A 57,671-nucleotide genomic window follows, 5' to 3' on the forward strand; every position below is an offset into this window, starting at 1 on the left:
CATCCAAATTAAACCGTTAATGGGTATTGAAGCATTATTATTTATAAAGTTAGATGGAAAAAGAGAAAAAGAGTCCTCTGAATTTAAAGATAAAAAAGCTTGCTCTAATCCAAATTGGATACTTGGAAAAAAAATTAATTCTTCTAATAAAGCTTCTAATCCTAGATGAATGTTTGCTACTACCCATTTAATTTTTTTCTCATAATCTAAAAAACTATCCACACTTAAACCTCTAAAAAAACCACATTCACCAATTCCTTTTTTGCCATTTTCTTCTAGAATAATAAACCAAGTTTCTTTATTAGTTAGCACCCCTCTAGAGGTACCACTCGCTTGTTTAAATATTAAATTATATTTTTTATAGGTAGCTTTCATATATTCCTATCAAATTTAACTATATTTTTAAGCAGTAAAAACATTTTAATGAAAAGGATAAATAATAAAATTGTTTGGATTACTGGCGCTTCTTCTGGTATCGGAGAAGCCTTAACTTATTTGTTAAACACAAAAAATTGTAAATTAATTATTTCGGCTCGTAGAGAAGAAGAATTAAACAAAGTAAAACAGCAATGCGCTACTCCAGAAAACATAAAAATAATACCGGTTGATTTAGAGGATCATGATAAAATGAACTTAATTACAGAAAAAGCAATTTCATTATACGGAAAGGTTGATGTTTTAATTAATAATGCCGGTATTAGCCAAAGATCTTTAATTAAGGATACTAATTTTGAAGTTTATAAAAAATTAATAGATGTAAACTACCTAGGAACTATAGCTTTAACAAAAGCATTATTACCCTATTTTATAAAACAAAAAAGTGGAAACTTTACCACGATAACTAGCTTAATGGGAAAATTTGGTTCTCCTTACCGATCTGGTTATTGTGGTGCAAAACATGCATTACATGGTTTTTTTGATGTTTTAAGAATGGAACACGAAAAAGATAATATTGATGTAACTCTTATTTGTCCAGGATTTATAAAAACTGATGTTGCCAAAAATGCATTAACAGGTAATGGAAGTAAACAAGAAAAAGAAGATGAAGCAACCAAAAATGGTATAGAACCAAAGGTTTTAGCAAAAAAAATTATTGCAGCAATTGAGCACAGTAAATTTGAAGTATATATTGGAAAAAAAGAAATTATTGCTGTTTATATAAAACGATTTTTTCCGAAATTACTTCATAAAATTGTACTAAAAAGTGCGGTAAGATAACAAAAGTAAATTAGTTACATTTTTTTCTAAAAATAGAAATAAAATTTTACGATTTAGGTAGGCATCAAACTTTATTAGTAAATCGTAGCCTTAAAGAATTTAATTATTTAAAATTAAACCAAAAGCGTACTCCTTCAGTAGTTCTGTCTGTATTTAAGCTGGTTTGAAGCTGGTTTGCCAAGCGGTTCATTAAACGAATACCCATAGAAGCCTCGGCTCTAACCTCAGTATCTTCTGGTAATCCTACACCATTATCAGTGTATTCAAAAAAGCCTTCTTTACCTATCATTTTTCTTAGATGAATATAAATTTTACCATCTGCATTATCATCTGGGAAAGCATATTTAAAGGAATTAGAAACTAACTCATTTAACATTAATCCAAAAGGGATTGCTCTATCAATATCTAGCTCTACGCCTTCCGCATCAATAGTTATATTAATATTATGACCTCCTTTTTTATAAACAGACTGTACACTATTTATTAAACTCTCTATATACCCTTGCATTTCAATAACAGAAAGGTCTTCATTTTGATACAATTTTTGATGAATTAAAGCCATGGCCTTTACCCTACTTTTACCTTCTTCTAAGGCAGCAATTGCAGCTTTACTTCTTGTATTCTTTGTTTGAAGACTTAATAAGCTAGAAACCATTTGCAAATTATTTTTTACCCTATGGTGTATTTCTTTTAAATGGGAATCTTTTTCTACTAATGCCTTTTCAATAATATGTTTTTGTTCTACAATTAGTCTTTGACTTTTTATAATTCTTAAATATGCATAAACCAAACCTGCAAAACCTAATAACAAAAATACTAGGGATATAAATACAATATTTATACGCTCATCTTTTGCAATCATCTCATTTCTAGAATCTTCAAGAGCTTGCTTTTGTTGCTCCATCATCTTTTTAGAATATTCCAAATCTTGACCAACTACCGCTGCTAATTGTTGTTTTTTTAAAGATGATTGGTTTAGACTAACCGAATCTTTTATACGTATTACTTTATTTAAATAAGCCGTTGCATTTTTATAGTCCCCTGTTTTATTATAATAAGAAGCGTAAAGTTTATATTTTTTAAGAATATTATCGGTTTTAATTGGTGTAATGGTATTACTTAAAATATCAGTAGTTTTTTCTAAATCATCCAATTGTAAATAACACTCTGCTATTTCTAAAGTATTTTCTACTGCATCTGAAGAAAATTTACCTGCATTAAATTCTTTTATTGTAGCAACACTTCTTTCTAAATATGGTAAAGCGTCACTATATTGTTTTAATAATACATGACATTTTCCAATATTTCCTTCTATAATTCCTTTAAGATGGTTGGCTTCAGATAATTGCTTTTCTGTTTTTATTTTAGTCACGTCGTTTAAATAAATATCTACAAAACCTTTAGCTTTTTTATACGTACTTAATGCCGTTGGGGTAGATTTATCTAAACGTAAATAATTACCAACATTATTATAAAAAACAGCCTGGCCGTAAAAATCATCTTCTGCAATAAACTTTTTTTCCTCTTTAAAATAATCATCCATTGCTTTTCTATGGAGACCTAAATTGGAATATATATCGTAGAAAGCAATGTTTTCTGTAATACCTAAATCTTTCTTTTCCTTTCTAATTTCTATTTGCTTTGCATAAAGCTCTAGTTTAGAATAGTTAGTATCTAAAAGATTTAAGACTATAAGCTTAGAGTCTGTACCTAGACTTTCTTTTTTTTCATATAATTCTTTAGCAATAGCTAAACTTTTATCATAATCTCCTAAATCGTAATGAATTTGAGACTGTACAACAGAATACTTTTGTACAGCTATAGAATCGTTCTTATGTTCTGATTCATTTAAATATAAATTTACAGAATCTAACCAATCATAAGCAGAATTCTCTATATATCTATTTGGAGTATTAAAAAAGAAGTTAAATCTCGTATTTACATTATCTAGTAATTTAAACTCTTTAAAAACTTTAGGCTTAACGTCTAAAGAATCCTGAGCATTAATACCAGAAATAATAAAGAAGCATAATAAAGTGGCGTGTAAGAATTTTTTTAGCAGTTTTCTCATAGTATTATAATGCAACAAATTCAAACATAATTACTCTTCTTTTTGTATTAGTTTTAACGCAATTAGTATTTAAAAATTATCACGCGTTAATATCATTCAAAAATATTGTATCCATAGAAAACTATAGAAATATTGTTGTGTAACCCTTAAATATTGTTGTGTAATTGAGTTTAATTAAAAACCCGTGTATTTCATCGATAAAATACGTATTTCATGGATGTTTTAGATGGTCTTAAAACTAAAAAAACGCCATAAAAGGCGTTTTTTTAAAACTGAAATATTTTTTTAAGAGTTCATTGCTGAAATAATAAACTCTTTAAAATCTTTTGATATTGGAATTAAATTATTGTTAATCATAATGTCTTTAGAGTTAATAGCATCTATATGATCCACATTAACTATGTATGATTTATGCGCTCTATAGAATTTGTTTTTTGGTAATTTCTCTAAATAGTCTTTTAAAGGAGATCTAACTAAAAACTTTTTATCTACAGTATTTACCTCCAAGTAAACATTGTCTGCTTTTATAAATTGAATATCTCCAAACTGAATTCTGTAATAAAGATGTTGTTTTTTAACAAAAATTGAATCTTTAAGAATAGAGTTAGACATTGGAGCATCTTCTGAAGATGCTACATTACCATTTTTTTCTGCAGCACCATAAGTAAAATTAGAAAGTGCTATTTCTATAGAAGTGTAAAGGTCTTGCTGCTCAAACGGTTTCACCAAATAACCATTAGGTTTCACTGTTTTTGCATTTTCAACAGTTGCTCTATCTGAGTTAGATGTTACGAAAATAAAAGGAATATCATAATTATCGCGAATATGCTTACCTAAATCAATTCCAGTTTTATCAGATGCTAATATAATATCAATTAAGACTAGGTCTACTTGCTGAGTTTTTAAGACTTCAACAGCCTGTTCATATACTATAACATTGTCTACAATCTCGTAACCAATTTCTTCTAACATAGATTGCATATCATCCGCAATTATGACATTGTCCTCTACGATAAGTATTTTAATTGGTTGTTCCAAGGTTATTTAGTTTAAATGGTTTAATCTCAAAATTACAAAAAATAATTGTAACAAAAATATATGAGTAGTGACATAAAAAAAGTTGTTAATGCTAATTTTTTAAGTTCTGGATCTAATTTAATGGGTTCCAAAGTAGTAACAACTCTTTTAGCATGTAAGGATAAAGGAAATATAACTATTAGTGGTAGTAAAGTAAACCCGTTTTGATATATTTTAATAGTAAATACCAGTAAAGATAAAACTGCTATTGTCAATAAAATATAATGGTAAATTTTTCCATTCTCATATCCCATTTTTACTACTAAAGTATTTTTTAAAGCTTTTTTATCAGAGTTATAATCTCTTAAATTATTTAAATTTAAAACCCCAGTACTTAAAGCCCCAACAGAAATAGCAGGTAATACTGATAAAAAAGTAATGTATTTAGTATATAAAAAAAGTGTTCCTAAAACACTTAGAAGTCCAAAAAAAAGAAAGACAAAAACATCTCCTAAACCTCTATAACCATAAGCAGATTTGCCTACAGTATATTTTATAGCTGCCCAGATGCTAAAAGCTCCTAAGATTAAAAAAAGTATTATATACTTCCAGTTTTCTACTCCAAAACTATAGAAGACTAATACAAGAACTAAGACTATATTAATACCAATAGAAAGAAGTATTCCTTTTTTTAATTGAGTTCTAGATAATAATCCGCTTTGTAGTACTCTTTTGGGGCCTATGCGGTCTTCATTATCTGTTCCTTTAACTCCGTCTCCATAATCATTAGCAAAATTAGAAGTTATTTGAAAACCTATGGTAGTACATAATGCTAGAGCTAAAATAATATTGTCTGTAAAACCATACATATTAGCAATTGCTGTACCCACTAAAATACCTGAAATAGATAATGGTAGCGTTCTTAATCTGGCTGCATTTAACCAGATGTTTACTTTATTCAAAATTAATAAGGATCTTCTATTTGAATACGTTTCCCATCTTTATAGGAAGCAACAAAAGCATCTTGAAAACCAAGGTCTACCAACTGTTTTCTAAATTTTTGAGCTTCATTAAGAGTTTGAAAATTTCCTAAAGAATAGGAATAAAAAGGGTTTGTTTTTACAAATAGTGTATTTGTTAAAGCTTCTGAAGCTAGAGTAACATTATTCTCTACAAAAGATTTAACCTGTACAGAATAAATTTTTTCTTTCTCTATAAACTCTTTAGCTAAATAAAACTCTTTAACCAGACTTAGCTCTTCATTCTGAATTTTAAGATTGTCTATTCTACTTTTAATAGCATCCAAACTATCTATAGAAACCAATAAGTTATTAGTATTATTTTGTTTTTTAAAAGTGTTAGAACTACTAAGACCAGCAGTAAATGAGGTTATAACTAATGTACCAACTAAAAATAAAGCAGTTACACCAGCAAGTACATTACGCTGAATATTACTTTTTTTTATTTCTTTGTTTTTAATTTTTATTTGATCCAATAAACGCTCATTAATTATCTGAGCTTTATCAATATCTTTATGCAATTCTAATAAATCGCTTTCTTCTATAAATGGCATGCAGTATTAGTTTTGGGGCTAATTTAACACGCTAAAGTTAATTAAAATAGCCGAATGTCTACTCTTTTTTTAAAAGAAAAATTAAATTTTATATTCTTAATATAAATAAATATAGTGAATTTTGTAAACAACTAAAAATCAAATAATTATACAAAGAGTCTTAATTTGATTTTATACTATGAATACCGTCTGTCTTAATCTCTATTTTTCTTTCTTTATATAAACTTCCTATTCCTTTTTTAAAAGTCTTTTTACTCATCTGAAAAGTTGTTGTAATTTCTTCTGGAGACGACTTATCATTAAAAGGTAAAAAACCGTTTTCTTTAGTTAGCATTTCAAAAATCTTATTCGCAGCAGGTTCTAAAACCCTAGTTCCTAATGGTTGTAAAGAAATATCTAACTTATTATCTTTTCTAATTGTTTTTATACAAGCAGGCATTGTATCTCCTATTGCAATTTTTTTAAACACCTCATTAGAATATACTAATCCTTTGTGTTTATTGTTTACGATAACTTCCCAACCTAAATTGGTTTGTCTTGTTACAATAATTTCTATTTGATCCCAAACCTTTAACTCTATATTATCGTTACTTAAAAAGCGATCTAATTTATTAGACGCAACTAAACGGTTAGAGCGTTCATCTAAATAGCAATAAACAACATACCATTGTCCTTCTTGCATTTTTACTCTTTGCTCTCTAAAAGGAACTAACAAATGCTTTTCTAAACCCCATTGCATAAATGCACCAAATTCATTTACCTCTACTACTTCTAATAGCTGAAATTCGTTCGCCATTATATAAGGTTCTAAAGTAGTCGCAATTGGCCTTTCTTCATAATCTAAATAGCAAAAAACAGATATTTTACTTCCAATTTCATAAGATTCTGGCACATACTTATTTGGTAAAAGAATATCATTACCTTCATTATCTCCTAAGAACAGCCCTACACTTGTTGTTCGTAATATTTCTAAACTATTTAACTTCCCTAATTCTATCATGCTACAAAATTACATTTTAAAAAAGAATTATATGTCTTGTTATTAAAATATATAAAACAGTAAATACGACATTAAAATTAGTACAAACAAAAAAACCGCTCTTTAGGAGCGGTTTCATATTTTTTATTGAAATTATGTCTAGTAAACAGACTGCTTTCCAAAATGCTTACAAAGCATATAATAAACAACAGCTCTATGCTTATTTCTATTAGAAGAACCATATTTATTCATTACAGTTTTAATACCTTCATCTAATTTAGCAGAATCTTCCATACCTAATTTTTTGATTAAGTAGTTGTTCTTTACAGTTGCTAATTCTTTCTCATCTCCACCAGATACTTTAGAAGCATCAATGTTGTAGATAGAAGGTCCTAATCCTATAGTAACTTTTGTTAATAAATCCATATCAGCATTTTCTCCAAACTTGTCTTTAATGTCTGCAGCATACTTTGCAATTAGATCGTCTCTTTTACTCATAATGTTTAGAATTGTTATTAATTAATGGTTAATAAAAGTCTAAGATATGAAATCAAAATAATCAATCAAAATTTTATCATTTATTAATCTAGGGGTTTTTATTTCTAAAACTGTAGGTTTCTCAGCTGTTTTATACATTTTTCTTAATTGTTCTTCTAATGAATATTCATCTTCTGCATGCAAGTATTCTAAATTATATAGCTTACATATTTCTTTTGCAGATAAATTATTTTTAGTTTCAAAAAAAGTGTTAAACGTTTTAGATTCTTCTTTTCCTGGTAAAATTCTAAAAATTCCTCCGCCTTCATTATTTACAACAATAATTTTAAAATCTTTTTTTAAATAATTATTCCATAAACCATTACTATCGTAAAAAAAACTTAAGTCCCCTGTAATCAATAAAGTAGGTGTTGTATTATAGATAGATGCACCAACAGCCGTAGATACGCTACCGTCTATTCCACTGGTTCCTCTGTTACAAAAAACAGGAACAGTTTTATTATTATCAAAGAGTTGCGTGTAGCGAACCGTAGAACTATTTGCTAGTTGTAATTGATATTCATTAGGTATGCTTTTTAAAATACTATCAAAAACTTTAAAATCTGAGAACGGAATTTTTTCTATGTATTCTTCTCTTTTGAGTTGATATTGATTCCTTTTTTTATTCCAAAAATTAAAATAATTACTTTTTTCTTTTTTTGATGTTACTATAGATTTTAAGAAAATAGAGGGTTTTTCCTTTACATGATGACTTAAACTAAAGTAAGTATCTAAGGCTTTTAGTTTATCTATATGCCAATGTTCTACTGGTTTATAACCTCTTAAAAAGGCTTTTATTTTTTTTGAAACTACTAATCCTCCAAATGTGATTAAAATTTCTGGCTTTAAATTCTTAAATAATTCTTCTTTATTATTTGCTTTTTCTATGGGTGCAAGAATACTATCTATACTTGGAAAAAAATTGGGATGGTGTAAATTAGAAGTAGTTTCTGTAAAAACTATAATTCGTGAATCTCTTCCTAACACATCTAACAACTCTTGGTCTATGGCATTAGGTTCATTAACTCCTACAAGTACCATTATGCGTTCTGCACTACTCCATTTTTCTTTAAAATCTTTAATTTTATAATTAAGATTTGAATTAGAATCTTCTTCAAAAAGAATATTTGGAACAACAGATACAGTACTAACCTTATCATATAAAGGCTCTTCAAAAGGTACATTAACATGTACTGGTAGCTTTAAATTTATAGCTATATTCAAAGCTGTATTTAATTCTGAATCGTTATAAGCTTGTATGGTATCTTGGGCATTTTTAGAATCTCCATTATGTAATATATGCGAATTATAAATTCCACTAGCATGGTTTGCATCTTGTTTTAAATTTGCAGAATAGCCAATATGGTTACTAAAAACATTTTCTTGCCTTATGGTTTGCCCATCACCAATATCTATTTTATAAGAAGGTCTATCTGCAGAAATTACAACTAGAGGAATACCACTATAATATGCTTCAGCAATTGCAGGATAGTAATTTAATAATGCACTTCCTGAGGTACAAACAACAACAACAGGTTCTTTTAATTGCTGCGCCATACCAAGTGCAAAAAAAGCAGCAGAACGCTCATCTACAATACTATAGCAGCTAAAAAAAACATTTTCTGTAAATGAAATTGTTAAGGGAGCATTTCTAGAACCAGGAGATATAACTATATTTTTTATTCCCTTTGCTTTACAATGTAAAATTAAAGTTTGTGCAGATGCAATTGTAGAGTATTTCATGTAAAACAAAAATACAACGATGTACTAACTAAACCCAATTCTACAATAAGATTATGTTGCATTAAGTATAAACAACATTGTTTTACTTTTATTTACAGTTTCTTTCCACTCTTTTTCTGGGTCAGAGTCTTTTGTAATGCCACCACCAACATATAATATTGCTTTGGCATCTTTTAGTTGCATGCAACGTAAATTTACATACAATTCAGACACCTTTTTTATTGCTTTATAAACATTATTTTCTGTGTTTTTACGCCTTGTAGTTCTTAAATTTTCTTGCGTAAAATTTAATTCTCCTAAATACCCTGTGTAATATTCCCTATCGTAATTTTCCTCTTCTAGAATAAAAGATTTTGTTTCTTGTTTAGGCATACCACAGACTGCTGGCGTAGGATGTAGTACTTGTATAATACTTTTTAAAGATTCATTTTTAATATCTGCCGTTAACTTGGTTCTTAAATGCCACAAATTTCCAGCACGTATAGATTCTACCTTAGAATATAATAGTCTATCTACTTTATTCTCTAATGCATTTGTTATATATTCTGTAACTAAATTTTGCTCATCTAATTCTTTTGTTCCCCAAGTAACTTTTTTATCTTTTTCATAGGGTTTTGTTCCTGCTAAAGACATAGTGGTTAGTCTTTTGTTCTCTAATTTTAAAAGAATTTCTGGGGTAGCTCCTAACCACATTCCTACTTTAGGGTGGTACCATAAGTAACAAAAAGCAGATACATATTTTTGTAATAATGAACTAAAAAGTAAAAAAGGGTCTTTAATACAGTTCAGTTCTATTTTTCTAGAAACTACTACTTTTTTAAAATTGGTATTCTCAATTTTAGAAATAGCCTTTTTAACTAATTGTATATGTTCTTCCTTGTCTTCTGTAGTACTAGGGTACTCTATTCCCTGTTTATACGCTTTAATACTAAACTCATAAGTCTCTTCTAAAAAATCATCAAATTTTAATAATACTATAGGAGACTCACTATTAAAAGGAGCAAAAACAAATCCTTTTTCTTCAAAAGAATTAACATTAAAAACAGCTGATGTAGATTGAAAACCTGCATTAACAATAGCACTATTAGGTTTCCTGTATAAAACAAAAGGTAATTTTGCTTCTAGTTGTTTACCTGCTTTATTTATGATTTGGGTAAGCATATTATTTTCTTGGTAAGGCAATAGTACTTAATTTACAAACAGATATTAAATGATTTTCATCATCTGTAACCTTAATTTCCCATAACTGCGTTGTACGCCCTTTATGTACCAAAAGTGCTTTAGCATATACAAAGCCTTTTTTTACACTCTTTACATGGTTTGCAGAAATTTCTATACCACGTACAAAAAAGTTTTGTCCGTCTAAGAAAATATAAGAAGCAGTACTCCCTACGCTTTCTGCTAAAGCAGCAGTAGCACCACCATGCAAAACACCATCTGGTTGATGCACTCTAGAATTTACTGGCATTTTTGCAATTAAAAAGTCTTCTCCAACATCTGTATATTCAATTTCTAAAGTCTCCATAAGTGTGTTTTTGGAGCTTTCATTACAAATAGATAGAATCTTTTCTTTATAATCGTTCATGCCTTTTTTTTGTAAAATTAAGCATTAGCTAAGAATAAAAGAAGTGTTTAAAAGGGAATGGTTTCTTAAAGTAAACTTTGGTTTTTTACCTTTACTGCAATATTAGTTATTGATAATAAAAATGAGTAATCAAGAAAAAAAAGTAAGTTACACTACAACGAACACCTATGAAACTCTTAACTCCTTAACCAATAAAACCAAAAACATATGGATTGTTTTACATGGCATTGGATATTTAAGTAGATATTTTATTAAACATTTTGATTCCTTACCTCCTGAAGAAAATTATATAATAGCGCCACAAGCTCCTTCTAAATATTACTTAAACAATAAATTTCGTCGTGTTGGCTCTAGCTGGCTTACTAAAGAAAATACCACTTTAGAAACAAAAAACATATTAAATTATTTAAATGAAGTATACCAACAAGAAGCTGTTACTGACCAACATAATATAATAATTTTAGGATATTCACAAGGCGTTTCTATTGCTAGCAGGTGGATTTGCTATTCTAAAGTTCCATGTAATCATTTAGTATTATACGGCGGAATTATACCCAAAGAATTAACTAAAGAGAAATTTTCTAATCTAATAGATAACAAAACAAAAATAACCTTCTTTATTGGTGATAAAGACGAATATATTACAGAGGCTAAAAGAGTTTTAGAAGAAAAAAGAATAGAACTTTTACTTGATGGTAAAGTAAACATAATAGTATATGATGGTGAACATGCCATTAAAAAAGAAATAATAGAATCTTTAGTGTAAGTTACTTATTAAAAATAAGTTATAGTCCTGGTTTTATAACTATTATCTGGCGTAATAATTTGTTTAATCCAATTGCCAGAATTGCCATTATCATATTGGTACACATATTCTTTTATCGTGATAATATCTTCTAATTTCTCTTCCGTTTTAATCAGCATGTCATTTTCGTTATAATCATATAATATAACTTTCTGTGGTTCAAACTCTTTTTTATCTGTATTAAACAAAAACTTAATCTTAGAAACTATTTTATCTTTTTGGTTTACTTTATCTTCTTCTGCAGATATTGGTTCTCCATTTAAAAAAGTCTTAGTAAGCACTAATTTTTGTTCTGAAGTATTTTTCTTTTTTATTTTTGATGTTCTAATAGATTTAATAATCTCACCATTTAAACTATATGTTTTTGTGTTTTCACCTTTAAAAGTTGTAAAAGTAATAGCAGTAGTATCTATACCATTATCATTAGTTCTTGTAATTTTCTCTAAAACATTTTCTTTAGAATAGGTATATTCATATTGTTCTAAAAACTCTTTAGAATACGTAAGTATTTTTTCTGTGATTTTTAAAGTTGTTGTACTATCTATAGTATAAATATTAGCAATGGAAGTACTAGGGTCAAAAGTGTTTTCTCTATAGTTTTCAAATCTTTTTTCTATTAAAAATTTTCCATCATACTTATAGTATGTAATATTATAATCAGCATCATTATGTCTTGTAACAGACTTAGATAAACGTCCATCTTTTAAAAACTCATATTCTTCCTTACCATATTTAGTATTTACCAAACACGTTTGCACACTATCTTTTAAATCAAAATCCTTCACCGTAAAAATTCTAATTTCTTGTGCATTAACAGAAAAAGAAAAGTTTAGGAATAAAAATATAAAAATATAGGAGGTATAATTTTTCATAATACAAAATTAGTTATATTCTTATTTACCTGAAAAAATTACCCCAATAAAAGAACGCTTTTAAACGTTGTAACGGACAAAAAAACACCAAGTTTTTTCTATATCTTATTATTACATTAAAAGTTGTAAATTTGATATTAACACCATTAATTTTATTGCTTATATATTTTTATGGACTTACCAACCTCTCCTTTTAGTAAACAACAACTTCTTCCGCAAGAAGAAACTTTAGAAATCTTAAAACAGAAAGGAGAACTTTTTATTGGCTTACCAAAAGAAAATCAAAATCAAGAAAAAAGAATTTGTTTAACCCCAGATGCTGTAAATGCCATAACTGCCAACGGCCATAGAATATTAATAGAAGCTGGCGCTGGTGAAGGTGCTAATTTTACAGATATAGAATACACTAATGCTGGTGCAGAAATTACTACCGATATTAAAAAGGTGTTTTCTTGTCCGCTTCTATTAAAAGTAGAGCCACCAACTTTAGCAGAAATAGAAATGTTAAATCCGCAAGCAACTATTATATCTGCATTACAAATAAAAATACAAGAAAAAAGATATTTTGAAGCATTGGCAAAAAAGAGAATTACTGCCATTGCTTTTGAATATATACGTGATGAAGATGGTAAATACCCTGCGGTACGTTCCTTAAGTGAAATTGCAGGAATATCGTCTGTATTAATAGCTTCTGAGCTAATGGCAGTTACCAATGAAGGTAAAGGTTTAATGTTTGGAAATATTAGTGGTGTTCCTCCTGTAGAAGTTGTAATTATTGGTGCTGGTACTGTTGGTGAATTTGCCGCAAGATCTGCTATTGGCTTGGGTGCAAATATTAAAGTTTTTGACAACTCTATTACTAAACTTAGAAATATACAAACAAACCTAAACCAGACTATATACACTTCTACCATACAACCAAAAAACTTATTAAAAGCCTTAAAAAGATGTGATGTTGCAATTGGTGCTGCAAGAGGTAAAGACCGCTCACCTGTGGTAGTTTCTAGTACTATGGTAGAACACATGAAAAAAGGTGCTGTAATTATAGATGTTAGTATAGATATGGGTGGTTGCTTTGAAACTAGTGAGGTTACATGCCATAATAAACCTACTGTAGAAAAATTTGGTGTAGTTCATTACGGTGTTCCTAATATACCTTCTAGATACCCAAAAACTGCATCGGTATCTATTAGTAATATTTTTACACCTTATCTACTAAAACTTGGAGAAGACGGGGGTATAGAAAATTCTTTACGTTTTGACAAAGGTCTTAGAAATGGTCTGTATCTTTACCATGGAATTTTAACCAATAAATCTGTAGGCGAATGGTTTGACTTACAGTATAGCGACATCAATTTTCTTATTTTTTAATATGGCATTTTTAAAACGTTTAGGTTACTTTGTATTTGGCCTATCATTAGGTATTGTTTGTTTAACTTTTTTCTTCAAGAAAAAATCGGATGAAACGGGTACCAGTTTATCTTTTTGTTATTTACCAAATTGTAGAACACTAAAAGACATACGTTCTAAACCGTTACACTACTCCGAAGAAATAAGTACCTTGCTTTTAAATAAAGAATTAGACTCTACAGATATTGCTTCTTTCTTAACCAACGGAGATGTAGACTTTGGAAACAGTGATACTAAATCTAATCCATGTAAAACCTATCTTATAGAAGGCAACTTACACGGAAAAGAAGCTATTTTAACCGTAAAAAACTGTAAAGACAAAGCGCAAATAAGTAAACTTGTTTACTAAATTTTCCTTCTCTTTCGTTCTTCTTTTAACAAGGTTAATTCTCTTGTTGTTTGCCCCGCCACAGATGTGTTCTCCTCTGCCCTACGTATTAAATACGGCATAACATCTCTTACTGGGCCAAAAGGTAAATATTTTGCAACATTATAGCCCTCATTAGCTAAATTAAAAGATATATGATCGCTCATACCATAGAGCTGCCCAAACCAAACTCTAGTATCCGATTTTTCGATATTCTTTTCCTTTAAAAGTTCTAATAAAGCATAACTACTAGCTTCATTATGCGTACCACAGAAAAGAGAAATAATATCTAAATTGTCTATTATATAGCTAACTGCAGCATCAAAATTAATATCGGTATCTTTTTTACTAGCACAAATTGGTGTTGGGTACCCCTTTTCTTTTGCTCTAGTATTTTCTTTCTCTAAATAAGCACCACGTACTACTTTTAAACCTACCAAAAAACCTTTCTCTTTAGCTCTTTTATGCAACCTTTCTAAATATTCCAAACGATCCCATCTATACATTTGCAGCGTATTAAACACTACCGCTTTTTCCGTATTATATTTTGCCATCATATCTTCTACCAATTGGTCTGCTGCATTTTGCATCCAACTTTCCTCACCATCTACTAACAAAGCTACTTTCATATCAAAAGCTTTTTTACAAACCGTGTCAAACCTTTTAATAACACGCTCCCACTCTACTTTTTCTTCTTCGGTTAGCTCTATGTTACTAGATACTTTTTGGAATAATGCAAACCTTCCAAAACCAGTAGGTTTAAATACCGCAAAAGGAATAGAATCTAATTCTTTTACAAAATTTAAAATCTTTAAAATCTTATGTAAAGCTTCGTCAAAAGTAGCTTCTTCCTCTTTTCCTTCTACAGAATAATCTAAAACAGAACAAACTCCTTTTTCCCACATTTTATCAACCACTGGCAGGCAATCTTCCTCATTTACGCCACCACAAAAGTGGTCAAAAACAGTAGCTCTTATTAGGCCTTCTACCGGCAAATGTGCTTTAATTGCAAAATTTGTCATTAATGTACCCATTTTTACCAGAGGCTCATTTGCAATCATTTTAAAAAGAAAATAAGCTCTTTCTAATTCCGAATCCGTTTTTAAGGCAAATGCCGTTGCGGTATTCTCAAAAATATGCTTCATTTATTAAAATATTAGTCAACATCAAATATAATAACACTTTTTACAACCATTTCATTTAAAATAAGCTTTATTTTGCGAGCTATTAAAAAAATATTTTTCTTTGAAAAACTTTAGAGAAAAACTTAATTACAACTATGAACTCTATTACCACAACGGCTTATTCTATACATTTTAATACAGATGCTTTTAATGCTCTAAACACCCATTTAGAAGAAAAAACATATTCTACTATATTTATTATGGTAGATGAAAATACGCATGAGCATTGTTTACCTGCTTTTATGTCTCAAATTACTGGAGACTATGCTTTTGAAATTATAGAAATAGAATCTGGTGAAGAAAACAAAAATATAGAAACTTGCACAGGAGTTTGGAGTGTACTTTCTGAACTTGGTGGAGACCGCAAGAGTATTCTTCTAAACCTAGGAGGTGGTGTTCTTACAGATTTAGGTGGCTTTGTTGCTTCTACTTTTAAAAGAGGAATTAATTTTATAAACATACCTACCACATTACTTTCCATGGTTGATGCATCTGTAGGTGGTAAAACTGGTGTTGATTTAGGGCCTTTAAAAAACCAAATTGGAGTTATAAACCAACCGCAAATGGTACTTATTGTTCCGGAATTTTTACAGACTTTAGAAGCTAGGCAAATAGAAAGTGGCTTTGCAGAAATGCTAAAACATGGTCTTATTAAAGACAAAAACTATTGGGAAGAACTTAAAAAAATAACATCTTATAAAGAAATGGAAGCATACATACATGATTCTGTTATTATTAAGAATGATGTTGTTACCATTGACCCAACAGAACAAAACCTACGTAAAATATTAAATTTTGGTCATACACTAGGGCACGCTATAGAGTCTCATTATTTAGAGAGTAAAGAATTACCAACACTTTTACATGGAGAGGCAATTGCAATTGGAATGATTTTAGAAGGATACCTTTCTTATAAACTAACAGGACTACCTAAAAGTGAATTGGAAGATATTAAAAAAACTTTTTTAAGCAGGTATAAAAAAATTGAATTCACTGAAGAAGGAATTAAAAGCATTTTAAAACTTTTAATTTTTGATAAGAAAAATTCTCATGGTAACATCAATTTTGTTTTACTAAAAAGTATTGGCGAAGCTGTCTATGACATTAAAATTAAAGACGAACTGTTTTCCGAAGCTTTTTCTTACTACAAAGAATAAGAGATTCATGTACTAAATTCTTTATTTTACAACTCTTTAAAAAAAGTAAAGCATAAATTATATAGATTCGGTAGTATAAAAACCAAACCTATACATTATGTTACGCAAACTTGTAGATTACAAAAAATTAGACCACAGCATTGTTTCTCTTTTAATTGAAACGTACCCTCATGGGTACGGAGATGATGATATTATAATTTTTAAAAATCTAAATGGTGAAATTATAGAAACTGTTGAACTAAAAACAGAAGACACTATTTACTTAGTAAAAATTAGTAAAAGCTTATCTAACTTTATTGCAAATTTTGAAGACAACGTAGAAAAAGAAATAGAACCTAATACTACAAATGTTTTAGAAGAAGTAGATTCTTCTGAAATGCAATTAGATATAGATTCAGATTCTTTAGAGAATGAAATAGAATAGACTAAAAATACCTTTCTTTTAAAATTTTCATGTGGTGCTTTTGATGACCACAAATAACAAAGCCTAATCCGCCAACACTCCATTGTATATTACTTGCTGTACCTGTGTGTAACAGTTGTTCTTTAGTAATATTCTTAAACAATGTAATTGTAGACTCTCTTACAGCAAGAAATTCTTCTACTATATTTTCTTTATTTCTATTCGCTACAGAAACTTCTTTTACATAATCATTTTCATTAAAACTTGGTAAAGCTGTTTTATCATTTCTACAAAAACACAGTGCCCTATATTGAAAAACCCTTTCTGTATCTATAATATGTAACAAAACTTCTGCCACTGTCCATTTATCTTTACCATAGGCATAAGAAAATTTAGTAGCATCTATAGTTTCTACTAAATCTAGAAACTGTTTTTTTCCATTAAGCAATTCAGACATGAGCTCTACATCCTCAAGAGTATTTAAAATAGGTAGCATAAAACTCTTTATATTCTACCTCTAGTAAATCTGATTTTTTCATTTTTAATAAATAAAAAATCCTAATTAAAATAATTTCAATTAGGATTTAAGTTTATAGTAATTAATGCTATTAAAGTTCATTAAAAATTTTGTGCATTAATCGTTTTTTATCATTAATACTTTCTTCTAAAGAAATCATTGTTTCTGTTCTACTAATTCCTTCAATATCATCAATTTTGAAAATAATATTTTTAGCGTGAGTAGTATCTTTTGCTCTAATTTTACAGAAAATATTAAACTTTCCTGTAGTAATATGAGCAACAGTTACATTTGGAATTTCATTTAAACGCTCTAATACAAATTTTGTCTGGTGCGTTTTTTCTAAGAAAACACCAACATAAGCTATAAAAGAATATCCTAACTTAACATAATCTATAGTTAAAGAGGAACCTTTTATTATTCCTGCCTCTTCCATTTTCTTTACTCTAACATGTACAGTACCAGCAGATATTAATAATTTCTTTGCTATATCTGTAAATGGAGTTCTAGTGTTATCTATTAACATATCTAGAATCTGGTGGTCTATCTCGTCTAACTTAACTTTACTCATGGTTTTAAATAGTTTAAATGCGAAAATAATAAATTACGATAGAAAACTCAATAAAAGTTGCTTTATTATAACAAAAATGTAACGTTTAGGTAATTAAATATCATATTATGCAATAAAATTTTCTAAAAGTTCTATGAAAGGTTCCTTTTTTAAGTTAAACAACTCTTCTTCTTTTAAACAATTATAGGTTTTATGACCAAAATAAGATGTTGTTAATTTTCCAACCTTTTCTATTGCTGGCACAAACTCAAGAACACCATTTATTAAGGTTTCTTTAAACAATATTCCTATATCTGTATTTGGGTCTAAACTTGAGTTAATTCCCTCTGCATTACCTATTAAAACGTCAAAGAAAAGTTTTCCGTTTTCTGGTATGGTAGTATAGTCTTCTTGGCTATAACTAGGAATAGTACCTAAACTAATTGTACTAATTGCTTTTAGTAAAGATATATATATAAGTTCTCGTGTAGTTTCCCTTTCATAATCGTTAGGGTAATGACCAGACTCAAAAAGTATTGTTGGAACGTGTAGCATTTGAAAAGTGTCTCCCACACAATTTGCATTAAACCCATCATCATACCTTCCAACTTGACCTGGAATTATTTTTTGTAACTCACTATTCATTGCAACAATTAATTGCATACTTATTCCTCTAGTTTTAGAAATAGTTCTTTCTTCATTGTGTGCAGGAGCTAAAAAAGAAACTGTTGCAGGCTTATTCGTTGTCCCTACATTAAAAATAGTACGCTGGTCATGTAAATTAAAGCAGTAGTTAGGTTTAAACTTTTTATACTCTGCCATTAAAATAGTACTCTCTGGCTGGGTTTGGTTTTGCGCATCTCTATTTAAATCAATCCCATTTGCATTTATTCTTGTGTAGGCATGTGCCCCATCTGGATTTAGCATAGGGATAATATGTAGTGTACAATTAGCTTTTATATTATTTACTTCTTTAGTATCTTGTTGTAAATAATTAATTAAATCTAATACTGCTTTTGTAGTGGTAGATTCATTACCATGCATTTGGGACCACATTAAAATTCTATTGGATCCATTACCAACAGTAACGCTATATATTTTTCTTTTTTGGACAGAATCTCCAATATAGGAAACACTAAATTCTGAAGGCAATTTTTCTAAAACAGAGAAAATTTGTTCATTAATTACATAACGACCAGTAACAGATTTCTCTTTTATATTCTTATACTCTATGGATGAAAACATCTAAAATTCTTAAATTTAATTAGTAAAAATACAATCTATATAAATTACATTTGTAATCTATAGCGTGTTTTTTGTTATGTAATTAAATATTAAAACAACTAAAAACAAAAATATACACGCAATAATCTGAAAGTGAAATATTTAATTAAATTTATATAAATAAATACTTTACCTAAAACCTATAATAAGGTTTGCTAACTTAATTATTTTCTTAAACTATGATGAAAAAAATAATCTGCATAATATTACTATTATTAACAGTTATTTCTTGTTACCAACCAGAACGAAACTGTAGCAATTTTAAAACTGGAGAATTTACGTTTACATATGAAATAAATGGAGTTTCTAAAACCGGTAAATTTATACGTGACAAAGAATACAGTGTAGATTATTATGATAATAAAATTGACAGTGCTTCTGTACGGTGGTTAAATGATTGTGAATTTGTTTTAAAAGATTTAAATAATGATATTGCCATTCATTATAAAATTTTGAGTACCACAAAAAATTCTTATACTTTTGAATATAAGAATGCTGTAAAAGACGCCAATAAAAAACTAATTGTAAGAACGGGAACGGCAACAAAAACTAAATAACCATGTTTGAAATTTTTTCTAATCCAGATGCTTGGATAGCCCTTTTAACTTTAACCTTTTTAGAAATTGTATTAGGTATAGATAATATTATTTTCATATCTATTGCTGCAGGAAAATTAGAACCTGCGCAAAGAAAAAAGGCAACTAACATAGGCTTAGTATTGGCCATGGTTATGCGTATTGTACTTCTTTTTGGTATATCCTTACTAACCTCCATGAAAAAACCTTTCTGGGTTATTGATTTGGATTGGATTTCTGGCGGTATTAGCGGACAAGCAATAATTCTCTTTGCTGGTGGATTATTCCTACTATACAAGAGTACAAAAGAAATACATGAAAAAGTAGAGGATAAAGGTCATGATGAAAGAGAAGTAACTAAAGCTCGTTCTAAAACATTAAGCAACGCTATAGTACAAATAACAGTTATTAATATTGTTTTCTCTTTTGATTCTATCTTAACAGCTATTGGAATGACAAATGGAATATCTCCAAACCCTAATGATGCATTAATTTTAATGATTGTTGCCGTGGTTGTCTCTGTGATAATAATGATGTTATTTGCTAACCCAGTTGGGGAGTTCGTAAATCGTCATCCGTCCGTACAAATACTTGGGTTATCTTTCTTAATATTAATTGGGTTTATGCTTATTGCAGAAGCAGCACACCTTGCTCATTTAATTGTTTTCGGCAATGAAGTTGGCACCATTCCAAAAGGATATTTATACTTTACTATTGCATTTTCTTTAATGGTAGAATTTTTTGATTTAAGAATGAAAAAAAATAAAAAAGGAATAACTGAAAATATAGAAGAGTAATTTCACTTTTCTAAACAAAAAAACACCCTAGTAAAATAATTTGCTAGGGTGTTTTTATTTTAATAACCTTAATGCCTCTCTCCTACTTAATGGCTCTAAATTTGTATTCGCTACAAATTCCACAACCCAGTTAGGATTGGTTCTACTGTATTCCCTTAAAACCCAACCTATAGCTTTATTTATAAAAAACTCTTTAGAACCCAACAAACTATTAATTGTATTGTGCAATACTAATGTATCTAATTCCTTTTTATATTTTAATTGAAAAAGTATAGCACTCCGTTGTAGCCAAATATTATTAGTCTTTAGCCACTTTTTAATAGTTGCATCTTTAGTTTCAGGAAATTTTTTAAAATAAGCTCCTAATAATTTAACCGCAATAAAATCTACTGTATCCCACCAAGATTTATTTGTAATCATATACTCATAAAGCAAAATATCTTCTACTTCTTGGGCTTTTATATATTTAAACACTAATTCCTGTCCAAAATGCTGAAACTCTCTTTGCGGTTTACTCCATAAAATTTTAATTAATTTTGGAAGCACCTCTTTAGGAAGAAGGTAAGATGTAATTAAAAATGGTTTTTGAATTTCTCTTCTAATAGGAGTTTTTAATCCATAATAATCAAATTGATCACGCATGTACGCTTTTTGATGCATAGCAACTAAGCTATCTGCACTATTGGCAAATTCATTTTCAAGGCTCTTAATATATTCTTCCATGAGTAAAATTTCAATCTTAAAATACAAATTTACTCTACAATAGTAAATCTCTTCAAATTTTCTATTTCTGGAAGAATAACCTCTTTAACCAAACTATGATCTTCCGTATATATACCAGAAGTAATAAGATTATAAATAAATTTACCATCACGTATAGTAAGTAATACACCATTAGGTTCTCCATCATAGGTTCTAATAGCATAAAAACTATCCTCTCCAGGAAGATTTATATTTTTTACCTCTTCAGTACCTTGACCAAAAGAACTTGCAACTATATTATAAGCGCCATTAGTTAATTGATATGCCTTTTTTGCTTCCTTAACACTTCGTTCCTTAGCTATTGTAATGGAATAATACAAAGGACTATACCTATCTGTCTCTATTAAATCATACGTATATTCTAACTCTACAGACCCATCAAAATACTTGTGTACACTACAAGTCTCACTTTTTCCGCTCAAATCTAAATTAATATCATAAACTTCTGTTATTTCTTTGATAGTAGTAATTATGGGATATTTAGACACCTCAATAGTATCATCAGAAATACAAGAACAAAAAATGAGGCAGACAAGAAGTAAGATTTTTTTCATCAATTATATTTTATAAAATATAACGGAAAATTCTTATTTTATATATAATCCTATTAATTTAAGCTTAAAACTATTTTTATAAATCTTTTATTGGTGAAATTCAAAATTTATAAAAACCCTCCGCGGGGGACACGGAAGGTTTACATACCACAATCATCTTCATCATAAATCTACATTTGCAGCAATTTTTATTTCTTAGAACATTTAAACTATTTAAAAGCAGCATCGATATGCATATTAGCTATATGATTTGTTCTGTTACTTATTGTTTTATGAGATAAGCTTAAGATTACATTTAAAACATTTTTTTCTTCATATCCAGCTACAAAAAAGCTTCTAATTTCAGCTATCTAAAGGGGGTTCGTTACGCAAGGCTTCAGTAATAGAATCATTAACTTTCATCATTATTGCAATACCTGTATGTACAGGAACACATTAATGTCAAGGGTACTGAACATTAATAGATTGCTAAACAACATTTAATTATTCTTCATCAAATGAAGTCTGCTATGCTTCTAAAAATTTTGGCGAACCTGCTAATAATCCATATAAACCAAGAATCATTCCATACGCTTTTTTGTTTTTTTTAATAATGGTTTTACTTCTTCGAGTGTAGATTCCATATTGTATACTTGTAATGTTATCATGATTCTAATTTTTATTCAAACTTTAACTAAGCAAATGCTTAGTAATTATACAAAAAAAAATGCTACATATTTGTAAATGCAACTTCTATACTATTTTTTAATTGTTTTTTATTAAATACTTTAGATGCAATAGACAAGCCTAAAAGTGTATTCATTAAAAAATCTGCTTGTTGTTCTATTAAATAATTTTCTTTTTTGTCGTCTTGTTTTAAATTACTTATAAATAAAGCTCTAATTTCATTTGCAAATCTCTTTAACTCAAACATTACCTCTGGTTCTTGTTCTTCATTTATCTCATTTACAATATTGGTAACTAAACACCCTTTTTGTATTTCTCCTTCGCTAGAAAACTCTATAAAATCATAAAAATATTGTTTTAATCCAACAACACCATTGTTAGATGTTCTAAGCTTTTCTTTGATAACATTAATCTGCTTTTTATAATACTTTACACTTTCTAAAAGAACACCTTGTTTATTATTAAAACTAGAATAGATAGAAAACTGGTTAATACCCATTTCCCTTTCTAACATACGTACAGAAGTTGCTTCATAGCCATTACGCCAAAAAAGACCCATTGCCTTTTTTATTACTTCTTGTTCGATATATTGTTTTTTACGAGCCATTGGTTATCATCTACAAGACAAAACTAAGCGATTGCTTTAAGGTTAAAAAAACAGTTTAAAAAACTTTAACTAAAAGTAATTAATTATTTAAACATAAAATAGTCACTAATACCACTAAGTATACTCTGTACTGCGTAGGATGCTAAAATTAATCCCATAATTTTACTAATTACAGTTATACCGTAGCTCCCAATACGTTTTTGAACAACACTAGCGGTAAGTAAAATTAATGAAGTAATTGCAATAACAACAAAAACAAGTAAGGTAGTAATTGCTTGTTGTTGGATAGTAAATATGTGATATCCGTCATAATTACTACCGCCATTATTGCTCCTGGGGAGGCAATAGATGGTATTGCTACAGGAAAGATAGTAACATGCTTATAATCTGTTATTTGATTTTTTTCTCTTTCTGGTTTGCCATCTCCAAAAATCATAGTAAGGGCAAAAAGAAAAAGAATAACACCGCCTGATATTTGAAACGCATCTAACGAAACAGACATTCCCTCCAGAATTAACTGTCCAATAACAATAAAGAATAATAAAATACCAAATGCAATTAATGATGCTCTTATGGCAATTTTCTTTTTATGTAATTTATCAAATTCTTTAGTTGCTTCTAAATAAACAGGAACAGAACCTATTGGATCTATTACAGCAAAAAGGAAAAAAATAGTAGTTATTATTTCTTTCATTACATTATTCTATTCTCTTAGCTTGTGTAGTAAAAGAAAGTCCTTGTTGTCCTAACGTAGAACTCATTACTCCTTCAAATAAAGGCTCTGATGTTTTTGATTGTTTTTTCCATTCTATTAAAAAATTAGAACCTGTTCCTCCTGTCACATCTCCTTCCTCTATAATTATTTCTGTAGTCTCCATAGGAGCTAAATATATAGGAAAATCAAAATAGGATCTAATTAACTTTCCATGTGTATCAAAATAATTGGCATTAAGTAAATAAATTGTGTCTTTATCACTAGTATTTCTTAAACTTACCATAGCAGTTAAGTTATGCCTTTTATGCTCCGATAAACTATAAATTTGAGAATATATAGACAAGTAAGATTTTCCAAATTCTAAAGAATCTTTTATTGATGCACTTGCAGCTCTTTTTGTCCAATTTTCTGTAGCAACAGAACTAAGCTCTTTCTTTTCTTCACAAGCTAGAAAAATAAAAAATAGTATTAAAATAGAGATATATCTTTTCATTTTATTTTTTTTAAGTGAATATAAAACTTAGAAAACTAAAACCAGCATCTCATAATTTATAAGGAATGAGGTACAACTATAAAGATAAAGATATATTTTAATTTGGTCTACTAAATTTAGTATTAGGATTGGTGTTCTTATGATCTTTAAATAAACTTTGTTGTTGCTTAACTGTCATGGTACTTCCATCATGACTCCAACCAGGAGGACCAAAAATATACATTAGTTTATGGGATAGTTTTGGTGACTTTTTAGTGTCATTCCAAATATCTTTAAATTCATGAGTTAAAATTACCAACGGATTATAAGACTGTGGTGCATGTATTACACCAAACTTAACATCCACATCATCATCTAGCTCTTTCCATGTTCCAAATATTTTATCAAAAACATTTAAAAATCCTCCATGGTTTTTATCTAAATATTCCACATTTTGGGAGTGGTGCACTTGGTGCATAGTATGCGTATTAAATATTTTTTCTACCCACCCCATCTTAGGCACATATTTAGAATGCAATTGAAATTGCCAAAAAGATTCTATTGCTAAAGCAAAAACCACAACTTCTACAGGGAACCCTACCGCAGGCATCCACATATAAAAAAAAGGCTTATATAATAACGTAAACCAACCATTTCTAATAGCTGTTCCTAAATTAAAATGGTCCGAAGAATGGTGCACAATGTGAGCAGCCCATAATAATCTAATTTCATGATTGGCCCTATGGAACCAGTAGTACGTAAAATCATCTGCTAACTGACATAATAAAAATATATACCATGCATATCCAAAAGATTCATACCCCATGATATTAGTACGAACACCATCTACTAAAGGGTTAAAGAATTCATAGGTGTAATTAAAAACAGTAATTAAAACGGTAACTTTTATTAATGGTCCTAAAATAGCAGAACCTATTCCCATAGCACCACTTGCCATTAAATCTTTCCACACATATAAATCTTCATTATCATGTGTATGACTATAGGTTATTTCTAGTAAAATTAATGCTATAAAACAAGGAACACCATATATAAGGGGGTTGGTCAAATCCATAAATTAAAAAAATGTTTTTTTCAAAGATAGCCATACAATACTTAGATATAAGGATTAGGCTATTTTTATTTATAATTTCTAAATAATTATTATTTATTATTCTTTTCTAAAATCTCATTTTGCCTTTTCAGTAGCTGTTCCATTTTAGATAACAGCTCAATATCTTTTGGAGTTGCTACTGTTTTATCTTCTGGATTTTCTGCTTTATCCTTAAAATGATTTATAAACTTTAAAACCACAAAAATTGTCAGAGAAATGATTCCAAAATCTACTAAAACCTCTATAAGTTCTCCATACCAGATGGCAACTTCTTCTATACCATTTGTATTACCTTCACGTAAAACAATTTTCCTATTGGTCAAGGTAACACCCTCTGATAATAAAGATAGAGGTGGCATTATTATTTTTTTAACTAATGTATTCACTACTTTGTTAAATGCTGTTCCCACAATAATACCAATAGCCATATCTATCATATTACCTTTTACAGCAAAATTTTTAAACTCTTCAATAAATTTTTTCATAAACAAGAAATTAAAAAAGTGTTATTTGTCCATCGTCGTCAATATCACTATCAGCAGCATCAGGAGAACTTTTTGAAGAAGTATTAGTTTCTTTTTCTTCCGAAGAATTCTTTTTCTGCTCTTTTATTTCTGGTTTTTTATCCTGACTTTCTTCCACAACCTCTATTTCACTAATAGGTGTTTCTTCTTCTACTTCATAAGGTAATGCTTCTAAAGAATTAACATTTTTTACTTTATCTGAAGTAAGTTGGTTTCCTAATGCTTTTATACCTTTAATAGAAATAAATTCTTCTAAATTTATAGTTACATTAGGTTTTGGGTCTTTTCCCCTTGGCTTCACAAACTCAAGCTCTACCAATGGCCTCCAATCTGTAGAAATTAACTCTAAATAAGATTTTGGATGCTCTGTGATAATAAGGTCTTCTCTGTTTTCTTGTTCTATTAAAAAACGTTTTACAGCTAACCTTTCTTTATCTCCATCCCAATAAATAGCTGATAATGGTTTTTTAGGAATCCATTTTTCCAGAACTATCATATCATCCTCAAAATGAGACGTCAAGGTTGGTAACATGGTTTTAACCATACCTTTTTGAGTTACGATCAACAGTAAATCATCTCCTCTAAATTCTCCTAACAACTCTCCTCTCCCATCTACATTTAATCTACGCACCACATCATCAAACCAAATTTTTCTTGGTTTTAAGGTAGAAACTCCTTTTTCTTTAAGTTCTATTCGTTTTACAGCGTATTTAGTAACAATATTTCCTTTAGAGCCACGCCCTTTTATTAAAACATCCGAAAAATCTATATCCCATTTCAGTTTTTTAACACTACCAACTTGTCGCAAGTTTATAGTAACTACTTCTGCTTCTCCGTTAGGGTTAGCCGAATAGTATAGTACTTGAGATCCAGGTTTTCCTGCAGTTAAATCATATAACTTATCACGAGTCATACTCGTTACATTAAATCTTTTAATATACGTAGCACCGCCTTTACCATCTTTATAAATCATATTATAAGTGGTTCTGGAATCCTTCTTTTTAAAGACTGCTACATGTATAATATTTTTTCCTACAAAAGTTTTTGAATCTACCTTAGATACCATCATTTTACCTTCTTTGGTAAAAACAATAATATCATCAATATCACTACAATCTGTTACATACTCATCTCTACGAAGTGATGTTCCAAAGAAACCTTCTTCTCTATTTACATATAGTTTTGTATTTCTAATAACAACTTTAGTAGCTTCTATATCATCAAAAACTCTAATTTCAGATTTACGTTCTCTACCTTTACCATATTTAGCTTTTAAGTTTTTAAAGTAATCTATAGCAAATTCAATAATATGCGCAAGATGATGCTTAACCTCTGCTATGCGTTCTTCTAAATTATCTAATAATTGTTGTGCCTTATCAATATCAAACTTAGAAATACGTTTTATTCTAATTTCTGTAAGTCTAACAATATCTTCTTCTGTAACTGGTCTTTTTAAATGTTTTACGTGTGGTTTTAACCCTTTATCTATAGCAGAAATTACACCTTCCCATGTTTCTTCTTCTTCTATATCTCTATAAATACGATTTTCAATAAAGATTCTTTCTAAAGATGAAAAATGCCATTGTTCTTCTAGCTCGTTTAATTGAATTTCTAATTCTCTCTTTAACAATTCTACCGTATAATCAGTAGAGCGCTTTAACATTTCGGTTACTCCAATGAACAAGGGTTTATTATCTTCTATAATGCAACCTAACGGAGAAATAGAAGATTCACATGAAGTGAAAGCGTATAATGCATCTATAGTTTTATCTGGCGATATTCCACCTGGTAAATGCACCAAAATCTCGACATCTGCAGCTGTATTGTCTTCAATTTTCTTAATTTTTATCTTTCCTTTTTCATTTGCTTTAAGGATAGATTCTATTAAAGAAGAAGTATTAGTTCCGTAAGGTATTTCACTTATTACCAATGTCTTACTATCGTATTGTGCTATTTTTGCACGCACTCGTATTTTTCCACCACGAAGTCCGTCATTATAATTACTAACATCTATAATTCCTGAAGTTAAAAAATCTGGAAAAATAGTAAATCTAGAACCTTTTAAATGCTTTATAGACGCATCTATGAGTTCATTAAAATTATGTGGTAATACTTTTGTAGATAAACCTACAGCAATACCTTCTGCTCCTTGTGCTAATAATAGTGGAAACTTAACTGGAAGATTTACTGGTTCTTTTTTTCTACCATCATAAGATAATTGCCATTCTGTAATTTTAGGACTAAACACTACTTCTAAACCAAATTTAGAAAGCCTTGCTTCTATATATCTTGATGCTGCCGCTCTATCTCCTGTTAAAATATTTCCCCAGTTTCCTTGAGTATCAATTAGCAAATTTTTCTGGCCAATTTGCACCATGGCATCTGCAATACTAGCATCCCCATGCGGGTGATACTGCATAGTATGCCCAACAACATTCGCTACTTTATTGTAACGACCATCATCTAACTCTTTTAAAGCATGTAGAATTCTTCTTTGCACAGGTTTAAAGCCATCTTCTATAGCTGGTACTGCACGTTCTAAAATTACATAAGAAGCATAATCTAAAAACCAATCTTTATACATTCCCGTAACCTTGGTTAAGGCTACTTGGGAATCGTCATTGTTTTCTATATGTTCTTGGTTTGGTTCTTCGTTGTCTTCCATAAAAGAAGATGCGTATTTTTATTTATTATTACTTTTCCTCTACTAAATCAATCTCTACTTTAAGATTCTCTATGATAAACTTTTGCCTGTCTGGCGTGTTTTTCCCCATATAGAATTGTAATAGGTTCTCTATAGACATTGTCTTATCTAACATTACAGGTTCTAGGCGAATATCATCCCCAATAAAATGCACAAACTCATCTGGTGATATTTCTCCCAAACCTTTAAATCGGGTAATTTCTGGTTTTCCTGTTAATTTCTCAATTGCATTTCGTCTTTCTTCTTCGCTATAACAGTAGATAGTTTCTTTCTTATTACGCACTCTAAACAATGGCGTTTGTAATATATACAAATGATTCTCTTTTATTAGCTCTGGAAAAAACTGTAAAAAGAAAGTTATTAGTAAAAGACGAATATGCATACCATCTACATCGGCATCAGTAGCAATTACAATATTGTTATATCGTAAATCTTCCATAGATTCCTCTATGTTCAGTGCTGCTTGTAAAAGGTTAAACTCTTCATTCTCATACACCACTTTTTTAGACATTCCGTAAGAGTTTAAAGGCTTACCTTTTAAACTAAAAACTGCTTGCGTATTTACATTACGAGATTTTGTAATAGAACCAGATGCAGAATCTCCCTCTGTTATAAACAAAGTACTCTCTAGGTAACCATCTTTTTTAGTATCCCCTAAATGTATACGGCAATCTCTAAGTTTTTTGTTGTGCAAACTAGCTTTCTTAGCACGATCTTTTGCAAGTTTACGTATTCCCGAAAGTTCTTTTCGCTCGCGTTCTGCTTGTACAATTTTACGTTGTAAAAGCTCTGCAGTTTCTGTATTTTTATGAAGGTAATTGTCTAAATATTTACCAACAAAGTCATTTATATAGGTACGTACGGTAGGTAAATCTCCTCCCATATCTGTAGAACCTAGTTTTGTTTTTGTCTGACTCTCAAAAACTGGCTCCATTACTTTTATAGATATTGCCGAAATAATAGATTTTCGAATATCTGATGCCTCGTAACTTTTACTATAAAAATCGCGGACTGTTTTTACAATTGCCTCTCTAAATGCTGCTTGGTGTGTTCCCCCTTGTGTTGTATTTTGTCCGTTTACAAAAGAGTGGTATTCCTCGCTATATTGGGTTTTACTATGCGTAATAGCTACTTCTATATCATTACCTTTTAAATGTATAACAGGATACAACATATCCTCTACATTGTTATTATCTTCTAAAAGGTCTTTAAGGCCATTTTCGGAATGAAACTTTTCTCCATTAAAAACAATAGTTAAACCTGGATTTAAATACACATAATTTTTAAGCATGCGCTCTACATACTCATTACGATATTTAAAGTTTTTAAAAATTAACTCATCTGGTATAAAAGATACTTTTGTTCCCTTACGTTGCGAGGTTTCGGAAGGTCCCTCTTCCTGCATTAAATTACCCTGACTAAACTCTGCTGTTTTTAATTGACTATCTCTAGAAGATTGTACTTTAAAAAAACTAGATAAAGCATTTACCGCTTTAGTACCAACACCATTTAAACCTACCGATTTTTTAAAAGCTCTAGAATCATATTTACCACCAGTATTCATTTTAGAAACTACGTCTACAACTTTTCCTAATGGAATACCACGACCATAATCCCTAACATTTACTAATTTATCTTTAATAGATATTTCAATGGTTTTACCAGCCCCCATAACAAACTCATCAATACAGTTATCTATAACTTCTTTTAAGAGAATATAAATACCGTCATCTGCAGAAGAACCATCACCCAATTTACCAATATACATACCTGGACGCATACGAATATGTTCTTTCCAGTCTAGGGAGCGTATATTATCCTCGGTATATTGTGTGTTTTCTGCCATATATTGCGATTTATTCGAAAGTGTTGCTAATATAGCACGAGTTTAAAAAAAATAAAACCCTTAACGACTAAAGTAATTAACAATAAAAAAAGTGTTTTTGTTGATAGAATAGGTGTTTTATTGAAAAAAAAGACAAAACAGGTAGTTTTTTACCATTTATTCCTCTTTTTTCTTTGATATTATAGACACGCCACTAATTACAATTAACATACCAACTACTTGTAGTAATGAAATACGTTCCTCTAAAAAAATAAAAGCCAAAACTATAGTAGAAACCGGACCTAAACTTCCAAAAATTGAAAAGGTATTTGCCCCAAGTTTTTCTATTGCGGAAGAGACTAAAAAAGACGGAATTAAAGTACAGAAAATTGCCATTACGGCACTAATAAAATATACCTCTTTTGGATAACTAAAAATGGCATAATTACCTTGAATTAAAAAATGAACCACAACACAAAACGTAGATACTATCATAGCATTAGCGGTAAAACGAAGCACTCCAAATTTAGGAATTAACCAACCACTACCTACCAAATAAGAAGCATAAGTAATTGCACTTAAAAAGATTAAAAAAGCTCCTTTATATACCGAAGTCCCCTCTAAACCTATTTCATCCCAAAAAGTAATTAGAACCCCTACATACGTAATAAAAATAGCCAAAGATTGTTGCGTAGATAGTTTTTTCTTAAAAAACAACCAAGAAAGCAAAACCACAATGGTTGGATATATAAATAGGATAATTCTTTCTAAACCAGCTTTAATGTATTGCAACCCAACAAAATCAAATAAGCTTGCTAAGTAATACCCTAAAAAACCAAACAAGAATAACCATAAATAGTCTTTAGTCCTTATGGTAACACTTTTAGAATTCTTGCACTTGTACGCTATAGCCACATAAAATGGTAAAGCAAATACCATTCTAAACAAAAGCAAAGTTAAATGATCTATAGAATACCCATATGCTAATTTTACTAATACAGCTTTTGCAGAGAATAATAATATTCCTAAAATGGCATAAATAATACCAATAGTAGTTTTTGAAGAGGTTTTAAACATACCGCTAAACTAGACTACTTACATAAAAGTAAATTTAAGTAATCAACCTAAATACAATGTTCAAAATAGATAAATAAATAATTTGCACTAAAAAAGGTATTAAAAAACGGATGTTTTTAATACCTTTTTTTACATGTAGCAAATAACTACTATACGTTAAAACGAAAATGCATAACATCGCCGTCCTTTACAATATATTCTTTGCCTTCAACTCGCATTTTACCAGCTTCTTTTACTTTTGCCTCACTACCGTAAGTAGCATAATCATCATACCCAATAACTTCTGCTCTAATAAATCCTTTTTCAAAATCGGTATGGATTACACCTGCTGCTTGTGGCGCAGTAGCTCCTACAGGAATTGTCCAAGCACGAACCTCTTTTTCTCCAGCTGTAAAATAAGTTTCTAAGTTTAATAATTTATAAGCGCCACGAATAAGTTTAGCAGAACCAGGCTCATCTAACCCTAAATCTTCTAAAAACATTTGTCGTTCTTCATAAGTTTCCAACTCTGTAATATCAGCCTCAGTACCAACAGCCAATACAATAACTTCTGCATTTTCTACAGCTACATTTTCCTTTACTTTTTCTACATATGCATTACCAGAAACAGCAGCATCTTCATCTACATTACATACATATAAAACCGGTTTATCCGTTATAAACTGTAAAGGTTTCACAAACTCTGCTCTATCATCTTCACTTATTTCTATTGCTCTTACTGAAGTTCCAGATTCTAATCCTGTTTTTATAGCAACCAAAACAGCCTCTTCTTTTTGGGCGTCTTTATTCCCTGTTCTAGAAGCTTTTTTTACTTTTTCTAATTTTTTATCTACAGTCTCTAAATCTTTTAACTGCAACTCCATATCTATAGTTTCCTTATCTCTAATAGGATCTACAGAACCATCTACATGCACAATATTATCATTATCAAAACAACGCAAAACATGAAGAATAGCATCCGTCTCTCTAATATTTCCTAAAAATTGATTTCCAAGTCCTTCTCCTTTACTAGCCCCTTTTACTAAACCAGCAATATCTACAATATCTACAGTAGCAGGCAATACACGCTCTGGATTTACCAATTCTTCTAATTTCTGAAGCCTAGCATCTGGAACATTTACTACTCCAATATTTGGTTCTATTGTACAAAAAGGAAAATTGGCACTCTGTGCTTTTGCATTAGACAAACAATTAAAAAGAGTTGATTTTCCTACGTTGGGTAGACCTACTATACCTGCTTTCATGTAAATTAATTTTTAAACGCTGCAAATATAGTTTTTACTTCTGTAATACATATTGATAAAATTAACAATGGTATTATTAGGAATACTAAATTTAAATAGTGAATTATTATTTTTATAACAAAAAACTACTATTTAATGAAAATTATGTAATTTTTTAACCCAAAAAGTATATATTTGATTAACAAGTACTTAAAAACATATGGAAATTTCAACTGAAAAATCTTTGTGGTATTTATTTATTGAGGGAGATTTAAATGCTTTTTCTTGCTTATTCAAGCATTTTTATCCTATGTTGTATAATTATGGTTTAAAAATATCTGGCAACACAGAATTAACAGAAGACTCTCTACAAAGTTTCTTTGTCTATTTACATGAACATAGGCATACTATAGGTAAGGTATCTAATATAAAAGCATACTTATTTATATCTTACAGAAGAAATTTATTAAACAACTTAAAAAAAGAACGTAAGTATACCACATATAACGACTCAAGTATCTTAGAGTCTAATTTTTCTTTGTCTATTGAGGAATTAAGTACTAAACAAGAAACGTTTAAATTAAAATCTGCTATACTTCTAAAATTATTAAATTCTTTATCTGCAAGAGAAAGGGAAGCTATTTATTTAAAATATTATAGTAATTTAAATACAAAAGAAATAGCAGAAGTAATGGACATAACTTACCAGAGTGTTCTTAATACTTTACAAAAAGCCTTTATCAGGCTAAGAAGCAAATCCGAATCTAGCTTAATTCAAAATATTTTAAATTCCTAGTTAAAACTAGGGTATAAATAATTATTTCTTGCTCTTATAGTATATAGGGGCTAATAAATTAATTTAAATCTCTTACTTCTTAGTATTACATATTTGTAAGAAATAACCTATATTTATTACCCAGTAACTAACTCTCAAAAACAATTACATTATGAAAAAAATGAAACTTTTAAATGTTTTATTCTTTAGCTTATTCTCTATGGTTACCATAAAAAGTCAAGCGTCAAAAAAAAGTTTTAAAACAGTTTTATACAATTTAGAATTACAACAAGCTATTTCTGGTACCATTACAGATGATGCTGGAGAACCTTTACCTGGGGCCTCTATAGTCGTAAAAGGCACTAGTAAAGGAACCACTACAGATTTTGATGGTAATTATACTTTAGACGCTTCTATGGGAGACATATTAGTTATTTCCTATATAGGGTTTACAACGCAAGAAAAAACAGTAAACAGTTCTACAATGAATATAACTTTAGTTTCTGGTGTAGAACTAGCAGAAGCAATTGTTATTGGATCTAGAAACCCAAATAGAACTGCTACAGAAAGTACTGTACCTGTAGATGTTATAGACGTTAAAACCTTAAACTCAGTAGCTCCACAAGTTAATTTAAATCAAATTCTTAACTACGTTGCTCCATCTTTTACTTCAAACACGCAAACCATTTCAGATGGTACAGATCATATAGACCCTGCATCATTAAGGGGTTTAGGACCAGACCAAGTATTGGTATTAATTAATGGAAAAAGAAGGCACACTTCTTCCTTAATAAATGTTAATGGAACTTTTGGACGTGGTAGTGTTGGTACAGATTTAAATGCTATTCCTGCAGCTGCTATTAAAAGAATAGAGGTTTTAAGAGATGGTGCTGCCGCACAATATGGATCTGATGCTATTGCTGGAGTAATTAATATTGTTTTAAACACAAGTGTAAACGAATTAACAACCACTGTAACAACAGGTGCAAATTTTGCAAAAAACGCAAATAACCAAACAGGAGGTGTAGATGGTGCTACTACAAACTTTTCTGCAAGCTACGGACTTCCAGTAGGTGATAAAGGCGGATTCATTAATTTTTCTGGAGACTTTGATGTTAGGCAAGATTACAGCAGAATGAAAGAATGGGAAGGAAACGTTTTCAATGCATATAATACTGTAGAACGAGTAGCAAGTGCAGATGGATATGACATTACAAATTTATTAGATGACGATGTAAATGATGTAATAAATTATGCAAACCAAGCTGGGATAAATTTAAATGGTGCTACAACTAAAGAAGAATTAAGAGGTGTTCTTTCTGCAGATGTTACAGATTCCGAATTAGCCGCAAGAGGACAAGAAAGAAGTGATTATAATATGCGTGTAGGGCAATCCGCTCTAAGAGGAGGACGTTTCTTTGCTAATTTTTCTTTACCATTAGATGATAACGGTACAACTCTTTATGCTTTTAGTGGAATTAGTTCTAGAACAGGAAATTCTGCTGGTTTTTATAGATTACCAAACCAAAGTAGAACTTTTACCCCTGCATATATTAATGGTTTCTTACCAGAAATTAATTCTACAATTAAAGACAAATCTATTTCAGTAGGTATAAAAGGTAAAGTTGGTGAGTGGGATGTTGACTTTAGCAATACATATGGTAAAAACTCTTTCCTTTATACTATTGGGAACACTTTTAACGCCTCATTACAAAGCTCCTCTCCTACTGTTTTTGATGCAGGTGGATTTTCTTTTGCGCAAAACACTGCAAATTTAGACATTTCAAAATTTTACGAAGATGCTCTTGCAGGTGTAAACGTTGCCTTTGGTGGTGAATATAGAGTAGAAAATTATGACATTTTTGCTGGTGAAGAAGCTTCATACAGCCAATACACCGCAGACGGACAAAGAATAACTTTAGCATCACAAAGTCCTTCAGAAGACTTTTTTGGGAACTCTAGACCAGGAGGTTCGCAAGTTTTTCCAGGATTTAGCCCTACAAATGAATTATCTAGAGGACGTAGCAGTGTAGCGGGTTACTTTGATCTTGAGGCTGACTTTTCAGAAAAATTCTTAGCTAGTTTTGCAACACGTTTTGAAGATTATAGTGATTTTGGTTCAACTATTAATTTTAAACTTGCAACACGTTATAAAATTTCTGATAACTTTAATTTAAGAGCTGCTCTTAATACAGGATTTAGAGCCCCATCATTACACCAATTAAATTTCAACTCCACATCTACAATATTTGACCAAAATGGAAACCCGCAAGAGGTTGGTACTTTTGCAAATGATAGTAGAGCTGCTAACTTACTTGGAATACCACAATTAAAAGAAGAAACATCTAGTAGTGCAAGTTTAGGTTTAACAACTAAATTACCAGATGCTAACCTTACAATTACTATAGATGGTTATTTTGTAAAAATTAATGATAGAGTTGTTTATACTGGGCAATTTAGAGGTCCTGGAACAGGTTCTGAGTTAGACAACTTATTAAGTCAAGCAAATGCAACGGCGGCATCTTTCTTTGCAAATGCAATAGATACAGAATCTAAAGGTATAGATATTGTTGTTACACATAAAGCACAACTAGGAGAAAACTGGAGATTAAAATCTGACTTATCTGGTACTTTTAGCCAAACAAGACAAGTAGGAGATATAAACTCTTCGGAAGTACTAAGAAATGCTGGTTTAGTAGATACGTATTTCCCAGAAGATAGTAGAGTATATTTAGAAGAAGCCGTACCTCGTACTAAAATAAACTTATCTAATAGTTTAACATCAAATAAGTTTATGATTTTTCTAAGAAATGTGTACTTTGGAGAAGTTACTGAAGCAACAACTACAGTTGCTAACCAACAAGTTTTTGGGACTAAAATAGTGACAGATTTATCTGTAGGTTATAAAGCTTCAGATGCATTAACTTTTACTGTAGGTGCAAATAATTTATTAGATGTTTACCCAGATCGTGCCGATGATGCATTTAACAATCGTAGTAGTGGCCGCTTTGATTGGTCTAGAAGAGCACAACAATTTGGTATTGGAGGTAGATATTTATTTGCTAGAGTAAGCTTAGTTCTTAAATAAAAGAAATAGAATAAATGTTTTAAAAAGCTGCCGTAATAGGCAGCTTTTCTTGTCTAATTTAAAAAAAATCTCAAAAAATAAAAATAATTTAAAAAATAGGGTATAAAACTAAAAGTTGGTCCTCTTTATGTATGTAAAGCTAACTAATGAAAAATATTGATCAACAATTTTTAGACAATTTAATAAAAGACCAATCTTTTATTAATTGGGTTAAAAAAAGCAATAGGAATGACATACAATACTGGAATTCATGGATTTCTAAAAACCCTGAACAAATAGAAACTATAGAATTAGCCAAATCAATTGTTTTAGGAATAAGATTTAAAGAAACAGTAATAGACGAGAAAAAAATTGATAAAGAACTACAAAAAGCATTAAGTAGTATTCATTTAAAATCAAAACCAACTAAATCTATTTACAACTATAAAAAAGCTTTATTACCTTATAGCATAGCTGCTACTATTTTAATAATTATTGGACTATTCTTAGGATTACAACAATATAACACCAATACTACAACAGTTCATAAAACCTCTTATGGAGAAATTATTAATCTAACGCTTCCAGATGGCACATCTGTTGTTTTAAATGGAAATTCTACTATTAGCTATGATAAAGAAAACTCTAGAGATATTAACTTAATTGGAGAGGCATACTTTAAGGTAAAGCCTATCCCCTCTACAAAAGCTAAATTTTGGGTAACTACAAATGATTTAAAAATAGAAGTATACGGTACTCAGTTTCATGTAAATACAAGAGATGAAAAAACAGATGTTGTTTTAGACGAAGGATCTATTCACTTAGTATTAGATAATGGAATATCTACAAAAATGATTCCTGGAGAGTTTGTTTCTTTTTCAAAAAGCACAGAAAACATCACTCATAAAAAAGTAAACCTACAAGTTCCTTATAGTTTATGGAGAGATGGCACCTATATTTTCAACAATTTAACATTAAAGGAAGTAATGAAAAACATGGAATACACCTATGGTATTTCAACAAATTTTGAAACTAAAGAATTAGAACAAAAATTAATTTCTGGAGGTATTCCTAATAAGAACTTAAAAATTTGCTTAGCAGCCATAGAAAAATCTGCCAACGTAAATATTATTCAAACTAATAATACATTAACAATAACTAACAACAACTAGAAAGTAACCTAAATTAAGAACATTATGAACAAAACAAGACTTACTATTGTAGGTATTGCTTTATTTCTAATTATTGGAAATTTTAAAGTAAATGCTGCCGAGAAAAGCAATAAGCGAATAACGCTTACAGAATTATTAAAAGAAATTAGTGCTAAACATGAGGTTTTCTTTACGTATAACCCTTCCATGATATCTACAACTGTTTTAAATCCTGAGGAATACAAATATTCAGTTTTAGATAGAATAATCTCAAAGCTCGAAAAAAATACTAGATTCGATTTTGAGTACCTTGGAAATAAATACTATGTAGTTTATAGAAAAAAAGCTGAAAGAGTTAATCTAAAAAAAGTTTCTACCACTAATACTACTTCTATTTTATCAAGTACTACGGTAAATTTAACTGTATTTCAAAATATTGTAAAAGGTAAAGTTACAGATGAATCTGGAGCGCCGTTAGGAGGTGTAAATATTATTGAAAAAGGAACAACAAATGGTACAACCACAGATTTTGATGGAAACTATGAACTTAAAGTTGGAGATGCCGCTACATTAGTATATAGTTACATTGGTTTTGGAAAGCAAGAAGAGGTTGTTTCTGGAAGGTCTCTAATTAATGTTTCTTTAATAGAAGGAGAAGCTTTAGACGAAGTAATAATGGTAGGTAACCGTTCTAAACCAAGAACAGCATTACAATCTGCTGTACCAATAGATAATATAGGTGTTTCAGAATTAAGAAACACAGGACAACCTACAGTAGATAAAATGTTAACATATAAAGTACCTTCTTTTAACTCTACTAACCAAACAATATCAGATGCAACAGCACATTTTGACCCTGCAGATTTAAGAGGTTTAGGCCCTAGTAGAACTTTAGTCTTAGTAAATGGTAAGAGAAAAAACCAAAGTGCATTAGTATATATTAATGATACTCCTGGAAAAGGAGAAGTTGGTGTGGATTTAAAAAGTATACCAGCTGCCGCAATCCAAAGAATTGAAGTATTAAGAGATGGTGCTTCTGCCCAATATGGTTCCGATGCAATTGCAGGGGTTATTAACATGATATTAAAGAAAAATGTAGAATACACTACAGTTAATTTAAAAACAGGAGTAACAACAGAGGGAGATGGTTTTAATTTTGGAGCAGATTTAAATACAGCTATCAACCTTGGAGATAATGGAGGTTATTTAAATATGACTTTTGGATACTACCAACAAGATAAAACAAACCGTGCAGGAGAACCTGGGGAAGATAGCTTATTTGGTGTTCCAGCAAATGATCCTACTTGGGGAAGTTGGCTAGCTGATAATCCTGATTTAGGAATGACAGTAGGACAACCAGATATGAAAAACATTGACTTATTCTTTAATGCAGGTGTACCATTTAGTAATGACAAAGGAGAATTTTATACTTTTGGAGGTTTAACAGCTAGAAAAGGTACTAGTTTTGCTTTATACAGAACTCCATATTGGGTAGGAGATCCTTTTAATTTATTACATGATGCCAGCGAAGAGTATAATGGTTTTCAACCAACCTTTGATACAGACATTAGAGACAACAACCTTACTGCTGGTATAAAAACAGAAGTATTAGGGTTTCATATGGATATTAGTGGAACCTATGGTAGGAATGCTGTAGATTATACTGTAAATAACAGTTTAAACCCTGCTTTAGGTGCTAGTAGCCCTACTTCTTTTGATGTTGGTGGTTATACATTTAGTAATACTTTAGGAAATTTAGATTTTACTAGAAACTTTGGAGATGTTAGTATTGGTTTTGGTACAGAATATAGATCAGAACGTTTTACAGCAAAAGCTGGTGAACCAGCCTCTTATGTATCAGGTGGAGCGCAATCATTTCCAGGTTTACAACCTTCAAATGTTGTAGAAGCAACAAGAAATAACTTAGGTATTTACGGAGATGTAGAATGGGATATTACCGAAAAATTCTTAGTTGGTGGTGCATTGAGACATGAAGATTTTAGTGATTTTGGTAGTAATACTTCATGGAAACTAAGTTCTAGATATTTATTAGGAGAGAACAAAGGTGCTGTTCGTGCTTCCTATAGTACAGGTTTTAGAGCGCCATCTTTACATCAAATATATCTAAGTAACATTCAAACACTAGTTTCTGGTGGTACTATTTCTAATCAAGGTACCTTTAATAATGTAGACCCAATAATTAGAGAAGGTCTTGGCGTTCCTCAATTAACTGCAGAAACTTCTAAAAATATATCTGCTGGTATTACATTTAAGCCAGTAAATAACTTATCCTTATCTGTAGATTTCTACAATGTAAAAATGGATGATAGAGTTTTATTTACAGGAGAAATTGGTTTTGATGGAGACGATAGCACTATAAATCCAGTAGAACAAATATTAACAGATAATTCTATTACAAGTTTAAAATTCTTTGTAAACGCAGTAAACACTAATACAACTGGTGTAGATTTAGTTGCCAGTTATAGAAATATAGAATTAGGTGCTGGTACATTAGCAGCTACACTTTCTGCTAACTACAATGAAACTAAAATAGATGGTGAAATTAATACTCCAACCCTATTAGCCCAAAATGGTTATGATATTTTTAATAGAAAAGAAGAATCTAGAATTACTTCTTCTAGACCAAAATCTAAAGTATTATTAGGCTTGGATTATAACTTAAATGATTTAATGGTAAGCCTTAACAATACTTATTTTGGTGAGGTTACCTGGCAACATGCTACCACACCAGCAAATGATCAAACATTTGCAGGAAAAGTTATTACAGACTTAATTATTAATTACAATTTCTCTGAAAAAATTTCAGCAAATATTGGAGTAAATAACCTTTTAAATGTTTACCCAGATGAGATAGATACAAAAGGAGATGTTGTTACAGATTTAGGTGGTCGTTTTAAATACCCTTGGGAAGTAAACCAATTTGGTTTTAACGGAACTACTGTTAATGGCGGTGTAACTGTTAAATTTTAATAAAATAAAGTAAATATTATTTCAGTGACTAATTAAATCAAAATTATATATATATGAACATTAAAACCAGAATGAAAAAATTATTGCTAGTAGCTATAATATTAGGAGCTACCAATTTATCTGCTGCCGAAAGTAGTAAAATTAAGAATGAAGATTTCAAAGGATATAATAATGTCCAGAACTCTGTTAAAGGAAACGTTACTGATGAAAGTGGTATTGCACTTGCAGGAGTAAATATTGTAGAAAAAGGAACATCAAATGGCACAACTACCGATTTTGATGGAAATTATTCTATAGATGTTGCGGATGGAGCTACATTAGTATTTAGTTATATTGGATTTGGAACTTCTGAAGAAGTTGTTTCAGGGCGCTCAATAATTAATGTTAGCTTATCTGAAGGAATGAAATTAGAAGAATTCATTGTAGTTGGTTCTAGAACTGCTCCACGTAGTAATGCCGATACTCCATTACCAGTAGACGTTGTTGGTGTAAAAGAATTAACTTCTACAGGGCAAGCGACTTTTGATAAAGCTTTACAATATAGAATTCCATCTTTTAACACTGTGCAAACACCTGTGAATGATGCTACTTCTTTATTAGACCCATATGAAATTAGGAATATGGGGCCAAGTAGAACATTAATTTTAATTAATGGCAAGCGTAAAAATTTGAGTGCTTTATTATATACACAAACTTCGCCAGGTAGAGGTGAAACAGGGGCAGATATCTCTGCAATACCAACAGATGCTATAAAAAGAGTTGAAATTCTTAGAGATGGAGCATCAGCTCAATACGGTTCAGATGCTATAGCAGGGGTAATGAACATCATTCTGAAAAACTCGGCAAATCAAGGGTCTGCAACAGTACGTGCAGGAATTACAAGTGAGGGTGATGGTGAAATGTTTGGGGTTGCTTTAAATAATGGAAGTGAAATTGGTGAGGATAAAGGATTTGTAAACTATACAGTAGATTTATCCAAGGTGAATCTCTCTAACAGGCCTGGAACTGTAGATGCTGAAGGAGAAGCTGGTGATTTTGGAGCAAATATTGTTGATGTACAAGAATTTTTATCCAGACGCCCTGATGCAGGTAATATTAATGGTTCTCCAGAAACTGCTGCTGCCAAATTTTCTGTAAACTTTGGATATGATTTAAGTGAAAACACACAATTATATGCTAATGCGGCTTATGTTTATAAGGCCGTAAATAGTTTTGCAAATTATAGAACTCCGTACTGGAGGACTGTGGACGATTTTCCATATTTAGCCGATTTTTTCCCAGGTAACCACCCAACTAATGATGGCGGTTATGATGGTTATGTTCCAACTTTTGAAGGTTTATTAAGTGATTATAATGCTACTGTAGGTTTTAAATCTACTATAAATGATTGGAATCTTGATGCTAGTTTCACAACTGGTGGAAATCTTCAAACATACAAAGTAAACAATTCTCATAACAGAAATGTAGTTTTTTCACCATCTACTTGGGTTGACGCAAATTCTAATGGAACAGTAGATGATGGTGAAATAACTGAAGGTTCTCAATTATACAGAGAAAACAGTCAACAATCATTTGATCCGGGTGGAACCAAATTTTCTCATAATGTTGGTAATATAGACATCTCAAGATTACTTTCTGATAAGGTAAGCATTGGTGTTGGTGCTGAATTTAGAACAGAAACTTTTGAAGTCATAGAAGGAGAATTAGCTTCTTATGATGGTGGTGGTGCAGATTCATTTGCGGGTGCTTCACCTCAGAATGCTGGTAAATTTAACCGTTATAATATTGGTGGGTATTTATCTTTAGACTACGATATAACAGATGCTTTTCTTTTAAGCGGTACTGTTAGAACCGAAAACTACTCAGATTTTGGAAATGCATTTGTTTATAAGTTTAGCTCACGCTATAAAGTAAGTGATGCATTTACTCTAAGAGGATCTATTTCTTCTGGTTTTAGAGCCCCTACTCTACACCAAATTTACACTCAAAAAGCACAGTATAGTTTTGTTCCAGGACAAGGGATTCAAGTAGGTGGCTTAATAAATAATGTATCTACACAAGCTAAACTATTGGGTATCCCACAATTAGACGCTGAAACTTCTACTAACTTTACGTTAGGTTTTGGAGGTAAAATTTCAAAATTCAGTTATACGTTTGATTATTATAACATTGCCGTAAAAGATAGAATTGTATTAGGTTCTGAAATAGGACCAAGTGGAGATGCGACAAATCCATTAGACATTCTTTTAACAAACAATAATTTAAGTGATGTAAGTTTCTTTTCAAATGCAATAGACACTAAAACTTCTGGCGTAGATGTTGTTTTAGCTTATAAGGGTATTGATTTAGGTTCAGGTAGTTTAGATTTAAATTTATCTGGTAATTACACTATTCAAAATGAAAGAGATGGGGCTGTTAAAGATGTGCCATTAGTAGCAAACTCTGGTCAGTCCGTAGTTAATGAAACGCAAGAAGCCTTATTTTTCACTTCTCGTCCTAAAACGAAATGGATTTTAGGTACGAATTATGATATTAACAAATTTGGATTTTCTTTAAACAACACGTACTTCGGAAAAACAACGTTTCAGCAACAAGGCTTAGATTCTAATTTATTTACTGAATTTACACCAAAAATTGTTACCGATTTAGGTATTAATTTTAATGCATCAGAGAAGTTTACAATTGCTTTAAACATCAATAACTTGTTAGATGTTTTACCAGAATGGAGTTTTAAATCTAAAAATGCAGCAGGTGATGCTATTTTAGCAGACCCCGTACAAACTAAAAATCAGTCAAACTTAATTACATTCAATCAAAGATATTCTCAAATGACATATGATGGTTATCATTTTAGTCAATTAGGAACTATGTTTAATTTATCATTAAACTATAAATTTTAAAAATAAGTTTGTTGAGTTTATTATTTAATTAGTAGATATAGCGGTTACCAAAAAAAATGGTAGCCGCTATAATTTTATAGTAAATTAAAAAAACCGAACTAAAATATAGTTCGGTTTTTTTAAATATACAGAAGGTGCATATTATAATTTACCCATCAGGGTGCATAAACTTTTGCTTTCCTAAAAGAGTTTCTTCAGATTCCACATTATCCTCATCTGGGATACAACAATCTACAGGACATACTGCAGCGCATTGAGGTTCCTCATGAAATCCCATACATTCTGTACATTTATCTGGAGCAATATAGTATACTTCATCACTAATTGGCTCTTGGGCTTCTTCTGCATTTACAGATTTTCCACTAGGTAAAACAACATCGCCTTCTAAAGAAGTACCGTCGTTATATCTCCACTCATCTGCTCCTTCGTAAATAGCAGTGTTTGGGCATTCTGGCTCACATGCGCCACAATTTATACATTCGTCTGTTATAATAATTGCCATAATATCTTTCTTTACTTCCTGAATTTAATTGCTCTTAACTTGTTTCAAAAACCCAGTATCTATACTTTTGCGCAAAGTTAGTACCAAATAAAATCTTTTACAAATATAATGATAGACCATAAGGTTAGATTAAAAGCTTTTGTTAAACTTGGAGCATTCTTCCAAGAGTTTTGTGAATATGCTAATAATAACGCTATTTCTTTAGAAAATGATACATCTTGGAATGAAGAATTTTTACAAGTAGTAAATAATGCTAAGCATTATAATGGGTGGTTTACACAAGAGAATGTCCTTTTAAGCATAAAAAGTTGGGGTAATTTACTAATAGAAAGCAATTTAAAGAAATGGTTAAATGGGTATAATCTATCAAAAAATACTCCTAAAACTGTAGCACTTATTCTTGCAGGAAACATTCCTTTAGTTGGGTTTCATGATTTTTTAACCGTTTTAATAACAGGAAACAAAGCACTTGTTAAGCTATCATCAAACGATAAATTACTATTTAATTTTATTGCAAAATATTTAATTCATATTGAACCTAGTTTCAAAGAAAATATAGTATTTACCGATGAAAAGTTAGAAAATTTTGATGCTGTAATTGCTACCGGAAGTAATAATACTGCTCGTTACTTTGAGCATTATTTTAGTAAAGGACCTAATATTATTCGAAAGAATAGAAATTCTGTAGCTGTATTAACCGGAAAAGAAACTACAGAAGAATTAACTGCTTTAGGAGATGATATATTTACTTACTATGGTCTAGGCTGTAGAAGTGTTTCTAAACTTTTTGTTCCAGAAGGTTATAATTTTGATGAATTTTATAAAGCAATATATAAATTTTATCCAATAATAAACCAAAATAAATACGCTAATAATTACGACTATAATAAAGCTGTTTATTTAATGAGCGAATTTAAAATATTAGACAATGGTTTTTTAATGCTTAAAGAAGATTCTAACTACGGCTCCCCTATTGCATCTGTGTTTTATGAGTATTATACATCTTTAGAGGAATTAAAAATTAAACTAGAGCAAGAACAAGACAAATTACAATGCATTGTTGCAAATAATTTTAACGCAAACGAAATAGCATTTGGAAAAACACAAATGCCAGAATTATGGGAATATGCAGATCACATAGATACTGTAGAATTTCTTTTATCAATATAGCACACTAACAAGATAATCATAAAGCATATTCTTAGTATTTTTATGCTCCTCAAAAAAAACAAATATGAAAAAACATAATTTTAGTGCAGGTCCATGTATTTTACCTAAAGAAGTTTTATTACAAGCTTCAGAAGCAGTAATGGATTTTAATGGCTCTGGACTTTCTCTTATAGAAATATCTCACAGAAGTAAAGACTTTGTTGCTGTTATGGAAAAAGCAAGGTCTTTAGCTCTAGAACTTTTAGGATTAGAAGGGCAAGGTTATGAAGCATTATTTTTACAAGGTGGTGCTAGTACTCAGTTCTTAATGACTGCTTATAACCTTTTAGAAAATAAAGCAGGATATTTAAATACGGGTACTTGGAGTGATAAAGCTATTAAAGAAGCTAAATTATTTGGAGATGTTATGGAAGTAGGGTCTTCTAAAGATGAAAACTTTAAATATATTCCAAAAGGATATACAGTACCAGAAGGGTTAGACTATCTTCATTTAACATCAAACAACACTATTTTTGGGACGCAAATAAAAAAATTTCCAAAAACAGATGCACCATTAATTTGTGACATGAGTTCTGATATCTTCTCTAGACAGTTAGATTTTTCTCAGTTTGATTTAATTTATGCAGGAGCACAAAAAAACATGGGGCCTGCTGGGGCAACATTAGTGGTTATTAAACAAGATATTTTAGGAAAAGTATCTCGAAAAATTCCTTCTATGTTAGACTACCAAGTGCATATTACAAAAGAGAGTATGTTTAATACGCCTTCTGTATTTGCAGTTTACACTTCTATGCTAACTCTAGAATGGTTAAAAAATTTAGGCGGAATTGCAGCAATAGAAGAAATTAATAATAAAAAAGCACAACTTTTATATTCTGAAATAGAACTAAATCCTGTTTTTAACGGATATGCAAATAAGGCAGACCGTTCTAATATGAATGCTACTTTTAACCTTTCTGACGATAAATTAAAAGGCGAATTTGAGAAATTATTAGAAGACGCTGGAATAAATGGACTAAATGGCCACCGTTCTGTTGGCGGCTATAGAGCGTCTATGTACAATGCACTAAGCTTAGAAAGCGTAGGAATATTGGTAGATGTTATGAGCGAAATGGAAAGAAAAGGATAATAACCCAACTACTTTAATAGAAAACATATATGACAATATTAGCAAATGATGGTATTTCTACTTCAGGAATATCTACTTTAGAAGCTAATGGTTTTAAAGTATTAACCACTACTGTTGCGCAAGAGCAATTGGCTAACTATATAAATGAACATAAGGTATCTGTATTATTAGTACGAAGCGCCACTAAGGTTACCAAAGAAGTTATTGACCAATGTTCTTCTTTAAAATTAATAGGTCGTGGAGGAATTGGTTTAGATAATATTGATGTTGCTTATGCAAATAAAAAAGGGGTTAAAGTAATAAACACTCCTGAAGCATCTTCTATATCTGTAGCAGAACTAGTTTTTGCACATTTATTAAGTGGATCTAGATTTTTGTATGATGCTAACCGCAATATGCCTTTAGAAGGAGACAGCAATTTTAAAAAACTAAAAAAAGGGTATGCCAAAGGATTAGAACTGCGTGGAAAAACTCTTGGTATAATTGGTTTTGGTAGAATTGGACAAGAAACAGCTAAAATAGCTATTGGTCTTGGTATGAAAGTAATGTATCATGATACCGCTGTAAACAACATTTCTCTGGAAATCAACTTTTTTGATAATCAAAAAGTAAGTTTTGATTTAAAAAACTCTCTAAAAGAAGAAGTTTTAAAAGCTGCAGACTTTATTACTCTACATGTACCTTCCCAAAAGGATTATACTATAAATAAAAATGATTTTAATAGTATGAAGAATGGTGTTGGCATAATAAATACTGCTCGCGGTGGTAGTTTAGATGAAGTTGCATTAGTTGCAGCGCTAGAAAACAAAAAAGTTTCTTTTGCTGGTTTAGATGTTTTTGAATCAGAACCTACTCCAGAAATAAAAATTTTAATGCACCCAAGTATTTCATTATCTCCACATATTGGTGCTTCAACCATAGAAGCGCAAGATAAAATTGGCATGGAACTTGCAAAGCAAATAATAGAAATATTTAAAGCATAATAGCTAATTATTCTTTAAATTTATAAAATTGAAACATTAATTAAACAACTATAACATGTCAGGATTATTAGACTTATTAAACAGCCCAATGGGTAAACAATTAATTAGCGGCGTAGCTGGACAAACTGGGCAATCAGAATCTGGTACTGCAAACCTATTAAGTATGGCTATGCCAGTTCTTATGGGGGCAATGAAAAGAAACGCATCTACTCCAGAAGGAGCACAAGGACTTATGTCTGCATTATCTAGCAAACATGATGGTGGTATTTTAGAAAACCTTGGTGGTTTATTTGGTGGTGGTGTAGACCAATCTGTTATGGATGATGGTGCTGGTATATTAGGTCATATTCTTGGTAACAAACAACCACAAGTACAAAATGCATTAAGTCAAAAATCTGGAATAGATGCTGGTAGTGTTGCTAATATATTAAAAGTTGCTGCTCCCCTTTTAATGGGAGTTTTAGGAAAACAAGCAAAACAACAAAATGTTACAGATGCTAATGGTATTGGTGATGTTCTTGGTGGATTATTAGGCGGCGGAAGCAATGCAGGCCAACAACAATCTTTAATTGAATCTTTTTTAGATTCTGATGGTGATGGTAGCATTTTAGACGATGTAGCAGGAATGGTTCTTGGAGGAAACAAAAGTGCTGGCGGATTAGGAGGTCTTTTAGGAGGCTTATTTGGAAAATAAATCTTATTACAACACTTAAAAAAAAGGCCAAACATATACTTGTTAGGCCTTTTTTTTACTAGAACTTGGTATTAATTAAGTAAACGGAGATGAAAATAAAAGAAATTCATAGAAATGAATATACCATTTCAACGGACAAGGATAAATTAGATATTTTAAGCATTCACAAATTCCTTGCAAATGAAACCGATTGGGCTAACGGAATTCCAATCAATACTTTGAAAACATCCATTGAAAACTCTTTGAATTTTGGACTTTATTATAAAAATCAACAAATTGGTTTTGCTAGAATAATTTCAGACTATTCAACTATTGCATATTTAGGAGATGTTTATATTCTAAAAGAATTTAGAGGAAAGGGATTAAGTAAGTGGTTAATAAATGAAATAATGGAACACCCTAATCTTCAAGGATTAAGACGTTGGATTTTATTAACTGATACAGCTGAATGGCTTTATAAAAAATTTGGGTTTACGCAAATACCTAATCCTGAGTTTTATATGGAAAAACATAACCCAAATGTATATCACAGAATAGATAAAACTAATGCCAACAATATATAAAATAATTGCGGTTTAGTATTTAATTAAAGGGAGTTACAAATTTTATACGTCTTATTTTTCTTCGGAAAATACTCATACATATACACGAAAATATGCTTATACTAGAACAATAATTTACCTTTAAACAACATTTGTATCTTCCTTTGCCTTAAAAGGAGTAATTATTAAACGGGAAGCTTTATCAAAATTAATATAGTTATACACCCAATTAAATAGAGTTATTACCTTATTCCTAAATCCTACTAAGAAAACCAAATGAATAAACATCCAAATAAACCAAGCAAAAAAACCACCAAAACGTAATTTTCCTAAATCTACAACAGCTTTGTTACGGCCTATAGTTGCCATAGAACCTTTGTCAAAATATTTAAAAGCTTTTAATGGCTCATTGTTATGCAATGCACGCAAGTTTTTCCCTAAATGACTCCCTTGTTGTATTGCAGGTTGCGCCACCATAGGCAGCCCTCTTTCATATTTCTTAGTTTGCATTAATGCAATATCTCCTATTGCAAAAACATTTTCAAAACCTAAAACTTGGTTATACTCATTTACTTTATAACGATTTGCTCTTTCTATTAAAGCATCACCATTTATACCATTAATAGGTGCTCCCGTAACTCCTGCAGACCAAACAAAAGTTGCCGCTTTTAATTCTAAATTAGTATTTGTAGAGACTAAGTGGTTTTCATAATTAGTAACTATGGTATTAAAATGAATTTTAACACCTAATTTTTCTAGAAATTTCTTGGCATTTTTACTAGCTTCGGCACTCATAGGTGGCAAAATTCTATCTGCACCCTCTATAAGATGAATTTCCATTTCAGAAAAATCCATATCCGGATAATCTTTTGGTAATACATTTTCTCTAAGCTCTGCTATACCACCAGCAAGTTCTACACCAGTTGGCCCTGCCCCAACAATAACAAAATTTAACAACTCTTTTCTTACTTCTAAATCAGGAGTAATTACAGCTTGTTCTAAATTTTCTAACATTAAGCTACGTAATTTTAGAGCTTGTGGCACACTCTTCATTCGCATAGCATTTTGTTCTATAGTTTTATTTCCAAAAAAATTAGTACGTGCTCCTGTAGCTATTACTAAATAATCATACGTTAAAGAACCTATATTAGTTTCAATTTCTTGTTTGAATGTATCTACTTTTAAAACCTCTGCCATCCTAAAAAAAGTATTTTTTCCTCTTTTTACAATTTTACGTAAAGGATAAGCAATAGATTCTGGTTCTAATGACGAAGTAGAAACTTGATATAATAGAGGCTGAAAAGTGTGGTAATTTTGCCTATCAATTAACACAATCTGAAAATCTTTCCTAGTTACTAATTCTTTAGCAATAGAAACCCCTCCAAAACCTCCACCAATTATTATAACTCTTGGTTTTTTTGTTTTTGGTATATTTAATGTTGTATCCATAGATTATAATTGATATAAAAACCTCTAATTTTTAAACAAATATCCTACCTAAAAAGGTCTAAACCATAAAAAAATGCAAACCTTTTAAAAAAAATAGTAACTTTAAAAGAAATGAAAAAATCTACCATTAAAATATTAATTTTAATTAGTATATGTTTAATAGTTTTCAATAATTGTAAAACTTCTAAAGAGCGTATATCCATATCAGATGATGAGAAAACTTCTTTTAACAAAACAGAAGGAGATACAATTACAATATCTAGTGATGTAACAGAATATGAGATTATAATAATAGAACCAGGTTTTAATTTTTGGTTACAAAGCACTGCAAGACCAGAGGGCTTTTACTCACAAACTTACTTAGAAAATAGAAATCAAATATATGTTTCGGAATGGAACCGTAGAGTTTTAAAACCACAAAGATATAATCCTAATTTATATGAGCTAGAAATTAATTACCAACCAAATATTAATTATGGATACGATGTAAATTACAAACTATACAATTACTTTATTTATTTTCAAAGAAAGTATAATCAACGTTTAGGTCCTTTTATGCCTCGTATTTAAAAAGTATATTTGCAATCCATTCTTTAAAATTAATCATGGAGAAGCTTAAAAAACGTTGGGGTATAGATTCTAATTTTCAAATAATATTAATTTTAATTGTCTTTTCTGTAACTGGTTCTTCCTCTGTATTTTTAGCAAAACCTCTTTTAAATTCTTTAGGTCTGGTCAGAGAATCTTTTTCTGGTGAGTGGTGGGGAACAGTGATATATGTTTTACTGAGAATTTTAATTATTTTCCCAATTTACCAAGTTTTATTAGTTGCTTTTGGTTGGTTGTTTGGTCAATTTAAATTTTTCTGGAATTTTGAAAAGAAAATGTTAAGCAGATTTGGTTTAGGTTTTTTATTTAAATAAACTTCTAGGTGTTACTAATAAGACAACTTTTTTGTATTCATTTATTAGATAAGCTTTATATTTGCAAGAATTCTGATGAAAAATTATATAATCCAAATATCATCTTTCTTTTTTTTAATAGTATTACTAGCTAGTAATACTATTAATTTACACGTATATTTTCATAAACAAGAATTAAATCATTGTCAAAATGATAATGCTAGTCATAATGGTGATGAAAATGAAGAAGAAGCTCCTTGCGATATTTGTTTAGTTGCTTTTAATCTTACAAATTTAGATTATAACAATACTCCATTTTTTTTATTTAAAAAGCTTACTAAAACACAACAAATACCTGAAAATAAAATAATAGGTTATGTTGAAGTACTTCAAAAACAAAGCTATTTAAATAAAAATAGAAACAAAGCCCCTCCATACCTAGCATAGTACTTCATTTAAATTAGTAAATAAATTAGTAATCAAGATATTTCATAAAAATGAAAAATATCTATCTAATCTTATTTGTACTATTCTCAGGTTGTATTTACAGTCAAAATTGTAAAAGTATTTTTATTGGAGAAGTTCTAGACTTTCACGATAAAAAGCCTTTAATGAACGCAACTGTAAAACTTGTTGGCACAAATAAGATAACAATAGCAGACGAAAAAGGAAAATTCACATTTAAAGATTTATGTGATAAAACTTACACTATAGAAGTTTCTCATATTGGTTGTGAAACCAAAAGAATAGTACTTTTAATAAATGGTGATACCTACACTAAAATAAATCTAGAGCACCATATAGAAGAGTTAAATGAAGTAACCTTAAGCAGCGATATCTTCATTAAGAAAACCAAAACGGGTCAAGAATCTATTATAAAAACTAAAGATTTAGAGCGCTTTAGTGCAGCAAGCATAGGAGACGCATTAAAACAAGTTTCTGGAGTCTCTTCAATTAACACAGGAAACACTATTGTAAAACCCATGATAAATGGCTTGCATAGTAGTAGAATTTTAATTCTAAATAACAATGTACGTTTACAAGATCAAGAATGGGGAATAGAACATGCTCCTAATATTGATATAAATAGTGCAAATCAAATATCTGTTATAAAAGGTTCTGGTTCATTAGCTTATGGAGGTGATGCTGTAGGTGGTGTAGTTGTTATTAATCCTAATAACATTATTCTTAAAGACACACTTTATGGTAGAACTATTCTTAGCGGGCAAACTAATGGAAGAGGTTACAATATATCTTCTACACTAAACAAAAACTATAAATCTGGTTGGTTTGCTCAAATTCAGGGTTCTTATAAAAAGAATGGGGATTTTAAAGCTCCAGATTATAACCTTACAAATACAGGTTTAAACTCTGTAGGTTTAGCTACTAGGTTTGGGAAAAAGAAGTTTGAATCTGGTTTTGAGTTATATTATAGTTATTTAAATAGTGAAATTGGTATTTTAGGAGCTTCTCATATTGGCAGTGCTTTTGATCTTGAACGAGCTATAAATTTAGGCCAACCCATTTTAATTGAAGATTTTAGTTACAACATTAATGTTCCCAAACAAAATATTACGCATCATTTAGCTAAAGCAAACTATTATAAACGATTTCAAAACTTTGGAAAAATTAATTTGCAATATGATTATCAAAACAACCAACGCTTTGAATTTGATGTAAGAATTGGGGATAGAAAAAACACTCCTGCCGTTGATTTAACCCTACAAACACATACCTTATTAGCCGATGTAAATTTAGATGCAAACCTAAATCGAAAAGTTGATTTTGGGTTCATGGTAAGGTATCAGGATAATTTTGCAAATCCAGATACTGGTGTAAGACGTTTAATTCCAGATTATAATAAGTATGATTTTGGAGTATATACTACCACGGAATGGCGTATACATGATGCTATAGTTTTTGATGCTGGGTTAAGGTATGATTTTAATAGAATGGATGCTAAAAAATTCTATCGTAAGTCTAGATGGGAAGAACGAGGTTATGATGTGGATTTTCCAGATATTATTATAGAAGAAACAAATACACAATTTTTAACTAATCCTGTTTTTGACTACCATAACATCTCTGCTTCCGTTGGAATAAATTATAGATTAAATGAAAAAAATCAAATTATACTAAACTATAATTTAGCAAGTAGACCGCCTAATGCATCAGAGTTATTTAGTGATGGGTTACATCATTCCGCAGCACGATTTGAATTAGGGGATCTTAGATTTAACAAAGAAGTTTCTAATAGAGTTTCTGTTTCGCACACCTATAATAAATCAAAATTTAATCTTATAACCGAAGTATTCTATAACAGAATTAAAAATTACATATATCTAAGACCTTTAGATTTTATACTAACAACAAGAGGCCCTTTTCCTTTATGGAGCTACCAACAAACAAATGCTAGTTTATTTGGTATAGACCTTACAGCTACATACAAAATAACGAATGCTCTACAGTGGCAAAACAAAACAGCTTTTATAAAAGGATATGATGTAAATACAGATTTACCACTAATTGATATACCGTCATTTAATACCATAAATGAAATTAAATATAGCAATGAGGCATGGCATAATTTTTCTGCTAGTTTAAAATCTGATTGGGTATTAGAACAAAATGAATTTCCTGATTTTAATTTTGATGTAGAAAACGAACTTAATGGAGAAATGACAACTATAGATATTAGTTCTCCTCCACCTTCATATCATTTGCTACATTTTTATAGTGAAGCCACATTTCCTTTGCGTAAAAAAACACGTTTAAATATAGGTCTTGGGGTTAACAACCTTTTAGACACTTCTTATAGAAATTACTTAAATCGTATGCGATATTTTGCTAATGATTTAGGAAGAAACATAACATTACAAGTAAAAATAAATTATTAAATGAATACTATAAAAACAACAAACATTAATTTTTTAAATTTAAATTCTATGAAAACAAGTAAATTTTTTATTAGCGCACTTTTTTGTTTAACACTTATTACATCGTTTACATCCTGCTCAAGTGATGACAATGATCCAAAAGAAGTTATTGAAGAAGAATTAATTACAGACGTAATTTTAACCTTTACGAATACTAGTGACAATACGGACACGGTAGTTTTAGCAAGTATTGCACCAGACGGGCAAGATGGAGCATCTACCGAAACTATTACTGGAACTTTTACTGCTGGAGCAACATATTCTCTAGGTCTTGTACTAACAAATGAATCTGAAAATCCTGCAGATGATGTTTTAAATGATGATATTATTCCAGAAGCAGATGAGCACTTTTTTAAATATGCTGTAAGCGGTATAAACTTAACTATGACAAGAGATAGTGATGATACGGATGGTGCTGAAGGAAGTAAATTAGGTATTAAAACTACATGGGTAGCTGGTGCAGCTAGTTCTGGAAATGTACAAATAGCTTTAATACATGAGCCACAAACTACAGATGATAGTGATGAATGGGGAGCTTCTACAGGTGGTTCTGAAGATTTAAATATTACATTTTCAGGTGTTGAAATTGAATAGATAAATACAAGTTAAATTTTATAAAGACTGTTTAAATCTTTTAGGCAGTCTTTATTTTTTTAAATTTACGTCTACTCATTATAAATGTTGTGAAAAAATTATAATTTTTGAATTCTACTTTTGCAACAATTGCTACATATGAAGAAGAAGTAAATGACCTAGAGCCAAATCCATAAGGTATTCTTAAGAAAACAACTTAAAAAAATTGGGTCAAACCTTTAAGCATTTAAATCTAGATTATAGAGTAAAGTTTTATATTGTAATTAATCTACATCTATAATTTTATTAAATTTAGATTTTTTAAATACATAGGTATATAACCACATTATGGTAAAGGTTGGTATAACATCTAACCCAGGTATAATTTCTTCTACAAAAGAAACTACACCAGCTGCTTTTCCTATTTTACCTTTATAAAGTTTAATCATTAACCAAGCAGAAATAGGCGCCCAAATAACATCTGAGAAATCCCCAAGAAAAGGGACTGCAAAAGAGAGCATTCCTATACCATCAAACAAAAGGCTTAGAAAAAGATGTTTTATTTTTTTATTAGATTTAGTAGGCATATAAATAATTTAGTGTTTATACTTACTAAAGCAACAAAGATGCCAAATTATGACAAGTGAGAACTTATAAGTTTAAGAAACTCATTTCTTGTTTCTTGTTTTTCAAACTGTCCTCTAAATCCTGATGTAGTTGTAACAGAATTTTGTTTTTGTACACCACGCATCATCATACACATATGAGACGCCTCAATAACAACAGCTACTCCCTGTGGTTTTAACGTATTGTTTATGCACTCTAATATATCATGTGTTAGCCTTTCTTGCACTTGTAATCTTCTTGCAAAAACATCAACAATTCGTGGTATTTTACTTAATCCAACTATATGACCGTTAGGAATATAAGCTACATGCGCTTTTCCAAAAAAGGGTAGCATGTGGTGCTCACATAAAGAATATAATTCTATATCCTTAATAATAACCATATCATCATAATCTTCTTTGAACATAGCTCCCTTTAATATTTTCACAGGGTCTAAATCATACCCTTGCGTAAGAAATTGCATTGCTTTTGCAGCTCTTTCTGGAGTTTTGACTAAACCTTCTCTAGAGATATCTTCCCCTATTCCGTTTAAAATAGAAGTATATTTTTCCTGTACTTCTTTCGTAACTTCTTGATCGTATTCTTCTAAATTTTTATATGATGACATGCTTTATAATATCTTTTAATCCTAATATTATGCAAATATATGCCTATTCTATTAATTCCTAGTATTTTGATATGTGTACTGGCGTGTATTTAAAAAGACAACTCTAATGATTATCTCTATATTTTGGTATGTCCGTGCTAATGTTTACTTTCATCCTGTTAAAAAAAAATAGATGATAAAGGCTTCCAATATTCAAAAATTTTATGGAGAACTTCAGGTTTTAAAAGGAGTAGATTTACACATAAAAAAAAGTGAGGTTATATCTATTGTTGGCCAATCTGGTGCTGGAAAAACAACTCTTTTACAAATATTAGGAACATTAGATGCGCAATATAACAAACAAGATAGTAGCCTTTTAATTAATAATATAGATGTTACTAATTTAACGGATCAAGAGCTTGCAAAGTTTAGAAATGAGCATATTGGTTTTATTTTTCAATTTCACCAATTATTACCAGAATTTACGGCATTAGAAAATGTTTGTATTCCTGCATTCATAAAAAAAACAAATAAAGCCCAAGCGGAAAAAAGAGCTAAAGAATTGTTAGATTTTTTAGGATTATCTCACCGATATAATCATAAACCAAATGAATTATCTGGAGGAGAACAACAAAGAGTTGCTGTTGCCAGAGCTCTAATTAATAATCCTTCAATAATTTTTGCAGATGAACCTAGTGGTAATTTAGACTCAGAAAGTGCCGATAATTTACACAAATTGTTTTTTGAATTAAGAGAAAAATATAACCAAACGTTTGTTATTGTTACACATAATGAAGAACTGGCAAACTTAGCCGATAGAAAATTAGTTATGGTAGATGGCAACTTTACACAAAAAGAAGAATCTATAGAATGGCAAGAGTGGAATGCAGATAAATAATACATGACCAAAAAGGAACTCAAAGATTTTTTAGATGCTAAGGTTGTACAATACAACAGACCAGATTTTATAGAAAGTGACCCCATACAAATTCCGCATACCTTTTCTAAAAAAGAAGATATAGAAATTAGTGCTTTTTTAACCGCAACAATAGCTTGGGGTAACAGAAAAAGTATTATTAAAAATGCAAAACAAATGATGTCTATTATGGGAAATTCTCCTCATGATTTTGTTATGCAGCATAAAGAGGAAGATTTAGAAGCTTTTAATACTTTTGTACACCGAACTTTTAATAGTGAAGATGCAAGGTTTTTCGTAAAAAGCTTACGTAATATTTATAAAAACAAAGGAGGGTTAGAATCTGTTTTTAAAACCAACCTTTCCGAAAATTCTTTACAACCAGCTATTTCTAGTTTTAAATCTGTTTTTTTTGAAATTCCACATCCAAAAAGAACAACCAAACACGTATCTGACCCTTTAAAAGGTTCTGCTGCCAAGCGTATTAATATGTTTTTACGTTGGATGATAAGAGACGCATCTACAGGAGTAGATTTTGGTATTTGGAAAACCATACCCACCTCCTCTTTATCTTGCCCCTTAGATGTTCATTCTGGTAATGTTGCTAGAAAGTTAAAACTTTTAAACCGTAAGCAAAACGATGCTAAAGCACTTTTAGAACTAGATATTTCTTTACGAAAATTAGACCCTAAAGACCCCGTAAAATATGATTTTGCTTTATTTGGCTTAGGAGTTTTTGAAAAATTCTAATCTATAATACATCAATTAATTTTTCTGGAACTAATACTTTATCTATAACGTGTATTACTCCTCTTAAAACCTCATTATTAGATTTAGAAATTCTTGCCAACGAATCTGTTTTATCTTTAATATAGATACCATTATTATTAA

The 57,671-nt window shown here is 30.2% G+C and carries 55 protein-coding genes and 1 pseudogene (2 of these 56 running past the window's edge); 25 read left to right on the top strand and 31 right to left on the bottom strand.

Annotated elements, in window-relative coordinates; genetic code table 11:
- A protein-coding gene (locus Q0945_RS08800; protein WP_299433634.1) for an o-succinylbenzoate synthase crosses the window boundary here: on the bottom strand, nucleotides 1-375 show its start. 678 nt of this gene lie to the left of the window's left edge; only the first 375 of its 1,053 coding nucleotides appear in the window; the start codon lies at nucleotides 373-375; its stop codon lies beyond the left edge, outside the window.
- A 48-nt stretch (nucleotides 376-423) separates the two neighbouring features.
- Here Q0945_RS08800 and Q0945_RS08805 point away from each other — a divergent pair, with 48 nt between their 5' ends.
- Nucleotides 424-1,218: an SDR family oxidoreductase gene (locus Q0945_RS08805; protein WP_299433637.1), complete on the top strand. Its 795-nt coding sequence runs from the start codon at nucleotides 424-426 to the stop codon at nucleotides 1,216-1,218.
- Between the two features lie 103 nt (nucleotides 1,219-1,321).
- Here the strand turns inward: Q0945_RS08805 and Q0945_RS08810 are convergent, their stop codons facing one another.
- From Q0945_RS08810 to Q0945_RS08850, 9 genes are all read right to left on the bottom strand, one after another.
- Nucleotides 1,322-3,289: a sensor histidine kinase gene (locus tag Q0945_RS08810; protein ID WP_299433640.1), complete on the bottom strand. Its 1,968-nt coding sequence runs from the start codon at nucleotides 3,287-3,289 to the stop codon at nucleotides 1,322-1,324.
- A 285-nt stretch (nucleotides 3,290-3,574) separates the two neighbouring features.
- Nucleotides 3,575-4,327, bottom strand: coding sequence for a response regulator (locus Q0945_RS08815; RefSeq protein WP_121066151.1), 753 nt, complete (start codon nucleotides 4,325-4,327; stop codon nucleotides 3,575-3,577).
- A 32-nt stretch (nucleotides 4,328-4,359) separates the two neighbouring features.
- Complete coding sequence (gene menA / locus Q0945_RS08820; RefSeq protein ID WP_299433643.1) at nucleotides 4,360-5,268, bottom strand: 1,4-dihydroxy-2-naphthoate octaprenyltransferase; 909 nt, start codon at nucleotides 5,266-5,268, stop codon at nucleotides 4,360-4,362.
- Between the two features lie 2 nt (nucleotides 5,269-5,270).
- On the bottom strand, nucleotides 5,271-5,879 hold the full coding sequence (locus tag Q0945_RS08825; protein ID WP_299433646.1) for an SPOR domain-containing protein: 609 nt from the start codon (nucleotides 5,877-5,879) through the stop codon (nucleotides 5,271-5,273).
- Nucleotides 5,880-6,039: 160 nt separating this feature from the next.
- On the bottom strand, nucleotides 6,040-6,879 hold the full coding sequence (locus tag Q0945_RS08830; protein ID WP_299433649.1) for a S1-like domain-containing RNA-binding protein: 840 nt from the start codon (nucleotides 6,877-6,879) through the stop codon (nucleotides 6,040-6,042).
- Nucleotides 6,880-7,017: 138 nt separating this feature from the next.
- Nucleotides 7,018-7,356: a DUF2853 family protein gene (locus tag Q0945_RS08835; protein ID WP_299433652.1), complete on the bottom strand. Its 339-nt coding sequence runs from the start codon at nucleotides 7,354-7,356 to the stop codon at nucleotides 7,018-7,020.
- Nucleotides 7,357-7,395: 39 nt separating this feature from the next.
- On the bottom strand, nucleotides 7,396-9,138 hold the full coding sequence (gene menD, locus Q0945_RS08840) for a 2-succinyl-5-enolpyruvyl-6-hydroxy-3-cyclohexene-1-carboxylic-acid synthase (RefSeq protein ID WP_299433655.1): 1,743 nt from the start codon (nucleotides 9,136-9,138) through the stop codon (nucleotides 7,396-7,398).
- Nucleotides 9,139-9,189: 51 nt separating this feature from the next.
- Nucleotides 9,190-10,299 carry a chorismate-binding protein gene (locus Q0945_RS08845; protein WP_299433658.1) on the bottom strand — a complete coding sequence of 370 codons (1,110 nt, stop codon included), beginning with the start codon at nucleotides 10,297-10,299 and terminating at the stop codon, nucleotides 9,190-9,192.
- Between the two features lies 1 nt (nucleotide 10,300).
- Nucleotides 10,301-10,723, bottom strand: a complete 423-nt coding sequence (locus Q0945_RS08850) for a hotdog fold thioesterase (RefSeq protein WP_299433661.1) — start codon at nucleotides 10,721-10,723, stop codon at nucleotides 10,301-10,303.
- A 121-nt stretch (nucleotides 10,724-10,844) separates the two neighbouring features.
- On the opposite strand from Q0945_RS08850, the gene Q0945_RS08855 reads away from it, so the two are divergent.
- The gene (locus tag Q0945_RS08855) at nucleotides 10,845-11,489 is read left to right on the top strand and encodes an esterase (protein WP_299433664.1); all 645 of its coding nucleotides are present in this window, start codon (nucleotides 10,845-10,847) and stop codon (nucleotides 11,487-11,489) included.
- Nucleotides 11,490-11,497: 8 nt separating this feature from the next.
- Here the strand turns inward: Q0945_RS08855 and Q0945_RS08860 are convergent, their stop codons facing one another.
- Entirely contained in the window at nucleotides 11,498-12,400 is a 903-nt protein-coding gene (locus tag Q0945_RS08860; RefSeq protein WP_299433667.1) for a hypothetical protein, read from the bottom strand.
- Nucleotides 12,401-12,571: 171 nt separating this feature from the next.
- Between Q0945_RS08860 and Q0945_RS08865 the strand changes: the two genes are divergently transcribed.
- Nucleotides 12,572-13,771, top strand: a complete 1,200-nt coding sequence (locus Q0945_RS08865) for an alanine dehydrogenase (RefSeq protein WP_299433670.1) — start codon at nucleotides 12,572-12,574, stop codon at nucleotides 13,769-13,771.
- 1 nt (nucleotide 13,772) lies between these two features.
- Nucleotides 13,773-14,159: a DUF4258 domain-containing protein gene (locus tag Q0945_RS08870; protein WP_299433673.1), complete on the top strand. Its 387-nt coding sequence runs from the start codon at nucleotides 13,773-13,775 to the stop codon at nucleotides 14,157-14,159.
- Here the strand turns inward: Q0945_RS08870 and Q0945_RS08875 are convergent.
- Nucleotides 14,156-15,322 (bottom strand): proline dehydrogenase family protein, encoded by a 1,167-nt coding sequence (locus tag Q0945_RS08875; RefSeq protein ID WP_299433676.1) that lies wholly within the window; start codon nucleotides 15,320-15,322, stop codon nucleotides 14,156-14,158. The genes Q0945_RS08870 and Q0945_RS08875 overlap by 4 nt on opposite strands.
- A gap of 134 nt (nucleotides 15,323-15,456) precedes the next feature.
- On the opposite strand from Q0945_RS08875, the gene aroB reads away from it, so the two are divergent.
- A complete protein-coding gene (aroB, locus tag Q0945_RS08880; RefSeq protein WP_299433679.1) occupies nucleotides 15,457-16,518 on the top strand; it encodes a 3-dehydroquinate synthase in 1,062 nt (353 codons plus the stop codon).
- 97 nt (nucleotides 16,519-16,615) lie between these two features.
- On the top strand, nucleotides 16,616-16,942 hold the full coding sequence (locus tag Q0945_RS08885) for a hypothetical protein (protein ID WP_299433682.1): 327 nt from the start codon (nucleotides 16,616-16,618) through the stop codon (nucleotides 16,940-16,942).
- Nucleotide 16,943: 1 nt separating this feature from the next.
- On the opposite strand, the gene Q0945_RS08890 is transcribed toward Q0945_RS08885, so the two are convergent.
- The 3 genes from Q0945_RS08890 to Q0945_RS08900 form a co-directional block, all read right to left on the bottom strand.
- Complete coding sequence (locus Q0945_RS08890) at nucleotides 16,944-17,417, bottom strand: DinB family protein (RefSeq protein WP_299433685.1); 474 nt, start codon at nucleotides 17,415-17,417, stop codon at nucleotides 16,944-16,946.
- A 112-nt stretch (nucleotides 17,418-17,529) separates the two neighbouring features.
- A complete protein-coding gene (locus tag Q0945_RS08895; RefSeq protein WP_121066107.1) occupies nucleotides 17,530-18,009 on the bottom strand; it encodes a winged helix-turn-helix transcriptional regulator in 480 nt (159 codons plus the stop codon).
- A 105-nt stretch (nucleotides 18,010-18,114) separates the two neighbouring features.
- Nucleotides 18,115-19,233 (bottom strand): M14 metallopeptidase family protein, encoded by a 1,119-nt coding sequence (locus Q0945_RS08900; protein ID WP_299433692.1) that lies wholly within the window; start codon nucleotides 19,231-19,233, stop codon nucleotides 18,115-18,117.
- A gap of 218 nt (nucleotides 19,234-19,451) precedes the next feature.
- On the opposite strand from Q0945_RS08900, the gene Q0945_RS08905 reads away from it, so the two are divergent.
- Together Q0945_RS08905 and Q0945_RS08910 are read left to right on the top strand one after the other, a co-directional pair.
- Entirely contained in the window at nucleotides 19,452-19,829 is a 378-nt protein-coding gene (locus Q0945_RS08905; RefSeq protein WP_299433695.1) for a hypothetical protein, read from the top strand.
- Between the two features lie 2 nt (nucleotides 19,830-19,831).
- The gene (locus Q0945_RS08910; RefSeq protein WP_299433698.1) at nucleotides 19,832-20,644 is read left to right on the top strand and encodes a TerC family protein; all 813 of its coding nucleotides are present in this window, start codon (nucleotides 19,832-19,834) and stop codon (nucleotides 20,642-20,644) included.
- 54 nt (nucleotides 20,645-20,698) lie between these two features.
- Here the strand turns inward: Q0945_RS08910 and Q0945_RS08915 are convergent, their stop codons facing one another.
- The 11 genes and pseudogenes from Q0945_RS08915 to ychF form a co-directional block, all read right to left on the bottom strand.
- On the bottom strand, nucleotides 20,699-21,367 hold the full coding sequence (locus tag Q0945_RS08915; RefSeq protein ID WP_299433701.1) for a DNA alkylation repair protein: 669 nt from the start codon (nucleotides 21,365-21,367) through the stop codon (nucleotides 20,699-20,701).
- 29 nt (nucleotides 21,368-21,396) lie between these two features.
- Complete coding sequence (locus tag Q0945_RS08920) at nucleotides 21,397-21,960, bottom strand: hypothetical protein (RefSeq protein ID WP_299433703.1); 564 nt, start codon at nucleotides 21,958-21,960, stop codon at nucleotides 21,397-21,399.
- A 709-nt stretch (nucleotides 21,961-22,669) separates the two neighbouring features.
- Nucleotides 22,670-23,233 (bottom strand): TetR/AcrR family transcriptional regulator, encoded by a 564-nt coding sequence (locus tag Q0945_RS08925; RefSeq protein ID WP_299433706.1) that lies wholly within the window; start codon nucleotides 23,231-23,233, stop codon nucleotides 22,670-22,672.
- A gap of 83 nt (nucleotides 23,234-23,316) precedes the next feature.
- A pseudogene (locus Q0945_RS08930) lies at nucleotides 23,317-23,927 on the bottom strand (MarC family protein).
- Between the two features lie 4 nt (nucleotides 23,928-23,931).
- Nucleotides 23,932-24,441, bottom strand: a complete 510-nt coding sequence (locus Q0945_RS08935; protein ID WP_299433709.1) for a DUF3124 domain-containing protein — start codon at nucleotides 24,439-24,441, stop codon at nucleotides 23,932-23,934.
- Between the two features lie 97 nt (nucleotides 24,442-24,538).
- Nucleotides 24,539-25,495 carry a sterol desaturase family protein gene (locus Q0945_RS08940; RefSeq protein WP_299433712.1) on the bottom strand — a complete coding sequence of 319 codons (957 nt, stop codon included), beginning with the start codon at nucleotides 25,493-25,495 and terminating at the stop codon, nucleotides 24,539-24,541.
- A gap of 89 nt (nucleotides 25,496-25,584) precedes the next feature.
- Nucleotides 25,585-26,019 carry a large conductance mechanosensitive channel protein MscL gene (mscL, locus tag Q0945_RS08945; RefSeq protein WP_299433715.1) on the bottom strand — a complete coding sequence of 145 codons (435 nt, stop codon included), beginning with the start codon at nucleotides 26,017-26,019 and terminating at the stop codon, nucleotides 25,585-25,587.
- Nucleotides 26,020-26,029: 10 nt separating this feature from the next.
- Complete coding sequence (locus tag Q0945_RS08950) at nucleotides 26,030-28,723, bottom strand: DNA gyrase/topoisomerase IV subunit A (protein ID WP_299433718.1); 2,694 nt, start codon at nucleotides 28,721-28,723, stop codon at nucleotides 26,030-26,032.
- 28 nt (nucleotides 28,724-28,751) lie between these two features.
- The gene (locus tag Q0945_RS08955; RefSeq protein WP_299433721.1) at nucleotides 28,752-30,608 is read right to left on the bottom strand and encodes a DNA topoisomerase IV subunit B; all 1,857 of its coding nucleotides are present in this window, start codon (nucleotides 30,606-30,608) and stop codon (nucleotides 28,752-28,754) included.
- Between the two features lie 156 nt (nucleotides 30,609-30,764).
- Nucleotides 30,765-31,664: a DMT family transporter gene (locus tag Q0945_RS08960; RefSeq protein WP_299433724.1), complete on the bottom strand. Its 900-nt coding sequence runs from the start codon at nucleotides 31,662-31,664 to the stop codon at nucleotides 30,765-30,767.
- A 149-nt stretch (nucleotides 31,665-31,813) separates the two neighbouring features.
- A complete protein-coding gene (gene ychF, locus Q0945_RS08965; protein ID WP_299433727.1) occupies nucleotides 31,814-32,908 on the bottom strand; it encodes a redox-regulated ATPase YchF in 1,095 nt (364 codons plus the stop codon).
- Nucleotides 32,909-33,107: 199 nt separating this feature from the next.
- On the opposite strand from ychF, the gene Q0945_RS08970 reads away from it, so the two are divergent.
- The 5 genes from Q0945_RS08970 (at nucleotide 33,108) to Q0945_RS08990 (ending at nucleotide 43,771) form a co-directional block, all read left to right on the top strand.
- Nucleotides 33,108-33,683 (top strand): sigma-70 family RNA polymerase sigma factor, encoded by a 576-nt coding sequence (locus Q0945_RS08970; RefSeq protein ID WP_299433730.1) that lies wholly within the window; start codon nucleotides 33,108-33,110, stop codon nucleotides 33,681-33,683.
- Between the two features lie 151 nt (nucleotides 33,684-33,834).
- Nucleotides 33,835-36,750 carry a TonB-dependent receptor gene (locus Q0945_RS08975; protein WP_299433733.1) on the top strand — a complete coding sequence of 972 codons (2,916 nt, stop codon included), beginning with the start codon at nucleotides 33,835-33,837 and terminating at the stop codon, nucleotides 36,748-36,750.
- A 146-nt stretch (nucleotides 36,751-36,896) separates the two neighbouring features.
- The gene (locus Q0945_RS08980) at nucleotides 36,897-37,901 is read left to right on the top strand and encodes a FecR family protein (RefSeq protein WP_299433736.1); all 1,005 of its coding nucleotides are present in this window, start codon (nucleotides 36,897-36,899) and stop codon (nucleotides 37,899-37,901) included.
- A 24-nt stretch (nucleotides 37,902-37,925) separates the two neighbouring features.
- On the top strand, nucleotides 37,926-40,871 hold the full coding sequence (locus Q0945_RS08985) for a TonB-dependent receptor (protein ID WP_299433738.1): 2,946 nt from the start codon (nucleotides 37,926-37,928) through the stop codon (nucleotides 40,869-40,871).
- Nucleotides 40,872-40,924: 53 nt separating this feature from the next.
- Complete coding sequence (locus tag Q0945_RS08990; RefSeq protein ID WP_299433741.1) at nucleotides 40,925-43,771, top strand: TonB-dependent receptor; 2,847 nt, start codon at nucleotides 40,925-40,927, stop codon at nucleotides 43,769-43,771.
- 148 nt (nucleotides 43,772-43,919) lie between these two features.
- On the opposite strand, the gene Q0945_RS08995 is transcribed toward Q0945_RS08990, so the two are convergent.
- Nucleotides 43,920-44,273, bottom strand: a complete 354-nt coding sequence (locus Q0945_RS08995) for a 4Fe-4S dicluster domain-containing protein (RefSeq protein ID WP_299433744.1) — start codon at nucleotides 44,271-44,273, stop codon at nucleotides 43,920-43,922.
- A 108-nt stretch (nucleotides 44,274-44,381) separates the two neighbouring features.
- Here Q0945_RS08995 and Q0945_RS09000 point away from each other — a divergent pair, with 108 nt between their 5' ends.
- The 5 genes from Q0945_RS09000 to Q0945_RS09020 all read left to right on the top strand — a co-directional run bounded on the left by Q0945_RS09000 (nucleotide 44,382) and on the right by Q0945_RS09020 (nucleotide 48,812).
- Complete coding sequence (locus Q0945_RS09000) at nucleotides 44,382-45,443, top strand: acyl-CoA reductase (RefSeq protein ID WP_299433747.1); 1,062 nt, start codon at nucleotides 44,382-44,384, stop codon at nucleotides 45,441-45,443.
- Between the two features lie 64 nt (nucleotides 45,444-45,507).
- A complete protein-coding gene (gene serC, locus Q0945_RS09005) occupies nucleotides 45,508-46,572 on the top strand; it encodes a 3-phosphoserine/phosphohydroxythreonine transaminase (RefSeq protein ID WP_299433750.1) in 1,065 nt (354 codons plus the stop codon).
- A gap of 29 nt (nucleotides 46,573-46,601) precedes the next feature.
- On the top strand, nucleotides 46,602-47,555 hold the full coding sequence (locus Q0945_RS09010) for a D-2-hydroxyacid dehydrogenase (protein ID WP_299433753.1): 954 nt from the start codon (nucleotides 46,602-46,604) through the stop codon (nucleotides 47,553-47,555).
- A gap of 55 nt (nucleotides 47,556-47,610) precedes the next feature.
- A complete protein-coding gene (locus tag Q0945_RS09015) occupies nucleotides 47,611-48,249 on the top strand; it encodes a DUF937 domain-containing protein (protein ID WP_299433756.1) in 639 nt (212 codons plus the stop codon).
- Between the two features lie 89 nt (nucleotides 48,250-48,338).
- Nucleotides 48,339-48,812: a GNAT family N-acetyltransferase gene (locus Q0945_RS09020; protein WP_299433759.1), complete on the top strand. Its 474-nt coding sequence runs from the start codon at nucleotides 48,339-48,341 to the stop codon at nucleotides 48,810-48,812.
- A 120-nt stretch (nucleotides 48,813-48,932) separates the two neighbouring features.
- Here the strand turns inward: Q0945_RS09020 and Q0945_RS09025 are convergent, their stop codons facing one another.
- On the bottom strand, nucleotides 48,933-50,240 hold the full coding sequence (locus Q0945_RS09025) for an NAD(P)/FAD-dependent oxidoreductase (protein WP_299433762.1): 1,308 nt from the start codon (nucleotides 50,238-50,240) through the stop codon (nucleotides 48,933-48,935).
- Nucleotides 50,241-50,351: 111 nt separating this feature from the next.
- Between Q0945_RS09025 and Q0945_RS09030 the strand changes: the two genes are divergently transcribed.
- The 5 genes from Q0945_RS09030 (at nucleotide 50,352) to Q0945_RS09050 (ending at nucleotide 54,672) form a co-directional block, all read left to right on the top strand.
- Nucleotides 50,352-50,810, top strand: coding sequence for a DUF6146 family protein (locus Q0945_RS09030; RefSeq protein WP_299433765.1), 459 nt, complete (start codon nucleotides 50,352-50,354; stop codon nucleotides 50,808-50,810).
- A gap of 35 nt (nucleotides 50,811-50,845) precedes the next feature.
- Nucleotides 50,846-51,163: a DUF6787 family protein gene (locus Q0945_RS09035; protein ID WP_299433768.1), complete on the top strand. Its 318-nt coding sequence runs from the start codon at nucleotides 50,846-50,848 to the stop codon at nucleotides 51,161-51,163.
- A 75-nt stretch (nucleotides 51,164-51,238) separates the two neighbouring features.
- Nucleotides 51,239-51,589 carry a hypothetical protein gene (locus Q0945_RS09040; protein WP_299433771.1) on the top strand — a complete coding sequence of 117 codons (351 nt, stop codon included), beginning with the start codon at nucleotides 51,239-51,241 and terminating at the stop codon, nucleotides 51,587-51,589.
- A 50-nt stretch (nucleotides 51,590-51,639) separates the two neighbouring features.
- The gene (locus Q0945_RS09045; protein WP_299433774.1) at nucleotides 51,640-54,039 is read left to right on the top strand and encodes a TonB-dependent receptor; all 2,400 of its coding nucleotides are present in this window, start codon (nucleotides 51,640-51,642) and stop codon (nucleotides 54,037-54,039) included.
- 48 nt (nucleotides 54,040-54,087) lie between these two features.
- Nucleotides 54,088-54,672: a type 1 periplasmic binding fold superfamily protein gene (locus Q0945_RS09050; RefSeq protein WP_299433777.1), complete on the top strand. Its 585-nt coding sequence runs from the start codon at nucleotides 54,088-54,090 to the stop codon at nucleotides 54,670-54,672.
- A 263-nt stretch (nucleotides 54,673-54,935) separates the two neighbouring features.
- On the opposite strand, the gene Q0945_RS09055 is transcribed toward Q0945_RS09050, so the two are convergent.
- Nucleotides 54,936-55,238 carry a hypothetical protein gene (locus tag Q0945_RS09055; RefSeq protein ID WP_299433780.1) on the bottom strand — a complete coding sequence of 101 codons (303 nt, stop codon included), beginning with the start codon at nucleotides 55,236-55,238 and terminating at the stop codon, nucleotides 54,936-54,938.
- Nucleotides 55,239-55,285: 47 nt separating this feature from the next.
- A complete protein-coding gene (folE, locus tag Q0945_RS09060) occupies nucleotides 55,286-55,885 on the bottom strand; it encodes a GTP cyclohydrolase I FolE (RefSeq protein ID WP_299433783.1) in 600 nt (199 codons plus the stop codon).
- A gap of 172 nt (nucleotides 55,886-56,057) precedes the next feature.
- Here folE and Q0945_RS09065 point away from each other — a divergent pair, with 172 nt between their 5' ends.
- Nucleotides 56,058-56,762 (top strand): ABC transporter ATP-binding protein, encoded by a 705-nt coding sequence (locus tag Q0945_RS09065; RefSeq protein WP_299433786.1) that lies wholly within the window; start codon nucleotides 56,058-56,060, stop codon nucleotides 56,760-56,762.
- Nucleotides 56,763-56,765: 3 nt separating this feature from the next.
- Nucleotides 56,766-57,530: a TIGR02757 family protein gene (locus Q0945_RS09070; RefSeq protein ID WP_299433789.1), complete on the top strand. Its 765-nt coding sequence runs from the start codon at nucleotides 56,766-56,768 to the stop codon at nucleotides 57,528-57,530.
- Between the two features lies 1 nt (nucleotide 57,531).
- Here the strand turns inward: Q0945_RS09070 and Q0945_RS09075 are convergent, their stop codons facing one another.
- Nucleotides 57,532-57,671 carry the final stretch of a fasciclin domain-containing protein gene (locus Q0945_RS09075; protein WP_299433792.1) on the bottom strand. The gene runs 1,429 nt beyond the window's last position, so only the last 140 of its 1,569 coding nucleotides appear in the window; the start codon falls outside the window, past its right edge; it ends in the stop codon at nucleotides 57,532-57,534.

Source organism: uncultured Maribacter sp. (assembly GCF_947500405.1).
Lineage (GTDB): Bacteria > Bacteroidota > Bacteroidia > Flavobacteriales > Flavobacteriaceae > Maribacter_B.

Bases quoted from the DNA above. Each gene is read 5' to 3' on its own strand.
- Q0945_RS08805 (WP_299433637.1), top strand. From the start codon at position 424: ATGAAAAGGATAAATAATAAAATTGTTTGGATTACTGGCGCTTCTTCT.
- Q0945_RS08810 (WP_299433640.1), bottom strand. From the start codon at position 3,289: ATGAGAAAACTGCTAAAAAAATTCTTACACGCCACTTTATTATGCTTC.
- Q0945_RS08825 (WP_299433646.1), bottom strand. From the start codon at position 5,879: ATGCCATTTATAGAAGAAAGCGATTTATTAGAATTGCATAAAGATATT.
- Q0945_RS08830 (WP_299433649.1), bottom strand. From the start codon at position 6,879: ATGATAGAATTAGGGAAGTTAAATAGTTTAGAAATATTACGAACAACA.
- Q0945_RS08835 (WP_299433652.1), bottom strand. From the start codon at position 7,356: ATGAGTAAAAGAGACGATCTAATTGCAAAGTATGCTGCAGACATTAAA.
- menD (WP_299433655.1), bottom strand. From the start codon at position 9,138: ATGAAATACTCTACAATTGCATCTGCACAAACTTTAATTTTACATTGT.
- Q0945_RS08845 (WP_299433658.1), bottom strand. From the start codon at position 10,299: ATGCTTACCCAAATCATAAATAAAGCAGGTAAACAACTAGAAGCAAAA.
- Q0945_RS08850 (WP_299433661.1), bottom strand. From the start codon at position 10,723: ATGAACGATTATAAAGAAAAGATTCTATCTATTTGTAATGAAAGCTCC.
- Q0945_RS08855 (WP_299433664.1), top strand. From the start codon at position 10,845: ATGAGTAATCAAGAAAAAAAAGTAAGTTACACTACAACGAACACCTAT.
- Q0945_RS08860 (WP_299433667.1), bottom strand. From the start codon at position 12,400: ATGAAAAATTATACCTCCTATATTTTTATATTTTTATTCCTAAACTTT.
- Q0945_RS08865 (WP_299433670.1), top strand. From the start codon at position 12,572: ATGGACTTACCAACCTCTCCTTTTAGTAAACAACAACTTCTTCCGCAA.
- Q0945_RS08870 (WP_299433673.1), top strand. From the start codon at position 13,773: ATGGCATTTTTAAAACGTTTAGGTTACTTTGTATTTGGCCTATCATTA.
- Q0945_RS08875 (WP_299433676.1), bottom strand. From the start codon at position 15,322: ATGAAGCATATTTTTGAGAATACCGCAACGGCATTTGCCTTAAAAACG.
- aroB (WP_299433679.1), top strand. From the start codon at position 15,457: ATGAACTCTATTACCACAACGGCTTATTCTATACATTTTAATACAGAT.
- Q0945_RS08885 (WP_299433682.1), top strand. From the start codon at position 16,616: ATGTTACGCAAACTTGTAGATTACAAAAAATTAGACCACAGCATTGTT.
- Q0945_RS08890 (WP_299433685.1), bottom strand. From the start codon at position 17,417: ATGCTACCTATTTTAAATACTCTTGAGGATGTAGAGCTCATGTCTGAA.
- Q0945_RS08895 (WP_121066107.1), bottom strand. From the start codon at position 18,009: ATGAGTAAAGTTAAGTTAGACGAGATAGACCACCAGATTCTAGATATG.
- Q0945_RS08900 (WP_299433692.1), bottom strand. From the start codon at position 19,233: ATGTTTTCATCCATAGAGTATAAGAATATAAAAGAGAAATCTGTTACT.
- Q0945_RS08905 (WP_299433695.1), top strand. From the start codon at position 19,452: ATGATGAAAAAAATAATCTGCATAATATTACTATTATTAACAGTTATT.
- Q0945_RS08910 (WP_299433698.1), top strand. From the start codon at position 19,832: ATGTTTGAAATTTTTTCTAATCCAGATGCTTGGATAGCCCTTTTAACT.
- Q0945_RS08915 (WP_299433701.1), bottom strand. From the start codon at position 21,367: ATGGAAGAATATATTAAGAGCCTTGAAAATGAATTTGCCAATAGTGCA.
- Q0945_RS08920 (WP_299433703.1), bottom strand. From the start codon at position 21,960: ATGAAAAAAATCTTACTTCTTGTCTGCCTCATTTTTTGTTCTTGTATT.
- Q0945_RS08925 (WP_299433706.1), bottom strand. From the start codon at position 23,233: ATGGCTCGTAAAAAACAATATATCGAACAAGAAGTAATAAAAAAGGCA.
- Q0945_RS08935 (WP_299433709.1), bottom strand. From the start codon at position 24,441: ATGAAAAGATATATCTCTATTTTAATACTATTTTTTATTTTTCTAGCT.
- Q0945_RS08940 (WP_299433712.1), bottom strand. From the start codon at position 25,495: ATGGATTTGACCAACCCCCTTATATATGGTGTTCCTTGTTTTATAGCA.
- mscL (WP_299433715.1), bottom strand. From the start codon at position 26,019: ATGAAAAAATTTATTGAAGAGTTTAAAAATTTTGCTGTAAAAGGTAAT.
- Q0945_RS08950 (WP_299433718.1), bottom strand. From the start codon at position 28,723: ATGGAAGACAACGAAGAACCAAACCAAGAACATATAGAAAACAATGAC.
- Q0945_RS08955 (WP_299433721.1), bottom strand. From the start codon at position 30,608: ATGGCAGAAAACACACAATATACCGAGGATAATATACGCTCCCTAGAC.
- Q0945_RS08960 (WP_299433724.1), bottom strand. From the start codon at position 31,664: ATGTTTAAAACCTCTTCAAAAACTACTATTGGTATTATTTATGCCATT.
- ychF (WP_299433727.1), bottom strand. From the start codon at position 32,908: ATGAAAGCAGGTATAGTAGGTCTACCCAACGTAGGAAAATCAACTCTT.
- Q0945_RS08970 (WP_299433730.1), top strand. From the start codon at position 33,108: ATGGAAATTTCAACTGAAAAATCTTTGTGGTATTTATTTATTGAGGGA.
- Q0945_RS08975 (WP_299433733.1), top strand. From the start codon at position 33,835: ATGAAAAAAATGAAACTTTTAAATGTTTTATTCTTTAGCTTATTCTCT.
- Q0945_RS08980 (WP_299433736.1), top strand. From the start codon at position 36,897: ATGAAAAATATTGATCAACAATTTTTAGACAATTTAATAAAAGACCAA.
- Q0945_RS08985 (WP_299433738.1), top strand. From the start codon at position 37,926: ATGAACAAAACAAGACTTACTATTGTAGGTATTGCTTTATTTCTAATT.
- Q0945_RS08990 (WP_299433741.1), top strand. From the start codon at position 40,925: ATGAACATTAAAACCAGAATGAAAAAATTATTGCTAGTAGCTATAATA.
- Q0945_RS08995 (WP_299433744.1), bottom strand. From the start codon at position 44,273: ATGGCAATTATTATAACAGACGAATGTATAAATTGTGGCGCATGTGAG.
- Q0945_RS09000 (WP_299433747.1), top strand. From the start codon at position 44,382: ATGATAGACCATAAGGTTAGATTAAAAGCTTTTGTTAAACTTGGAGCA.
- serC (WP_299433750.1), top strand. From the start codon at position 45,508: ATGAAAAAACATAATTTTAGTGCAGGTCCATGTATTTTACCTAAAGAA.
- Q0945_RS09010 (WP_299433753.1), top strand. From the start codon at position 46,602: ATGACAATATTAGCAAATGATGGTATTTCTACTTCAGGAATATCTACT.
- Q0945_RS09015 (WP_299433756.1), top strand. From the start codon at position 47,611: ATGTCAGGATTATTAGACTTATTAAACAGCCCAATGGGTAAACAATTA.
- Q0945_RS09020 (WP_299433759.1), top strand. From the start codon at position 48,339: ATGAAAATAAAAGAAATTCATAGAAATGAATATACCATTTCAACGGAC.
- Q0945_RS09025 (WP_299433762.1), bottom strand. From the start codon at position 50,240: ATGGATACAACATTAAATATACCAAAAACAAAAAAACCAAGAGTTATA.
- Q0945_RS09030 (WP_299433765.1), top strand. From the start codon at position 50,352: ATGAAAAAATCTACCATTAAAATATTAATTTTAATTAGTATATGTTTA.
- Q0945_RS09035 (WP_299433768.1), top strand. From the start codon at position 50,846: ATGGAGAAGCTTAAAAAACGTTGGGGTATAGATTCTAATTTTCAAATA.
- Q0945_RS09040 (WP_299433771.1), top strand. From the start codon at position 51,239: ATGAAAAATTATATAATCCAAATATCATCTTTCTTTTTTTTAATAGTA.
- Q0945_RS09045 (WP_299433774.1), top strand. From the start codon at position 51,640: ATGAAAAATATCTATCTAATCTTATTTGTACTATTCTCAGGTTGTATT.
- Q0945_RS09050 (WP_299433777.1), top strand. From the start codon at position 54,088: ATGAAAACAAGTAAATTTTTTATTAGCGCACTTTTTTGTTTAACACTT.
- Q0945_RS09055 (WP_299433780.1), bottom strand. From the start codon at position 55,238: ATGCCTACTAAATCTAATAAAAAAATAAAACATCTTTTTCTAAGCCTT.
- folE (WP_299433783.1), bottom strand. From the start codon at position 55,885: ATGTCATCATATAAAAATTTAGAAGAATACGATCAAGAAGTTACGAAA.
- Q0945_RS09065 (WP_299433786.1), top strand. From the start codon at position 56,058: ATGATAAAGGCTTCCAATATTCAAAAATTTTATGGAGAACTTCAGGTT.
- Q0945_RS09070 (WP_299433789.1), top strand. From the start codon at position 56,766: ATGACCAAAAAGGAACTCAAAGATTTTTTAGATGCTAAGGTTGTACAA.